Here is a 57,671-nt window from a genome sequence, read left to right as displayed (position 1 = left end):
GTCCCCGTCGAGATGCTGTTTCACTTTGCTATGATAGGAGGCGCCCAATGCAAGCCAATCCGTAGGCTTGACATGAAGCCCCAAAGTAAATCCGTAGCCGAAAGTGTCTCCTTTGAGTTCACTGTCCACGTCCAAGGCACTGGTCGTCGGATCGTTGATTTTGGTCGAATAGCCCAGGGCCGCCAACGTCGGTCCGAAGCCACCCAGGACAAACGGCGCCGTAGCGTCGATCTTTTGTTCCAAGGTTAGGTCGAACCACATGACCTCAACGCCCGCAGCGACGGACACGGCGTCGTTAAGCTTGACGGACAGGTTGGGATTAAAGGACAGGGTCTGAATGACCGCGTTGTAACTGTTGTACCGACCCCACCAATTCTGATCGAATTCGGTGCCGAGACCAAATCGCGAGTAAAAGCCCGCCCCGAACCACAGCGCGTCAGAAAATTGATACGTGGCGTAAAAATGCGGAGGAATCCACACATTGCTTTCCGCGGACGTCGTATTGCTCTGGCCCGTGTAAGGATTGACCGTGGTCACATCCGTCATGGGGGAAATGAACGTCGCCCCGACCATAAGCTGGGTCCCTGGAAACTGGGTCATCCCTGCCGGGTTGTAAAAAAGCGCCGAAAGGTCATCGGCGCTTCCTGCGAGATTGGCCCCCAATGCATTGGCACGGGCGCCGCCTTCATACAATGCAAAACCCGCCGCATGCCCCTGGGCCGCTGCCGTCAGGACCAGCAACACCGCTACCAAGCCACCCCCAAACCAACGCTTTCCTCTCATGTCCTCCTCCTCGAATGTTACGGACACTGCGCCAAAACATCGCCCCCGTGTCTTGGGAAAATTGTCCGTGGTCCCATAGTCCCCGTGTCCTCCGTGTGTCACACCTTTCTGCCCCGGCAGAGGACACCGGTACGCCGTCCGTTTACAGGCCTGCAGACAAGCTTCCTCTTGACAAGACCCGACGACCTTTCACCCCCTTTCTTCAAAAGCTTTCCTAACGGGCTCAACACACGTCATACTCTTGCGGTAACGGCCAAAGACAATTCCGCACGCAGGGATCGTCCCTCTCAGACGACAATTGCCAGGGAACACTCCCGGCCTCTTCAGGTGGCCGAGCTCGATTTCTGAAAACAGGCGCGGTTCATGAAAACAAAAGGAGTTTGGATGCAAATCGCTTTCACCCTAGCGAAGCCCCTAGAGTCGGTCAATGGGAAAGTGATAAATAGCACACCGTAACGGGTCCTGTGCTTCCGAAAGCGAAAGGAAATCCTATGTCCAATTCGGTGCCCATTGTCCGTCGCCCATATCGTTTGCAAAACCCCATTCGCCACTATGAGTGGGGCGAACGGGGTCCATCAGCCTTTATCGCTAAACTTCTACGTCTTTCGGCCCCAGAACCTGTCCCCTATGCCGAACTGTGGGTCGGTGCCCATCTATCGGCACCGTCCATCCTGGAGCGACCCGACGGCCCACCCGTCCCGCTGCTCGAGGCCGTACGTATGTGGCCCGTGGAAATCATGGGGACACGGGTGACACAGAGTTTTGGTGGAGCCTGGCCCTTTCTTTTCAAGATCTTGTCTGCAGCGGAACCCCTGTCCATCCAATCCCACCCCGACCGCATCCAGGCGGTCGCCTTGCACCGACGACACCCTCATGACTATCCTGATCCGAACCCCAAGCCGGAAATCGCTGTGGCGGTCGACCGCTTTCGTGCCCTCGCCGGATTCAAACCCGTGAAAGACTGGCAGACCATTTTCCGCACCTTCCCTGAAATCGGCGCTTTTGTGGATTCCGACTCCCTTCCCGCCCGACAGGAGGAGGACTTCTTGAAGAGCGCCTTCCATCGGTTGCTCTCCAAAGCCCAAAAGAGCCCTGAGGAGCTGGCCCGGGTTGTGGAAAAGACGGCAAACCGCATGGCCGAAGGTCCAAGATCTTTTGCGGCCATGGCAGAACTTTTTCACAAGCTCCTCGGGAAATACGGCCCCACGGATGTGGGATTGATCGTCTTGCTTTTCCTCAACCCATTGGAACTTTCTCCCGGAGAGGCTGTCTTTCTTCCTCCGGGTCTTCCTCACGCGTATCTTGGGGGAAACATCGTGGAGTGCATGGCCAATTCGGACAACGTGGTTCGTCTGGGGCTCACCCCCAAGCCCAAAGATTTTGAAGCCCTTCTGGAAGTCTTGGACTTCAGGCCTCACAGGCCGTCGGTGATCCGCCCGCAGGACGTTCATCATACGGTTTACCGTGTGCCGTGTGACGCTTTTCAACTCCACCGCTGGACCCTGGAGCCGGGCCGGATGGAGCACATCGGACGGCCGGATGGTCCCGAAATCCTTTTCATCCTCGAAGGTTGCGGCCACATCTTCTGGGATGACGCAACCTGTCGCTCATCCATGCCTTATGACGCCGGTCAAGCTTTTTTGATGCCGGCCGTTCTTCTGGATTACGACCTGGGTGCCCAAGCACGGACCGTCGCGTTCAGCGCACGTGTTCCAGTCGTTGAGGAAAACAGGGCCGCAAGAGTCGAGGTGTGATGAAAGAAACCATTGTCCTTCACGGGAATCCCGGCGAACCCCGACACGCACACTGTGCGATTTCGCTTCCGACGGTGATGCCCCCGGAAATACCGTTCCAGGCCGCGGCGCCTCTCCACCTTTCTTAAGCCCGATCCAGGGGACGGTCCCTTTGACGGTGCGCGTCTCCACGCGCAAGCTTCCACGGCAGGCACGTGGGGATTCGGGACCGATCCATCGGGCGAAAGCCTTCTGGCGGCCCAGTGGGGGGAGAACGGAACCCGCCGGGCCGCGAAAAGGTGCGGGAGGTCGCCCACCGCGCAATCCCGCCTCGGGACGACGCCAAGGGTGAGAACATATTTTCATGGGAAAACGCGCGTGTTCACGTGTCGCGGCCGAGGGCCCTCGACAATGAGGCAGGCACGCACGGATCCACGACTAGGTCTTTATCATGCCGTGGAGGAATAGATCAGCGATTTCCTGGGCGACCTCTTCGAGAGACAAGGGTCCGTGCGGCTTGAACCAAAAATAGAGCCAGTGCAGGGAGCTGATCAGGGTAAACGTCATGACCGTGGGATTCACGCGACGGATGAGGCCCTGGTCCATCAAAGAGACGAGAAACGCCCGCAATTGATGGACGTTTTCCTTTTCCTTGTCCAGGATGATCCGCTTTTTGTCGTCCGGCAGGTATTCCATGTCATGGAAAAGGATTTTGTTGAAGTTTTCGTTCTTCATGTAGGTTCGCAGATATTCAATGAGGATATCCGTGAGCTGTTCTTTTAGCGGTTTGCCGGATTGGACGTTTCTTGCGATGGCACGGCGCATGTTTTCCACCAGCTCATCGGCGGCTTCCAGACAGATGCGGAAAAGGATTTCTTCCTTGTTTTTGAAGTGATGATATAAGGCGGCCTTGCTGATGCCCACCCGCGCGGAGATCTCTCGCGTGCTGGCGGCTTCATAACTTTTTTCGTAAAAAAGCTGGCGGGCGGCCTCGAGGATCTCGGCCGCCGTGTCCTTTTTCTCGTCCTTCACGAAACGCCTTCCCGTACCGAAGCTTTATCCTTTCGCGTATTCCTTAAGCACGATCTTGGCGATGGTCATCTTTTCCGCTTCCTTCGTTCCCTCGTAGATCTCCAAGATCTTGGCATCCCGATAGAAACGTTGCACGTCGTATTCGTCGATGTATCCATAGCCGCCGTGAAGCTGCAGGGCCTTGTCCGCCACCCATACGGCCGTTTCTCCGGCATAGTATTTGGCCATCGCACTCAATTTGGGGTCGATCCGGCCCTGATCCACCAGCCATGCCGCTTTGTAGGTGAGTTGGCGAGCCAGCTCGATGCGCGTGGCCATTTCCGCGAGCTGGAATTGGACCCCCTGGAAGTTGGCCAAAGGCTGGCCGAAAGCCGTGCGCTCCTGAACATATTGGGCGGCCTTGTCCAGTGCGCCCTGAGCAAGCCCCACACCCTGCCCGGCGACCATGGCGCGAGTGGTGTTGAAAAAGTCCATGAGCTGGTAAAACCCGTTGCCTTCCTGACCCACCAAATTTTCCACCGGGACCTTCACGTCTTCAAAACTGATCTCCGCCGTATCGCTGGCTCGAATCCCCATCTTGCCGTGAATCTTGTTGCGGGTGATCCCCGGAGATTTCGCGTCCACAATGATCAGGCTGAAGCGCTTGTGCCGGGGCGCATCGGGGTTGGTCACACAAAAAACACAAAAGTAGTCGCACACCGTCCCGTTGGTGATGAACATCTTCTGACCGTTCAAAATGTAATGGTCCCCTTCGCGAACGGCCCGAGTGCGAATGCCCGCCACATCCGTCCCGGCATTGGGTTCCGTGTAAGCCCCCGCAAAAATAATCTCTCCGGAAGCCAACTTGGGAAGATAAGTCTTCTTCTGTTCTTCCGACCCATAGAGATAAATGTTTTCCGAACCGAAACAGGCCGCGGTGATGAGGCCGATCCCCATATCGATGCGGCTGAACTGTTCCGTGATGATTGTGTTGGCCAGAAATCCCGCCCCGGCCCCGCCGTACTGCTCTGGAATCCATGCCCCGATAAAACCGTACTCACACGCCTTTTTCCACACCTCGCGAGGAAACTTTTCGTCTCGATCGCATTCTTTCGACACGGGCGTAAATTCCCGCACGGCGAACTTGTACGCTTCCTCTTTCAAAATTTTGAGTTCTTCGGGCAGATCGAAATTCATGGGCTTTCTCCTTTGGATTTTCAAATGAGCTGCATCCGCTTGGCCACAATCAGTTTCATCACCTCGGTCGTCCCTGCAAAAATGGGAATCGGTCGCACGTCTCGGTAAAAACGGCTGATGGGATATTCCTCCATATAGCCGTATCCCCCGTGGAGCTGCACGCACCGATAAGCCACCCGATTGGCCATTTCGGCGATCCATGCCTTGCCCATGGAGACCTCCGTGACCAGCTCTTTGCCGGCCATGTGGTCGGCGATGAGGCGATCCAGGAAGGTCCTTCCCAGCTTCACCTCCGTCGCCATATCCACGATGGTGAATGCGTTGTGCTGGAAGGACGCGATCGGACGACCGAAGGCGGTCCGGCTTCGGGCGTACTCGATGGTCATGGCGAGCATGGCTTCGGCCATGGCTTGGGCCATGATGCAGGCCATAAGCCGTTCCTGTTGGAGGTGGTCCATCATATGGTAGAAGCCGCGGTTCAGGGTCCCAAGGAGGTTTTCCTCCGGCACCCGACATTCTTCGAAGATCAGCTCCGCCGTATCCTGAGCATGGAGCCCCATCTTCTTCAGATGACGGCCTCGCAGAAAACCCGGGGTTCCCCGCTCCACCCCGATGAGACTGATTCCCTTGGCTCCAGAATCCCCGCTTCCCGTGCGGCACGCCACGATGACCAAATCCGCAAGAATCCCGTTGGAAATAAAAGTCTTCTGGCCGTTGATCACCCAGTGGTGTCCGTCTTTTTCAGCGCGGGTGCGGATGGCCGCCAGATCGGAGCCGGTGTTGGGTTCCGTCATGGCCACCGCCAAAATGATGTCTCCCCGCGCTGCTCCGGGAAGCCACCGTTTTTTCTGCTCTTCGGTGCCCAAGGCGGCGATGTAAGGGGCGACGATGTCGCTGTGCAACGGGGCCATGAAGCTTACAGCCCCCGCCTTTGCCAGCTCTTCGGTGATGATCACCGAATAGAGGAAGTCCGCGCCGCTTCCGCCGTATTCTTCAGGAAGCCAGGGGCACAGAAATCCCGCGTTCCCCATGGCCCGCCACGCTTCCCGGGACACCATCCCTTCCGTTTCCCACTGTTCCAGATGCGGGACAACTTCTCGATCCAGAAACCGTCGGAAGGATTCTCGAAAGATGTGGTGCTCTTCTTGATATAAATCCCCCATGCCTTACCCTTTCCCTCGCCGGGAGGCGCATCCCGGGCGGCCGACCGGCCCCTTTATGCCTTACCGAACGCTCGTTCGTCAACGCGGGAATCCCTCGGCACTCGCTCCCTTGACGGGGCGGGGCAGGGTCCCCTGCCCCGTCCGCTGGCTCATGACCGCCCCCCTCGCTTCACGAAGTCACCACGTCCTGTGAGTCTTCCAGGGCGACACCGCCTGGATCTTTGGGAAGAACGCCCGAAGCATCCGTCCGCGCCGTCAGCGACCGTCCGTCCGGGCGTCACAGGCCCGAGCACTGATGACTTTCTCTCAAGACTCCGGGCTCACCTCAGCCAGAGCATGAGACAGCACGATGGAACGCTCCGTGGCTGCTTCGATGACGTACCGACCGTTTCCCAGATGCCACCCCCGGGTCGTGATGGTCTCTCCGGGATAAACCACATCGGCAAACCGGACCTGAAAGGCTTTGAATCGGCTGATGTCTCCACCGCACGCCCCTGTGAGGACCGCCCGGGTGGCAAAACCGAACGTGCACAGTCCATGGAGGATCGGCCGGGGAAAACCCGCCGCTTCAGCAACTTTGGGGTCGATGTGCAAGGGATTCACATCCCCGGACAACCTGTAGACCGCCGCTTGGTCTTCTGTAGTCTTGTAGGCGATTTCAAAGTCCGGCGTCTTGTCTTTGGGCACGGACAGAGGCTCCGCCTTCGGTCCAGGATCGCCGCCCCACCCGCCGAGCCCGCGGCAGAACAGGCTCATGCGTGTTTCACAGATCATCCTGCCCTTTTCATCCTGGGTTTCTGTTTCAAGGACAACCACAGCCGCCTTTTTCTTGTCGTAAATCCCCGCGACTTTCACCGTGCTCCACAGTTTTCCCGAGGATGGAATCCGCCCATGCACCCGGATGGCCTCTTCGCCATGCAACACGGTCCGAAGATCAATCTTGAGACGGTCCAACACCTGGAAAAACGGCTCAAAGACAGGAATCACCGCATAAGAGGGACAGACCTTCAGGCCCCCTTCGGCGCGTTCGTACACATAATCGAGATCCGATGCCCCAAAGCCGATCCCGAGGTGATAAAGAATGATGTCGCGCCAGTGCATGCGGTGCTCGAAGGGGCCGATGGTCGAGCCCACTTGGCTGATGTCAATCATGGGACACCTCCTTCGCCGAAGCTGGGTTATTTCCCGTTAGGAATCGAGTCACCTCGCAGGCCCCATCACCATCCCCCGGTCACCTTGATCACCTGCCCGGACACATAATCCGAAAGGGGCGACGCCAAAAAGAGCATCACCCGCGCCGCCTCTTCGGGCGTCCCCGGACGGCCGAGGGGGATCATCATCCGAAAGGCCTCCAGTTGGTTTTTGGGTACACCGATGGCAATCTTCTTGCCATCTTTTTCCAAAACCGTGTCTTCAGCCTTGGGTTGGGTCAGGCGGGTCTCGATCCAGCCATAGGCCACGGCGTTCACGTTGACGTTGAGCCGCCCCCATTCCTTGGCCAATGTCTTGGTGAAGCCCAAAATGCCCGACTTGGCGGTGGAATAATTGGCTTGGCCGGCGTTGCCGTCGGTTCCGGCAACCGAACTCACATTGATGATCTTGCGCATCACCACCCGACCTTGTTCCGATTCCTTTTTCGCATTTTCCCGGATGTACGCTGCCGCAGCCCTCACAATTCGGAAGGGCGCCGTGCAATGGACCTTGAGCATGGCTTCCCACTGCTCATCGGTCATCTTGTGCACCACGGCATCCCACGTGTATCCTGCGTTATTGACGATCACATGAATGTCCGGCCCGTAGGCATCGACGGCCGCCTGAACGAACTTTTGCGCAAAATCATCGGCGGTCACATCCCCGACCACGGCCACGGCTTCTCCTCCCCGGTCCTTGATTTCCTGAACGAGCTCCTCCACAGGTGCCCGATCCAAGTCGCTCAACACGAGCTTCGCGCCTTCCGCCGCGAAAAGCAGCGCCGCCGCACGACCGATCCCGCGGCCGGCTCCCGTAATCAAGCACACTCGTCCTTGCAGCATTTTCTCCATGGATTATCCCTCCCTGATGCGTCTCTGATCCCCACAGATCGCCAAAAGCCTCCCCGGCCGCGGCCATGGGGAATCATTCCCTGAGTTTTTCATCCCGTAAGACCCCACGGGCGTGCCCTCATGAAGCAGCGGCGTCCCGCGGAATGTCCGAAATCCACCAAGGCCATCCGCCACCCCGAGCGACAACATCCCTGAAATTGTGGATCACTCGCCAGGCGTGTTCGGCCCACCCGTCCATGACTCCAGTCGCCCTCCTAGAGACCCATTTTCTTCCGGATATCGCGGCGCAGCTCTTTTTTCAGAATCTTACCCACAGGGTTTCGTGGAATGGCCTCCACCACCTCTAGACGCTCGGGCAATTTGTAGGTCGCCACACCCTGTTCTTTCATGTACGCCGTCAGGCTTTCCAAAGTGACCATCTGGCCCGGTTTCGGAACTACGTAAACACAGGTTCTTTCCCCCAAGTTTTCATCAGGCATGCCCACGGCGGCCACATCCTGAACGGCGGGGTGAGCCAGCAGGACGTTTTCCACTTCTTGGGCGCTGATGTTGTAGCCGCCCCGGATGATAATGTCCTTGGCGCGTTCGAAAAATTTCAGGTAGCGGTCACCCGCGATTTGGAAAAGGTCACCGGTGCGGAAATATCCTTCGGAATCGAATGCCTCGGCATTGAGGTCCGGTCTTTTGAAGTAACCGGGGATGACGTTAGGACCGCGGTACAGCAACTCACCGACGGCACCGTCCTCGGTCAGTTCCCTCCCGTCCGGGCTGACCACCTTCGTCTGGATGAACCGGGCCATCGGGGTGGCCCATTCCACGCCGGCAGCTCCGTAACGGGGCAAATGGTCCACACGGATCTTCATGTCCGGAACTTCCTGAACCCCGGAAACCAACGCCGTGCCCTCGTTCTGGCCCCAAATGTTTCCAATCTCCACGTTCCAACGCTTTTTGAATTCCTCCATGGCCCACAAGGACGGCGGGGCGGAACCCACGGTGATCACCCGCACGGAACTCAAATCCACACCTTGGGCCGCGGGATGCTTGAGGATCAGGTTGACCACAGCGGGCACGAGCAGTGTGTATTGGATGCGTTCCTGCACCATCTGTTTGAGAAGAAGCTGAGGGTCAAACGGATGGTGCAAAACGACGGTGCCACCGAAGCGTAACCAAGGCACATAAACGGTCCCGACGGAAGCCATGTTCACGAGCGGCCCGGCGGTGAGCATGACGTCCCCAGGCTGCATGCCGCTGGCCAAGGCGACGGCCGCCTGGCATCGCCAGTTGTTATGGCTCAGGGGACAGCCCTTGGGCTGCGCCTCTGTACCGGAAGTCCAGCAAATGGTAAACACATCATCCGCATCGACCCGAACGATACTGAGGCCGGGATCCGGTTTTTCCCGGATCATGAGGCGCAAGTCTTCGTAAGTGTAGATTCTCTTCAGGCTCGGAACCTTCTGGCGCACCTCTTCGGCCATGGCCCGATGGCCGAACCCGTGGAATTGGTTGACGGTTATCATGGCCTTGGCCTGGGTCAGATCCGCCACGTAGGCAATTTCTTTTGAACGCCACTGCATGGGCATAGGGGAGATCACACCTCCGGCCCGTGCAATGGCAAGGTAGAGCATGGCCAGCTCCCAACAGTTGGGAAGTTGCACCAAGACGATGTCATCCTTGTCGATGCCTTCGGCGCGCAGAGCCGATGCCGTGGCCTCCACCGCCCGGTCGAAATCGGCATAGCACATCCGTTCCGGTATCGTCCCGAGCAGGTCCTCTTTGTTGAGTGGATCCACGATGGCCGTCGCATCGGGCGTGTTGCGGGCGTGCTGTTTGAAATCATCAAGGAGCGTTCGGCTCCCCCAGCAGCCTTTTGTGGTGTACTCCGTGATCCGTTCCGGTGAGGCAAGAATCATGGTGGTCTCCTATAAGTAGTGTGGGTCGCCCGGACGTGTGGACCAGGCGGTTTGTGGTTGGTTAAGTTGTCCGGGCCACGGCGTCGGGGACCAGGTCGTCATGGTCCCCTTGTGATTTCAAGGTCTAAAGACCGAAGATACCGACACTGCACACGCTGAACGAGGGGATCCCGCCGAGATTGTGGGTCAAACCCAGTTTCGGGTCACGGACCTGGCGCGGACCGGCACGATGCAAAAGCTGGTTGTAAACCTCATAAATCATTCGGATGCCGGAAGCTCCGATGGGATGCCCAAAACACTTGAGGCCCCCGTCGGACTGGCAGGGTATTTTCCCCTCCAATTCGAAGAAGCCGTCGTTGATGTCTCGAATGGCGCGACCGCGCTCGGAAATCTGCAGGTCTTCGTAGGTGACGAGTTCCGTGATGGAAAAACAATCGTGGACTTCGAGGACACTGAGTTCCTCGCGGGGCCGGGTGATTCCCGCCTCCGCATAGGCCCGCTTGGCCGCTTCGGTGGTCGTCTTCATGTACGTTCCATCCCACCGTGTCGTGACCATCTCTTCGCCCGATGTGGCCGCGATTTGCAAGGCTTTGACGAATACCGGGGTTTTTCCTAAACCTCTGGCCACGTCCGGGGTTGTCACGATGGCAGCGGCCGCCCCGTCACTCACCCCGCAACAATCGAAAAGTCCCAAAGGCCACGCGATAATGGGCGCCTTGATCACCTGTTCCGGAGTGACCTCCTTTCTCAGATGCGCCTTCGGGTTCAAGGCTCCGCATCGATGGCTCTTGGAGGAAATCTTGGCCAAGGCCATCTTCCCCTCTTCGGGGGAAATGCCATACTTGGCAAAATAGCGGGTGGCCATGAGGGCAAAGCCGCCTGGAGCCGTGAAGTTGGGGAGGATGAATCGGTTAAGAGTGCCCATGGCCGTGTCGAACCCGGGAAGCCCCCCGTAACCGGTGTCTTTGAGTTTCTCGACCCCCAAGGCCAGAGCGATCCGACAGGCGCCGGAGGCCACAGCGTAACACGCGCCCCGGAAGGCTTCCGTGCCCGTCGCGCAAAAGTTTTCAACGCGCGTCACCGGAATGCTGGGAAGCTTCAACGCTTGTGCCAAAGGGATGGCGCTCTTGCCGACGTTCACTTCATCAAAACAAGTGCCCAGCCACGCCGCATCAATCTCCTTTTTCTCAATCCCCGCATCCTGCAGCGCTTCCAGAAAGGCCTCCACCATGAGGTCTTCTGCCCCGTCATTCCAGCGCTCGCCAAATCGGGTGCACCCCATGCCGATGATTGCCACCTTGTCCTTGATCCCTGTCGCCATGGTCGTCGCCTCCTTACCGTCCCGCCGATTCGACGGGAACAGCCTTCCAGAAGTAGGTGTGCACACCCCGTTGGGCATCATGGTATTTTCGTCTCAGGTGCAGCTCCACCGGCTGATCCACACGGATGGCATCAAGGGAACAGTCCGTGAAATCCAACATCATGCGTCCCCCGCCGTCGAAGTCCACGATGCCGTAGATTTGGGGCGGATCCAGGGAGAAAGCCAAATGATCGCCCGTGTAGCTGAAAATCCGGGCCGGCTTGTCGGAAAAAAGGTAGGGCTCGGTTTCATCCACAGCCTGACATTCGCTGACGGCACAAATGCGCTGGGGCGGGAACTGAGGAGTACCGCACCGACGACATCGGGTGCCCTCCAGCCCGAGCACGGCCCGCCGATAACGCCACTGGACAGAAAGCGGGGTCTCCGCTTGGAATTCTCCCCGAAGTCCGGTTTCTATGGGAACGAGCTCGCGAAACGCCACAGCTTTTTCGTACGGGGTCAGAGGAGCTTTGCGCGCCAGGAGGGCTTCAAAAGACCATGCCGGCGTGAACGCGGGCGCCGCCTCGGTGACGCGGAAATGGAGCACATCCACACCGCTTCCGTACCCTACCACCAGGAGGTGATCCCCAACGGAAGCGGCTTCCAAAGCCCGGCAGAGCATGAGCAACGGATGGGCCGCCCCTGTATCCCCCACGAAACCGGCGAGAGAGTCTGCGATCTTCTCCTGAGGCAGTCCCAGCTTCGCCCCGATCACCCCGTGTTCCCTCGGATAGGGGCAGGGATAAATCACGGTGGAGAAGAGATCCATGCTGATATGCTCCCGAGCGAGATACGCCTGGACCGCTCTGGGAATGAGAGCCACATAGCCCTCATCCCTCATCCAGCGTTCTTCCCAAGAACGCGCCAGCTTCTTTTCATTTTCCCGGATGGGGCCTGGAAAGTCGGCGCTTAGAGAAAAGGATCCCACCAGTTCGGCAACAACCCCTTCGGTGCCCAAGACAACGGCGGCGCCGGCATCGCCGAAAAGGAGTTCTTCCGCACTGCCCATCTTGGAGCGTCGCGCTTCCCCGGCCACGGCGACGGCTCGCCGTGACATCCCGGCCGCCACATGGTTTGCCGCGGCGAGTACAGCCGCCGTCCCTGCCCGTGTTGACCCTGTCAGATCCACGGCCAGGGAAGACTCGGGCAGGCTCAGGGCTTCCCGAAGAATGGCGGCGTTTTGGCGTTCTCCATAGGGAAACGTGGACGATGCGGCAAAAAGGGCCTCACAGGTGGGGTCGGGCTGAAAATGGAGGGCGTTTCGGGCTGCGGCAGCAGCCAGGGTGATGGCATCTTCGTCTGCACCGGCCACGGCCTTTTCACCGCCGGCGAGTCCCCAGGCGGCGGGGTTGATCCAGGCCATGGCTTTTGTCACCGATTTTCTTTCCAATCGATATCGGGGCAGATAGGCGCCGTAGGCAGTAATGCCGATCATGGGATCCTCCTTGCATTGGGGGTCATGGAGAGAGACGCGACAGGACATCTAACCGAGCGCTCGTTCAGTTCCTGACAGACCCAAGCCATCCTGTCAAGAAAAAGATGCGCTTTGGCCTAAACCCGGTTTGGCATTACAATGCCATCGGTGCCGCTTCGCCGATCGGTCCCGGAAAATGGCCGCATGTCCTTGTCCAACGCCCGCATGGGCAGCCGGCTCGAGGCGGCCGGACAAGTCCCACGGCCGGCTCCATCGCAATGGAGCTCTTATGCGGTCAGGCCACGACAATGCCCAAGAGGCTTCAAACCTTGAATCTAGAGGATATTCTTCATGAGGATGCCACAAGCCGCCACGGTTCGGGAACATGCCCAGCATGTCCTCCAAGCCTGTCGCCTCTATGACGAACTGGGAGAGGAAATCCTTGCCGACGAGGAGATCTCGCAGGCTCTCCACCAATACCGATCGGCCATTGAAAAAACCCGCGCAGCTTTTGCGGACGCGGGCATTTTCGACGCTTGCACAGCCTGTGCGACTCACGTCTTCGGCGGGTGTTGTTTTCCCAACATGGAGTGGAACTACACCGTGGTCCATCTCCTCATCAACCGCCTCCTCGGCTGCCAACTTCCCGTTCGTCATGCCTATGAGGACCAATGCCTGTTCCTCGGCGATCACGGCTGCCTCCTCACGGCCAAGAACCACTTTTGCCTCAACTATTTCTGTCAGGACATCCAGCGGAAGTTGGGCCCCACGGCGATGAAGGCGCTCTTGCAGATTGTCGGCCAGGAAATCATGGCCGGGTGGCAGGTGGAGCTCCTGTTGATCCATCGGTATCGATCCGAGATGTTCGTCTAGATCTGTCATTGTCTTGTGCGAGCCGCCGCCGATCTTTGTCTTCTCTCTTGGAGGCTGCGCCAGGGACGCCGTGACGCCCACGGAATGTCCTTCCCAGATCACGGGAGGTCTCATGTTTTCCACATCCCTTTCCATTCGGCATCTCCAGTCGGGAGGCATCATCACGAACTACTTTTGCACCGCCCAATGCCGGCACTGTCTTTATTGCTGTAGCCCCCAATGGCCCAAGGAATATATCGATGCAGCAACGGCCTACGAAAATTTTCGAGCCGTGCGAAAGCTGGGGTGCACGTCAGTGCATCTGGGGGGAGGCGAACCTTTTCTTCGTCCTTCGGAACTCCTTGCCGTCCTCGAAGCCTCAAAAGAGGCCGGAGTGACTGTGGATTACGTGGAAACCAACGCCTCGTGGTTCGTCGACGAGACCGAGGGACTCGAACTCCTCAGGCAGTGCCGATCCGCCGGACTGACAACCGTCCTTGTCTCCATCAGCCCGTTTCACAACGAAACCATTCCATTCTCCAAGACTCGAAAACTCCTCGAGGCCCTCTCCGTGGCCCGACTGCGCGCCTTTCCTTGGGTTGAGGATTTCTGCCGGGACTTGGAAACCTTGGGGGCCGATCGGCCTCACCGACTAGAAGAAACGGCCCGCGTGTTCGGCCATGACTATCTGCGCCGCATCCCGAGGCGTTACTGGATTCATTTCGGCGGCCGAGCCGTCGTTTTCTTCGGGAACGTTTTCGGCAAAAAACCCGCCTCTTCTATACTCGAGGCCAACCCTTGGCCCTGCACGGAGCTGGGCGATGTCACCCACTTCCATCTTGATCTCTACGGACGTTACATCCCGGGGCTGTGCACCGGGCTGGGCATCTTTCGCGAAGACCTCGGCGGTTCCTTGCCCAAAGGTCGGTATCGGTTAATCGAGCGACTTTATTCCAAGGGGATTCGAGGGCTTTACGACCTGGCCGTCACCGACCATGGATATGTCCCATCCAGATCCTTCTTGAACAAGTGCGACTTGTGTCTGGATATTCGGCGCCATCTTATCGAGACGTCCCCAGGGCGCTACGTGGAGTTACATCCGGCGACCTTTTACCAAGAGTGGGCCGGAACCGTTGCCAACGATGGCCCTTTGTCCACGGAAGGAATCTAACGGAAGCTCCGCGGTCGAGGCGTTGTCCCGAAAATCCCATGGCATCACCTGGACTCGAAAACCAAACCCTCACGCCCGCCCCCCGCTCCGTCCCGTCCGGGTTCTGGGAAATAAATCGGTCCCTTTGAAACCTTGGGCTTCATTCGGAGGGGCGCCGGCACACCACATTTTTTCCTCAAGTTTCCTCATGAGCGTGCCGTTGACTTACCCGAATGGATCCCTCTTGCATGGAAGGATGTCCCGTGGGAACGAACAATGTGGTCTTTCTGGAGGTCATCGAGTGGTTTGATCCGACCGGAACGGAGATGGTGCATCGCATCCCCGAAGACGGATCCGGCGAAATCAAGTTCGGGGCGCAACTCACCGTCCGTGAAAGCCAGGCGGCGGTTCTTTTTTACCAAGGAAAGGCTGTGGCCGCTTTCGGTCCGGGTCGTCATACCCTGAAGACGGCCAATATCCCCATTCTGACCAAACTCTTGAGTTTTCCCTGGGCGTTGACCAGCCCCCTTCGGGCGGAAGTCTATTTTGTCAACACCAAGGTCTTTACCAACCTCAAGTGGGGCACGCGTGACCCCGTGGCCTTTAGAGATGCAGCGTTGGGTCTCATCCGGGTTCGGGCTCACGGCGTCGTCAACGTGAGGATCGTCCAGCCGCTGCTTTTCATCAATCGTTTGGTGGGCACCTTAGGCCGCTTCACGACGGAAAATGTCGAAGAGTATCTAAGCCGGGTGATCGTCTCGCGGCTCAACGACCTCATGGGAGAAGAGCTCACCAGCCTCTTGGACCTCCCCGGCCGGTACGACACCTGGGCAGATCGGCTCAGAGCCCGCCTTGCCGAAGACGCCTCCCACTTCGGTATGGCCCTGACGCATCTTTATATCAACGCCATCACGCCGCCCGAAGAGGTGCAGCGGGCCATCGACGACCGAAGCAAGCTTGGCGCATTTGACGATTTGAACAAACTGCTGCAGCTCAAAGCCGCCATGGCCATGGAGAAAGCCGCTGAAAACTCCGGCACAGGCGGTGAAGCCGCCGGTATCGGACTGGCTTTTATGATCCCGGGCCTCATGGCCGAAGCCCTTCGGGAGAAGAAACCCGATTCAAACTCCAGCCCCACAGGACCCCAGTGTCCGGACTGCCGTTCTCCTGTCCCCAAGGACGCCCAGTTTTGCCCTGCGTGCGGGCATCAATTGGTCGTCTTCAATCAATGTCCCTACTGCGGCAAGAATCTGACGCCCACCGCCCGGTTCTGCCCGCGCTGTGGCAATGCGGTTTCCAAACAACTCCTTGAAAAGAAGTGCCGACATTGCGGTGCATCGAATCTGCCGCAGGCCGTCTTTTGCGATCAGTGCGGTGAACGGCTCTAAATCCCTCATCCAGCATCCCTGCCCGCAGTGTGGCGGACAAGTGACCCTGGAAGATACCGACCGAATCTTTCAGTGCCCTTACTGCCGCGTCCGCCTTGTCGTCCAAGCGTCTCCGCGGTTCATTTACGTGCTTCCCGCCGCCGAAACATCTCGGGATCGCCCGCTCATCCATGTCCCCTATTGGCGATTTCGAGGCTTGGTTTTCGCTTTGAGCGCCCTTGCCGTCAATCACAGAATCCTGGACGTGAGCTCTATCGCCGTTGCTGGAACCGGTCTTCCCCCCTCGCTGGGACTTCGCCCTCAGGTGGTGACCATGTCTTTCTATACCCCGGAGTTGCCCGGAAAGTTCATTCCCCCGACGCTTTCCCATACGGGTTTTCTCCAGAAGTTGGGATCCGGACTGAAAGGGCGACTGGAAGATCCACTGGCTCCAATGACCTATCATGCCTTCATCGGGGAAAACGTCAGCCTCATCTATGCCCCTTTTTTTGAAAAAAACGGCATGCTGCACGACGCCCTCACGGGCCGTCCCATCATACCCCGGCCTCACGACACGCCCTTCGAGGCTTCGGGATCGAGTCCAGCCGACGTGCTGCAGTTTCACCCCACGCTTTGTCCCCAATGCGGGGGAGACATGGAAGGAGAGCGCGATGCCTTGGTCCTTCGGTGTCGCACCTGCTCAACTTTCTGGGAAACCAGCCCTTCGGGCTTTCATCGGGTTGAGGCGGCGTTCACAGCTGGTGGAACGACAGACTCGGTCTGGGCGCCGTTCTGGGTGCTGGAGGTGACGGCCCATCCATTTTCTTTGGAAACCTTTGGCGATTTCGTCGCCTTGACGCAAGTCCCCACTCCTGGGATTTCCACCAAAGCGGACCGGCAATTCTATTTCTGGATTCCGGCCTTCAAACTTGCGCCTCAATTTTTCCTGAGAGCCGCTCGGGTGGCCACCATGGCGCAACCTGAGCTCGTGCCCCTCGAGGATGCCCACCTTGGCTATCCATATCCGGTGAGCCTTCCTTCCGTGGAAGCGTTCCAGGCATGTCCGGTCCTCTTAGGTGCCTTGAGCCCCGCCAAGGAAGAACTCTTTCCCAAGATCCGAAAAGGCCGATTGGCCTTTCGCGGAAAACGCCTGGCCTATCTCCCGCTGCGTCGCTTGAGCTCCGAGTGGGTTCTCGACACCTTCGGGATCGCCTTTCCGTTGCATGCCCTGCGCTGGGGCCGCGCTCTGTAAGAGCGGGCAGGGCAACGTCGATCCCAAGGAATGCCGGCGTTCATCCCCCTCCGACGGCCCCGCCATCAAACACGCTCGCCCTGTCCCCCCGCGGCTGCTGTATGGAAGCACTTCCGCGCCTCTCGGGATCGGCGCAATCCCCCTCTTGGGGGGTCTCTCCGGCCTCCAGGGTGATGCATTACCGGAAGGGTCATGGCCACTGATTTCCCCCTCACGGCGCATCGCTTTTCCGAATAGCGTCCCTTGAGCTGACCGAGAATCCACAGACGGCGTCGGATGATCAGAACACAGGGCGTGCTTCGGCGCCCGGCGCGACACCGGGTTGTTCACTATCCAGGAGCTCAATGCCTTTCTGGGGGCATGGGACCCCCGCCATCCTCGTGCGAGGGGCTCCCGAGGCATGGTTTCGTGCCGCCGCCCGAGTTTACTCAGATCAGGAAAACAGGCTGCTGTAGTGGCGCCGGAGATCCCTCTTGAGGATTTTTCCGGTCGGCGTCTTGGGTAGAGCCTCGACCACCACCACCGCCTTTGGAACTTTGAAAGGAGCCAATTCCTTCCGGCACAAACCGACGATTTCTTCCTCGGTGATCGTCTCCCCCGCTTTGGGCACCACAATGGCGGTGACCGCTTCGACCCATTTGGGATGCGGCACACCAATGACGGCCACTTCCGAAACCCGAGAATCCCTGTAAATGACCTCTTCCACCTCACGCGTGGAGACGTTTTCCCCGCCTGTCTTCACCATGTCCTTTTTGCGGTCCACCACTGTGATGTATCGGTCCTGATCGAGCACCCCCACATCGCCCGAGTGAAACCACCCGCCCGCCATGGCTTCTTCCGTCTTTTCCGGATCCTTGAAATACATCAGCATGACATGGGGACCCCGACCGCAGATCTCGCCGGGAATTCCCGGAGCCGTCACGGGTCGGCACAGGTCGTCCAGGAGGGTTGTTTCCATATTGAGGCCGCCCATGCCGGCCGATCCCGGTTTGGTGAGTTGATCGGCGGGCTTGAGAATGGTGTGATACGGGGAAAGCTCGGTCTGTCCGTAGTAATTGTAAAGCCGCTGACACGAGGGAAGTCTTCGCTGAATCTCCTTGAGGATCTCCACAGGCATAATGGATGCCCCGTAATAGCCTTTCTGCACAGATGACAGATCCCGTTTGTCAAAGTCTGGGTGGCGGAGCAGCCCGATCCATACCGTTGGCGGGGCGAAGAAAACCGTCGCCCGATGCTCCTCGATCTTTTGGAGGATGGTGGGCACATCGGCCGTCGGGAGCAGCACGTTGGTAGCCCCGAGCCAGAAAAACGGGGTCAAGAACACATCCCGCTGGGCGCAATGGAAGATGGGCAGGGCGTTGAGGTTGACGTCCTGCGGGCTGTATTCCCCGTCCACAATGCATCCCATGTATTGCGCCATGAGGGACTGGTTGGTAAGCACCACACCCTTGGGCAACGCTTCGGTGCCGCTGGTGTAGGTCATCTGTACCGGATCTTCGATGTAAAGCTCCACATCCGGTTCTTCCGCCGACTGGCCGCCCACCCAGACGTCGAAGTCCAGCCACCCTTCCGGCGCCGGTCGCCCTGCCCCTTGGGTGGACCAGATTCGGTGGGCCACCGATGGCATGTCGTGGAGAACGCCGTCCACGAGTTCCGCCAGAGCGTCCTCCACAATGAAAAAGCGAGCTTCGGAATGGTTGATGCAGTAGGCAATATCCTTACCCCGTAGGAGGTAGTTGATGGCCAAATAGATACCGCCGGCTTTGGCCGTCCCGAGCCACGTGAGCACGTGGTGGATCGTGTTGTGTGCCAAAATGGCCACTCGGTCAAAGCGTTTCAAGCCTAAGGCGAGAAGTCCTTGCGCCACCCGGTTTGTGGCCTCCTCCAGCTCGGCGTAAGTGAGCACGCGGTCGCCGAAAATCAAGGCGGGCTTTTCAGGATACCGGTAGGCACTGCGCCGTACGATGTCCGCAATGACCCATCGGGTGATCCGGTTGTAACGCGAACGGAGAAAAGCGATGCTTTCTCGGTCGAAGCGATGATAGTGCAATACGGCATCCTCGGTCAGCGGTCTCGCGATGGTCATGGGTGTTCTCCTTCTCCACGAGCTCCAGGTTGCTGGGGCCGGCGACACATGCCCGGCCTGGGTTAGAAGAAATGCGGTTTTCTTTTTTCCACAAAGGCCCGAAGACCTTCCTGGCCGTCTTGATGTCGGGCGCACCCCACCAAATATCGGCGCTCCCATTCCGTCTGCTCTTCAAAGGATCTGTGGAACGATCCGTTAAACAATGCCTTACAGCAGTGAAACGAATGCAGGGATCGCCGAACAAGCACGTTCAGCATCTCGAGGGCCGCCTCTTTGGCCGTGCCGTCGGGCACCAGACGCGTGATGAGCCCCCAATCCAGGGCTTTCGCCGCCGGAATGCGTTCATCAAAAGCGGCGATTTCCAAAGCTCTGGCCAACCCCACCAGACGCGGCAGGGTAAAGGTTCCGCCGCCGTCGATGCATAGCCCGTTGGATGTGTAAGCCTGTTGGAAAAAGGCGGATTCTTCCATGACTCGAAAGTCGCAGGCCAAAGCCAACATAAAGCCGGCGCTGGCCGCCGCTCCCTGCACAGCGGCCACCACGGGCTTGGGCATGGAGCGAAGCTCCACGGCGAGGCGATTCAAATGGGCGGCCAGCACATGGAGCGATGTTCCCGGGTCAGAGGAATAGTCGACGACCCACTTTAAATCCCCGCCGGCGCAAAAGGCCCGCCCGCGCCCCGTGAGTAACACGCCACGCACCTCAGGCGCAGAGGCGGCTTCAAGCATGGCGTCGGCCAATTCGGCCATCAACCCCAGGTTCAAGGCGTTCAAGGCCTTGGGACGGTTCATGGCGACTTCCCGTATGGGGCCGTGATTCACAATTTCCAAAAACTCCGGCATATTTTCACCTTTCCCAATGTGTTCCACGCCCATTTGGGCTGGACACGTTTCTGATCGTCTCATGCCCCGTAGTGCCCGGAGTACTGTTCTCGGGCGATGCGTTTGGCAAACTTGCCGACGCTCGTCTTCGGAATGGCATCCACAAAGAGCACGTCGTCGGGAAGCTGCCATTTGGCAAAGTGCGGCCGGATGAAATCCAAGATGGCTTCTTTGGTCACGGATCCTTTTGCGGCTTCCTTCACGACCACCAGGGCCAACGGCCGCTCCTCCCATTTCGGGTGGGGAATGCCGATGACCGCCGCTTCCAAAACGTCGGGATGCGCCATGATGGCGTTTTCCAGACTAATGGACGAAATCCATTCTCCGCCACTCTTGATGAGATCTTTGAAGCGATCAGTGATCTTGAGATAGCCTTGGGGATCAATGGTTCCCGCATCCCCGCTTCGCCAATAACCGTCCTCGGTAAAGGATTCGCCGCTCCGTGGGTCATTGTAGTAGGTGCGCGTGATCCAGGGACCTCGGATGAGCACTTCCCCGACACTCTTCCCGTCTCGGGGAAGCTCCTTGCCATCGGGACCCATGACCGTCACATCGAGCCCGACAACGGGAAGTCCCTGTTTTTTGAGCAGTTCCCATTTGTCGGCATCGGGAAGGCTTCGGAGGGTCGGTTTGAGATGATTGATGGTGACCAGAGGGGCCGTTTCCGTGGCCCCGTAGGCGTGGATGACCTGAGCTCCGCCCAGCTCGTAGTAGCCTTTCATCAGGGCCAAGGGAGGTTCGGTGGCCCCACTGATCATGCGCAAGCCCGTGAGGTCCGGTTTGGTGGAGCGGTTTTTGATGTGATGGAGCATCGGGAGGAAAATGGCCGGCGCACCGCAGGTGACGGTGACCTTTTCTTCCACGATGAGGTCCACGAGGGGTGACGGGTCTTCCATGGTGTACCGGCCGGGGAAGACCAGCTTGGCTCCCAGCATGGGCCCGCAGAAAAACATGCCCCAGCCTTGAGCGTGGAACATGGGCACGATCTGCATGATGACGTCATTTTGGGTCATGTGAAGGGCTTGGGCGATGGCCAAAGTGTGGAGATACATGGCGCGGTGAGAGTTGTACACCCCTTTGGGTTTTCCTGTGGTCCCCGATGTATAGCAGGCGGTGCAGGCGGAGGTTTCGTCAACCCACGGGAAATCGAAAACCTCGTCGCTTTCGGCGATCAGCGCTTCGTAGTCGTAGGCGGCCGGAAAGGCGCTTTCACCGACCCCTTGTCCCGTATCGTCCAGGACGATAATTCCCTTGACCGTGGGGCAATCTGCGGCCAGAGGTTCCATGAGAGGGCGCAGCGAGGCGGCCACGGCCACAAATTTCGCTCCGCTGTGATTGACGACGTAGGCGCGTTCCATGGCGGAAATGCGCGGGTTGAGCTCCAAAAGCACCGCCCCGATCCCGGAGACGGCGAAATAAAGTTCCATAAACCGGGAAGTGTTCCAATCCAAGGCGCCCACGCGGTCTCCGGGAGCGATCCCAAGTTTTGTCAAACCCTTAGCCAAACGTCGCACACGCCGGTCAATCTCCCCGTACGTTGTCCGATGGAGGCTTCCGTCCAGGTTGCGGGAGACGACTTCCGTTTCCGGGTAATTTCGTGCGGCGTGTTTGAGAAACGTGATCATGTTCAAAGGATAGGCATCGTTGGATGTGGCGGGAAAACCTTTAATGACGTGGTGAGACATGAGGGGCACCTCCTGTGTGGGTTGGACCGCATCCGCTTCCCCGAAGGGCGCACCGAGGCCTGAGGCGTCATGGCATCGCATTGGCCGACGGAGATCGTCGCCGTTTTGTGCGGCGGGCGCCAGAAGCTTCGGCCGGGGCGGTGAAGGAGGTGGAGCCTGAGGAGGGGAGGTCCGCGCCTGAGATTTCGGGAGGTGAAGGCATGCCCAGCACAGGTCCCGGCCAATTCAACTGGGCGCTCGTTTAGTTCCATGCCCCAAATCGCCGATGACGTCAAGGAGAAAGACCCACCGGAAAGAGTGCTTGACAGGAGTTCAGACATATCGTTAACGTCAACTGTAAAGGAGGAATCCTCATGACCCCGGATACAAAAAAATCGCAAGCCACCTTCACCATTTCCGAATTGGCCGCCCAGCTCGACATCAGTCCACGAACCATCCGGTTCTATGAAGAAAAAGGCCTCATCAGCCCACGGCGGACCCCGGGAAACCAGCGGGTTTATACCCCCAAGGACCGCGCCCGCCTGAAGCTCATCCTCCGAGGAAAACGCTTCGGCTTCTCCCTGGACGAAATCGCGGAGATGATCGGGCTGGCCGATACGGACATGGATGAAGTGGCCCAAATCCGGAAAAGCCTTGATTACGGCCTGAAGAAGCTCGAAGAAATCCGCAACCGCATGAAGGACCTCATCATTCTGGAACAGGACCTCTTAGCCGTGCAGAAAAAGCTCCAAAAACGCCTGGAAGAACTCACTAAGGAGGGAAAAACATGAATGTGGTGGAGATGTTGGACCGCAACGCCCGAAAGTTCTCCGGCAAAGAGGCGGTTCGGGCCGCGGACCGAAGTGTCACCTACGCTGAGCTCAAGGACAAGTCCGAACGAGCCGCCGCCGTGTTCCGCGCCCAGGGTCTCCGCCCCGGCGATGTGGCGGCCATCATGAGCCAAAACACCGTGGATTTCGTCTATGCGTTTTTTGGGGCCCAAAAAGCCGGGGCGGCCGTGGTCCCCGTCAACCACAAGTTAACCCCTCCGGAGGTGCGGTACATTCTCGAGCACAGCCAAGCCCGGATTTTTCTTTTCGATGGATCATTGGCTCCCATCGCCGACGCTCTATCGCTCTCCATCCCTGTGATGGCCCTGGACAGCCCACCAGAGGGTTGGCCGTTCTTCGGAGATGCCCTGGCTGAAGCCCCGCCTTTTGAGCCCGTACCGATTCAAGACGACGCCCCGGCGGAAATCCTCTATACCAGCGGCACCACAGGGAAACCCAAAGGGTGTGTTTTGACCCATCGCAGTGTGCTTATGGCCGCAATCACAGGCGCTTTGGCCATCAAGATGGATGAGAACGACCGGCTGCTCATGGCCATGCCCATCTGGCACTCTTCGCCGCTCAACAACTGGTTTCTCGGAGCGTCCTACGTCGGGGCGACCACGGTGCTCCTCCGCGAATATCATCCCCTCCATTTCCTCCAAGCCGTCCAGAACGAACGATGCACGGTCTATTTCGGAGCCCCCGTCTCTTATCTGCTTCCTTTGCAGATGGTTCCCAACTTCGACGACTTCGACCTGTCTTCCATGCGCGCGTGGATTTACGGAGGAGGTCCCATTGCACCCGAAACGGTCCGGATCTTGCGGACGCGTTATAAAAGTGACCGTTTTTACCAAGTCTACGGCATGACGGAAACGGGTCCCACAGGGACGATGCTTCCGCCGGAAGCCCATGCCACCAAAGCTGGATCCATCGGCAACAAAGGCCTCCCGGGAACAGATCTGGTCGTCATGAAGTCGGTGTCGGAACCGGCCCGACCTGGGGAGACCGGGGAGATCTGGCTGAAAGCCGATTCCATGATGCAAGGTTATCTGAACGATCCCGACGCCACACAGCAGGCTTTCTGCAACGGGTGGTACCGCACCGGGGATATGGCCCGCATCGATGAAGACGGGTATCTCTACATCGTGGACCGCCTCAAGGACATGATCATCACGGGCGGGGAAAATGTTTACTCCAAGGAGGTGGAAGACGCTCTGGCCGAACATCCCCATGTGGCCCAGGTGGCGGTAATCGGCACACCCCACTCCGATTGGGGAGAAACGGTCACGGCGATCGTCGTCCCCTCCCCGGGATCCCAGGTCACCCCGGAAGAACTCACCGCATTTCTTCAGACGCGCCTCGCCAAATACAAGATCCCCCGCATGTTCCACTTTGCGGACGCTCTGCCTCACACTCCCACGGGAAAAGTTATGAAATACAAACTTCGCGAGATGTTTTCAGCATCGGAGGGGGCCTGATGTTCGATTACCTGCTGGATGAAAAAACTCGACAATGGCGGGATGAAGTCCGTGATTTCGTGAAATCCATCCCCCGGCAAATGATCCTGGATATGGATGCGGACAAGATCCGATTCCCTAAAGAGTTTCTTCAGGAAGCGGGCCGCAGGAACCTCCTGGGATGCCGCTATCCGAAACAATGGGGCGGCCGAGAAATGGACTGGGTGAGCACCTGTGTGGCCATGGAAGAAGTGGGCACGCTCGGCTACATCTTCGCCTGCACCTTCGGGGTGGGCGCGGAGCTGGTCTGCGATGCCATCGTGATCCACGGGACGGACACCCAAAAAGAACGTTACGTGGCGCCTCTGCTCAAGGGAGAAATCTTCGCCGCCGAGTGCCTCACCGAACCGCGGGGAGGATCAGATTTTTTCGGCACCACGACAACCGCCGTGGACAAAGGCGACTATTTTGTTCTTAACGGTCAAAAGCGTTTCATTGTGGGCGGCGAAGGCGCTGATTACTTCCTCGTCTATGCCCGCACGGATCCCACAGCCAAACCCCATGAGGGCATCACCTGTTTCATCGTGGATCGGAGCCCCGGCGTCGAAACCGCCTATCTCTACGGACTCATGGGCTGTCGCGGAGGCGGCACCAGCCGGTTGGTGTTCAAGGATGTGAAGGTCCCTAAGGAGAACGTCCTCGGTCGGGTCAATGGAGGCTTTGAGGTTTTCAAGACCATGATGATTCCCGAACGGTTGGGAACCGCCGCCATGACCATCGGGGCCGCCCGGCCGGCTCTGGAAGTGGCCACCGGATATTCGACACGCCGCAAAGCCTTCGGCCGGCCCATTCAGGAGTTTCAAGGAGTGAGTTTCCAAGTCGCCGAAGCGGTGATGCTCTTGGACGCCTCCCGAGCCATGGTCCACGCCACGGCCCAGGCCGTGGACCGGCACGCTCCGGCGGCTACCGTGCGGCGCATGATCTCGGAGACGAAGAAATTTGTCACCGAATCCTGCCAGAAGGTGGTGCACAATGCCATGCAGGTCATGGGCGGCATCGGCTACACCACGGTCTTTCCCGTGGAACGCATTTATCGGGACCTGCGCTTGGCTTCCATCTGGACGGGGACCAACGAGATCATGGCCACCATCATCGCCCATGAATGGTACAAGGAATACTGGGCCATGAAAGAGGCACGCCTCACTCGCGATGCCGAACGAGACGCCGCCGCGGCCGACGCAGAGGAGGAGAAGGTCTACGAATAAAATCCCCACGACCGTGGGTTGCCTTGGAGGCCGAGCTGGACCCGGCTAGGACGGCTCCGAACGCACCACGAGGACCTCTCGGGAAACCATGCGCGCCCAATAGCGGCCGTTGTGGGCATGGACCTCCATGGGTACCCCGAAAGCCGAAGTGAGAACAGGGGCCGTGAGCACGTCGTCTTTGGGTCCGCTGGCGGCGCACCTCCCCTGTTTCAAGACGAACACGTGGGAAAATACGGGCGTAATTTCTTCCAAATGATGGGTGACCAAAATCAGGGTGGGGCCTTTCGGGGTCCTGCCCATCCGGTCCAAAGTTTCCAAGAGCTGTTCCCGAGCGACCAAATCCAGCCCTGAGCAGGGTTCATCCAAGATGAGCAGCTGGGGTTCGGCCATCAGCGCACGCGCAATGAGAATCCTCTGCTTTTCCCCTTGGGACAGCACCCCGTAGGGTTTCTTGAGCACGGAAGCGCATCCCAGGGTTTCCGCCAACATTTCCGCATGTTGGTAATCTTGAGGCGTGGGTTTTTCGAAAACCCCGATGGAAGCGAATTTCCCGCCCACAATGAGGTCCAAGGGTTTCTGGTGCGGCGGCACCTGTTCTTGGAGGAAAGATCCCACCCAGCCGATGTGTCTTCGCAATTCCCTCAGGTCCACGGTCCCGAACCGATGTCCGATCACCGTGAGGGAACCCTGCGTCGGCCAGAGATAGCCGGCCAGGAGGAGCAGAAGCGTCGTTTTCCCCGATCCGTTGGCTCCCAGCACGACCCAGTGGTCACCGGGGTTGAGCCTCCATGTGATATCGGTCAAGATGGGTTGGCGGGACCTCACGAAATAAACGCCTTCAAGGGCAATCCAGGTCCCTGAGGTCTCGGAAGCACCAGGGGCCGACGACGTGGGACCTCCCGCCGCCACGGAATCGCTCAGGTCTACTCTTTCCATCGGATGACCACCTTGCCGAAATGTTTTCCTTCCCGGACATGAAGGTGCGCGGCTTCCACTTGTTCGGCGCTGAAGATTCTGTCCACCACGGGCCGAACGAGGCCCTTTTCCAAGAGGGGGAGGAGCTCCGTGCGGCATCGCTTGATGATGGCCGCTTTTTCCGCGTCGGAACGGCTGCGCAACACGGAGCCGATGATCCGGATTCTTTTCGTCAGGACGGGAGCTATGGAACACGAAGCGATGTGGCCGCCCATGAGTCCGATGAGGATCAAGCGCCCCCGGGTGGTCAGAATTTTCAGGTGCTTTTCCAGGTAAGGCGCCCCGATGAAGTCCAGGATCCCATCCACGCCTCGACCGCCGGTCCAGGACAGGACCGCTTGCGCGAAATCCTCCTGTTTGTAATGGATGACGAGATCAGCACCGAGTTCTCGGCACTTGGATGCCTTCCAGTCGCTCCCACATGTGGTGGCCACACGAACGCCCCGCGCCTTGGCCAACTGAATGGCCGCCGTGCCCACACCGCTTCCGCCCCCGTGGACCAAAAGACTATCGCCGGAGCGCATCTCGGCTTCCTCGAAGAGATTGAGGTGAGCCACCACGAACACTTCGGCTGCGGCTGCCGCTTCCACAAAGGACAAATTTTCCGGAATCGGCAGGAGATGATCCGCGGCGGCCACGGCATACCGGGCGTACCCTCCCCCGGCCACGATGCCGAACACGCGGTCCCCTTCGGACCATGGAACGTCTTGTGAGCCCTGCTGGACCACGTAGCCCGCCAGATCCAGTCCGAGAATGGGAGACGCTCCGGGCGGCGGTGGGTAGAGCCCACGCCGTTGCAATAAGTCTGCCCGATTCACGGAAAACGCTTCCACCTGCACCAGGACCTCCCCAGGCTTGGGTTCCGGAATCGGCACAGCTTCCACCGCCACAGCGTTCCACCCCCCCGGCTCCCCCGTCTCCCGAATCACAACGGCCGGCATGAGCCTTTCCATCAATCCATCTCCCCTCTTTCCGCAAAGGAATAGTACTGGGTTCCCGCCAGGATGATGTGGTCGTGGACCGCAATATCCAATTCCTGCAAGAGACGTCTGAGCTTTCTTGTCATTTGCCGGTCGGCCGCAGACGGCAGCGGATCGCCGCTCGGATGATTGTGGGCGAAAATGACCGCCGTCGCTCGATGCTTCAAGGCGGCTTCCACCACCAATCGTGGGAAAACGGCGGTGCGATTCACGGTGCCTTCCTGCAACCGTTCCATGGCGATGAGGCCGTTTTGGCTGTTGAGGGCCAGAAGGCAAAAGACTTCGATACGCTCCGCTTCGAAATGTCCCATGAGATACCGCACCGCCTCCTGGGTGGAGCTCAGCGTTTTGACCGCCCGCCAACGATCCTTATGATACCGCTCCAACAAGCGAGGGATTAAGGCGAGCAGCACGGCGGCGTGGACGCCGATACCCGAAACCTGCCTGAGCGCTTCAGGCGCGGCGTCCAAAACGGCCGAAAGAGAGTGGAAATGGTCCAAAAGAGCCTTGGCTGCGGGTTTGACGTCCCGCCGAGGGATGGCAAAGGTCAGCAAAAGTTCGAGGACTTCATGATCGTGGAAAGCATCCAAGCCTCCAGCCAGGAAACGTTCCCGGAGCCGCCGACGATGTCCTTCAGCTCCCAAGGCGGTCATTTTTTTCCAACTCCACCACCTTTTGCCGCAAAGATTCCAGAAAGTCGGTCACAGAACGGTTGACGAGGGCGCCATCGAATTGCGCCCGATAGTTGTTCACATAGCTGATCCCTTCGATGACCACATCATAGACCATCCATCGATCCCCGCTCTGCAGCATTCGGTATTCCACGGCCACATCCTCATTTTGATAGCGCACCCGCGTCTTCACCAGCGCGTAGCGGCCCTCCACGCGCTCTTCAATGTAGCGGATGACCTCCTCCTGGCCGCACGTGTAGGTGTCCACTTTTCCGATGTAGGTGAAATACAAAAGGTCCTTGAACAGGCGGATGAATTCAGCGCGCTGCTCCGGGGTAAAAGTCTTCCAGTGTCGGCCGAGTGTCCGTTTGCCCGCTTCTTCAAAATCCACGTAATCCAAGGCGATGGTTCGAACAGCTTCGCGGCGTGCCTTGATATTTTCCGGGGTGTCCCCTCCGCATGTGCTCAGGACATGGAGGACCCGCTTGGTGGCGTCTTGGACCACCTGAGTGGGGCTCATTTGGGCCGATACCGCAGCGCCTCTTCCCGCCAGAACGACCACCATCGCCAGCACACTTAAAGCACGGCAGCCACCGCAATAAGAGCTTCTCATGGATAATCCTCCTTATCCTTTCTCCTTGGACAGGCATTGTTAATGCACAGGCATTGCCGTTGTAAAGGCTCCGGATGCATTCAGCGGACTTCGAGAAAAGCACATTTCAGGTACCGGGTTTCCGGCATGGCCAGAAGCGCGGGATGATCGACGGCCTGACCTCTGGCTTCCAAAAGCCTCAGGGAGCGCCCTGCCGCCTGAGCCGCCCGAAGAAGCATCTCGTAAAAAGCCTCCTCTTGAAGATGGTAAGAGCATGAACATGTGACCAGCAATCCTCCCCGGCGCACCGCCAGCATGGCCCGGCGGTTCAGGTCCGTGTAGCCTTTGACGGCGTTCGGCAGTGCACTCTTGCTTTTGGCGAAAGCCGGTGGGTCCATGATGATCACATCAAAACTTTCCCGCTTAGTTCGTTTGAGAAAATCCAGCACATCTTCGACGCGAAATTGACAACGATCCGCCAGCCCGTTGACTGTTGCATCCTGTTGGGCCCGCTGCACCGCGTCCCGCGCCCGATCCACCCCCAGCACCCGAGATGCCCCGGCCTGAGCCGCCACAAGGCTCCAAAGCCCTTGATAACAAAAAAGGTCCAACACTTCGGCGCCGGACACGTAGCGGCGAATGGCTTCCCGGTTATCTCGCTGGTCCAGAAAGAGTCCCGTCTTCTGCCCTTCCAGGAGGTCCACGTGGACCGTAAGGTTGTGCACGGGAGCAGGCACAAGGCCGGAAACCTCACCGCAGAGCACTTCTTTGTGGATGGGCAGCCCCTCCAAGGCGCGGGCCGAAGCGTCGTTTCGCGCCACAAGAATCTGCGGACGGAACACCCGAAGCAACGCTTCGACAATCATCTCCTGAATGGCGGCCATGCCCGCTGTCGTGATTTGCATGACCCATGCCGAATCATAGCGGTCAACCACAAGGCCGGGGAGTCCGTCCGATTCCCCATAGACGGCCCGAAAGGTCTTCTCTCCAGGGTAGAGCTTCTCACGAAACCCGGCGGATTCGCGAAACCTCCCTTCGAGGAACTCCGGGGTGATGTCCACGCCGGGCGGTCCCACAATTCGGCAGGCGATAAGGCAATGCGGATTGACATAGCCCGTCCCCCAACGAAGACCGGAAGCGGACACCACCTGGACCCACTCCCCAGGGGCATAGGTCTTGAGCGATCCGTCCACTTCGTTGCTAAACACCCATCGATGTCCTTGCATAAGCCGCCTCTCGCCGCTGCGTGTCACCTTCAGTTCTTGCATCCTCTGTCCTCCAAACCCCGTAGCCGCAAGGCATTCGCGGAAAATAAAAAAGCGCTCCCGAGGAGCGCCTGCAAGATCTCAGGCAACGCCGCCCGCTAGCCCGCATCCGATCGGATCGACTCCAGCACAATCCGATAATCTTCATAAATCCGTGCGTCGCTTTCGATCACTTCGTAAAGATCATCCAGATCCATGGCGATGACGGCATCCTTGTCCGGTGCCTCTTCCTTGAGTTCGATCCAGATCCAATCCAAAAGCATCTCTTCAGGATCCGTGTAGCCTTCCTCATTTTTATCCAAAACGCCGTCCGCTAGCTTGCGGTTGACCTTTTTCAAAGCCGCCTTCACGAACTCTTTCATCTCCATATGGCATTGCCTCCATGTCTTGGAAAAAGCTGACTTCGCCTGATATAGTATTTCGGCTTGGGCACAGAGCCCAGCACCGCCCCGGGCCGCGGCGAGCGGACAGCCGTTCTCGAAAGGGAAATTCCCGACAATGTGTCCGATGTCGTCCTGTCGACCCCTTTCATCGGCAGCCGCCTTTAACAGTCAGGGGACAATCCCGAGCGTCCGCCGGGCCGGCATCATCCCATTCAACCCATGCGCAAAAGGCCCCTGTTCGGGGTATTGGGCTCCATGCGGCCTTCTCACTGGGAGAAGGCCCGCAATCCCTACCAGCTCACGCCCTTTAGGGCCCCGCCCCGAGGCGCACACGGCTTGATAGCTGATTTGGCGAACCTTTTCAACATGCAAACGCTCGCTCATCCAGGAAAGGGTGTGAGTTTCTCTTTCCGAGCCCGCGGAGGCTGTGATAAGTTTTCGCCGTTCTCAACCCATAAATATCCCGTCATGCAGGGAGTTCAAAGCGATCATGAAAGAGCGTCAATACGTGATTGATGCCATGACCATTCAGGACTCGTGGCGCCTTTTCAAGATCTTGGCGGAATTCGTCGAAGGTTTCGAGATCCTCGGAGATATCTATCCGGCCGTCTCCATCTTTGGCTCAGCACGAGTGCGTCCCGGAGATCCCACGTATGAACTGACCGTAGAGATCGCCAGGAAATTGGCACAGAACGGGTATCACGTGATTACCGGCGGCGGCCCCGGGGTGATGGAAGCGGGCAACAAAGGGGCTCGGGAGGGTGGTGCCCGGTCCATAGGCCTCAATATTGAATTGCCTATGGAACAAGAGCCCAACACCTATGCCGATGTGCGGATTAGTTTCAAATACTTTTTCGTTCGAAAGGTTATGTTCGTCAAGTACGCCCAAGCCTATGTGGCCATGCCCGGCGGCTACGGGACGCTGGACGAAGTGTTTGAGGCGCTGACGCTGATCCAAACCCGGCGCATCAAGCCTTTTCCCATCATTCTCGTGGGCAGCGAGTACTGGGGGCCACTGCTCCACTGGATGCGACACACGTTGCTGCCTCGAGGCCTTATTTCTCCGGAAGACCCTGAGCTGATCATGCTGGCCGATGACGCCGATCAGGTCGTGAAGATCATCAAGAAGTACGTCATTGTGTAGGAGAAATCGGGACTTCTGCCGTCACAAATTCCAGATGCCCTTCATGGGGAGCGAGATCCGCAGAAGCCTCGATGAAAATTTCTTTTTTGAAGTGGTCTTCCAGGTGAAGGAGGTCTTTTCTTTTACGATTCAGCAGATAATGGGCAACGTCGGGTGACAGCCGGGCTCGAACCGCCGTCACGTCGTCTTTGAGGAATCCGTTCCAGATCTTTCTCAAGTACCACACCGCTGAGGCCTCCGTAGAACGCACCATTCCCGTCCCTTCGCAAAAAGGACACGCTCGGTATGATCCCAGCTGAATACTTAACCCCAAATGCTCACGGGAAATTTCCAATAGGCCGAAGGAAGAGATCTTCCCCACCTTGACCTTGGCCTTGTCCTTCTTGACTTCCTCGCGGATCCGGCGCTCCACGTTGCGGATGTGTTGGGTCTGCCGCATATCGATGAAATCCACCACGACCAGGCCCCCCAGGTCTCTCAGCCGCAATTGCCGAGGGATCTCTTCCGCGGCTTCCATGTTCACGCGGTAGATGTTTTCCTCCTGGACCGTTTCGCGAGTCGCCTTGCCGGAATTGACGTCGATGGCCACCAGGGCTTCCGTGCTGTCTATGACGAGATAGCCGCCGGATTTGAGCGGCACTTTTTTTTGAAACAGCTGATCGATTTGGTCTTCCAAATGAAATTTGTTGAAAAGGGGAGCCTCCCCTTTGTGAAGCTTAACCAACCGCTGGTGTCTGGGGCTGATAATCCGGATGAATTCCTTGACCTGTTTATGGACTTCGGGGTTGTCCACCATGATGGACTTGATGGCCGGGTGGAAGTAGTCCCGCACCACCCGAATGGCCAGGTCGCGTTCCCGATAAATGAGGGCCGGTGCCGGTGTTTCCTGAACCTTCTCGAGAATGCCCTCCCAGAGGCGGATGAGGTAGCGCAAATCTCTTTGAATTTCCCGCTTTGTTCGGTTCTCTGCGGCCGTGCGCACAATGACGCCCATCTCCTGGGGGAGTTCCAGTTCCTGGGCGATCTGTTTCAACCGTTCCCTCTGGGCTTCATCCTCGATTTTTCTCGACACCCCCCTTTGGTTTTGCCCCGGGGCCAGGACAACGTAGCGTCCCGCAAGGGACACGTACGTCGTGAGGGCCGCGCCTTTGTTCCCGACTTCCTCTTTCGTCACCTGGACCAAAACCTCCTGCCCCAAGCGAATGACATCTTGGATCTTGGGCGGCCCCTCAATTTCAACGGCGTAGTAGTCGGGATGAATCTCGCTCAGAGGCAGAAACCCGTTGCGTTCCCCACCATAGTCCACAAAGGCGGCCTGCAAGGATGGCTGCACGTTGACCACTAAGCCTTTGTAGATATTTCCCACCATCTTGCCACGGCTGGCCGTTTCGATGAAAAAGGCTTCGAGGGACTGGCCTTCCACCAAAGCCACGCGGAGTTCTTCCGGGTATTGAGCGTTGATCAGCAGATGCTGTGCGGTCATAGGCTCTCGGTATGTGAGGCGCGCGCGGTGCGGCGCTGTTGGGCTTGATAGATGAAGGTCTTGAGGATGACATCCCGGTTCGGCTGAAACGTTCCATCATACGGAGCGTCCACATACGGGACACGCTTTTTGACAAGCAGCGGTTTGAGTACAGCGGCACACACGGTGCTTGGCATGCACGTAAAGGGAAAGACGTTGACGATGCCGTCGAACCCTTCGTGGACGTATGCCAAAGCCCCACCGATACTCAAAGCGGCCTCCGTCCCAATATCAAAGCTGAAATGCCGGTCATGGTCGAGAAAACGTTCAATGTGCCGCACGGAATGGTCCGGTTGAATATCCAAATGGCGGAGCACTCGAGCATAGACTTGGTGGAGGCGCCATGCCTGATAGCCGTTTTCGATGCGCTGGTGGATCACGGCCTTGGCCGATCGCAGCGCCGCCGCGCGCCGACCCGCACGCCAGTTGGCCACGCACGCCTTTTTTTCCTTTCGCAGCCGTTCATAACTCACGAAGTTGATCCACTCCGCAATGGAGGCGTCCACGACCTCCCCTCCATAAGCCTCAATCTGCCGAATGATGTTCTGGTTCGACTCGGGGTGGCTTCTTAAGTAAATCTCCCCAATGATCCCGATTCTGGGTCTTCTCGGTTTCCTCGGGTCCACGAAGGCGGCCGCCGTTTGGGCCACATTCTCCAGGAGATCGTAAAGCCGGGTGAAATCCCGCTTCGGACCGAACGCCACCACCGCTTTTTCCATGGCTTGGAGGGCTTCTTCCATGAAAGCATCCGTCAGACCCTCGCGGATTTCGTAGGGACGCACCCGCCACACGATCCGTTCCATCACGTCTGCGATCACCGCGGCCACATAAGCCACTCGACGAAAATACCGGGCTTTTTTCTTGGGAAGCAATCCGGCCACGGAGTAGGCGTCTTGCGTAGAAAGATACGTGATGGGAATTCCTCGATATTCCGGAAATCCATCCAAAACGAGACGTTGGAACTTGTTGTACATCCCGAACCGGCATGGCCCGTCGGATTCTGGCAGAAAGTAGACGTAGCGCTCAGGGTCGAAATGCTTTCCCAGCCGACGTTTTTCTTCCTGGAGGAAGTAAAGGATGTCCCCGAGGGTCACCTGGCATGGAAAGCATTCCTTGCCCGACGTGAACTCCTTACCTAGCGCCAATCCCTTGTAGGTTTCCAACACGAGAGCTGGAACATCGAAGGCACGAAAGCTCGCCGCCAGGAGTCGCGTGCCGAAGGGGGTCATCTGAGGCAAAAGTAAGATGCGCCCGGTGACATCCAGACGATGGACTCCCTGGTGGAGGCGATCCAAAACCTTGTGCTGTGCCATCGTGGAACCTCCAGAAACGGATCCTTCAGTTGCTCAACTTGGCGGCCAAGACACTCCAGTCGGCCGACCGTAATGCCGCCTCATGCACGTTTTTCACCACGTTTCGAAAGGCTTCCACGCGGGTCAAAAGGCCCGCCACGGCGCTATGTTCGTCCAGTTCCACGATTAAGGCCGGTTTGTGTGTCAGGATGTGTCGATAGAAATGTTCCACAAAGGAATCGGGGCCACAACTGAAATTGCTCAAGTGTACCCCGAACCACTGCGGGGTAAGGGCGATACGTTTGGCGCTCTTCAAGACGCGGGCGCCTAGGCCCCAGTACATTTTCGGAAAGTCACTCAGGTCTTCCTGATCCACGTCCAATAAGTCCGCCGGAATGGCCCAGATGCCAAGTTTCGCCAAATGCCGTCCCAATCTCAGATTCAACCGCTCGTCGTAGAGGTTGTAAGGCCGACCCGTAACCACCCACACCGGCTCTAAAGGCGGTACGCGGGAAAGGAAGGTCCGTCCCAAGTCCATGATGCGCTGACGGAACCGCTGCTGGTACGCCCACGCAGCCCGAACGGCCGCGCCCACACGACGCTTGCCCACCCCCCACGACCGAGGCAAGGCTCGGAACACAGCGGTCGCAACGGCCTCAGGACCCTCCTTTATATACAATGTCGGACGGATCAATCGCTCATCCGGAAGGTTCAGGGCCGCCCGAACCATGTATTGGGAGCTTTCCACCAAAGGGCAGAACATCCCCGCTTCATGCCGGGCCGCCACAGGCATGTTGATGACGTTGGGCAGGAAGAGATAGTCCACCTGGTCTCGAAGGATGTGGACGTGCCCATGAAACACCTTGACGGGAAAACACGTTTCCGCCGTCATGGACTCCACGCCCTTTAAGACAATCCGGTTGTCCGTCTTGGGGCTTACCACCACCCGGCATCCTAAGGCCGCAAGGAGACGCACCCAAAACGGTGCCCATTCCAAGGAGTGCAGCCCCATGGGCACGCCCACCACAGGTGACCCGGTGTCGCGTGGCGAAGCTTCCACAAGCTCCCCCGCCACATCCGCATATTCTCGAAGCATTTCCCAAAACAGGTTCTGACGGGCCTCAAACGCATTTTCCGCCGCCGGACCCCGATAATGGCTCACCTCGAAACGTCCGCAGTCTCCTCCCCAGATACTTTTCCGCCCCACGAAATCGTAAATCTTCAGCTTGCACTCGTTGTGACAATTCTTGTCAGCCCGGCACAGCGATTCCGTGAAGTGCACCGTGGCTTCGGCCAAGGCCTGAAGATCCCGACGTTTCTCGGAAACCTCACCCCTTTCGAAGACCTCCTTGACTGCCAAAGCCGCCCCATAAGCCCCCATGACCTCTCGATGCCGAGGCACCACCAGCGGGCGATTGAGCACCCTTTCAAAAGCCGCCACCACGGCCTTGTTGAGCGATGGTCCTCCGAGGAACATGACTTTTTTCCCGATGGGCCTCTTGCCCACCACGCGGTTGAGGTAGTTATGGACGACCGCGTAACACAAGCCGGCAATGAGGTCCTCGCGCCGAGCCCCTTTCTGGAAGTAGCTGAAGAGGTCCGATTCCATAAACACCGTGCAGCGTTCCGCGAGACTGATGGGGCTCAGAGAAGCCAACGCCAGCTCTTGAAACTCCCCCACAATATTGATTTTTAGTTTGTTGGCGAGTTCATGAAGAAAACTTCCCGTCCCAGCGGCACACACCTTGTTCATGTCGAAGTCGAGCGGATGCGTTTTCTCAAGCCGAATATACTTGGAATCCTGACCGCCGATTTCGAAAATCGTGTCCACTTCGGGGTCCACCGCCACGGCTCCTTTCGCGTGAGCCGTAATTTCGTCCAAGATCACATCGGCATTGAGAAAATCACCGACCACATTTCGGCCTGAACCGGTGGTCGCCACGGCTTTGATGCGGACTTTCGACCCCACGTGGGTCAGCAGGGTCCGGAGAAGATTTTGGGTCACTTCGATGGGCTTTCCCTGCGTCTGCACATAACACTTGTGGCAAATCACGCCCGATTCGTCGATCAAAGCATATTTCGTCGTGGTCGACCCAATATCCACTCCCAGGTAAACGGGAACAGGATTCTTTTCCCTCACGCCCCACGGCTCCAGATTGTTGCACGAATCAAAAGCCGTCCACCGCAATTCCAACCTCGGGGCCCGAGGAAAATCCTCTTCCGCGATATCCGTCTCCCCGGCCAGCATCGCCGGATCCACCCCATGGGTGCGCCCGGCGCGGTGGCTGATCAATGCCGCTCCCAAGGCTCCTAGAGACGTGTGGTGCGGCGGAACTGTAAGAGACGGATAATATTGACGAAAGGCCTCCACCTGAAGCGGATTGGAGGCCATGCCGCCGATGAAGATGACCGGGGATTCCAAATCCCGATCCGCCACAATGGTGCTCACATAATTGGCCGCGTTGCCGTAATGCAGCCCCGCAATGATGTTGGGCAGGGGTTCGCCTTTGTTCTGGAGGTGGATCATGTCGGATTTCGTGAAAACCGTACAGCGGCAGGCTACAGGAGCCGGGGTCCCATGCTGCAGCCCGAGTGCGATGAAATCGTCGAGGGTTTTTTGGATCTTTTCCTGGCTCATCTCAAATTCGGCGCCGTAAATGGACGACGCGAGCCGAGCGCTCTGTTGGTCCATAAAAGACCCCGTGCCCGACGCGCACGGCCCGTTCATATTGAAAGTTTCAAGATGCCAGGACCCGTCCGCGTAACTCACTTGGAAAAGAGATGCGTCTTGCCCGCCGATGCTGATAATGCTTCGAACGCCCGGGGACACATGAACGGCTCCTGTCACCTGAGCGATGGTTTCCACTTCAAACGGCGCACCGAGAAGCCTCGCAACCCTTTCCCCATGAACCCCGGTAAACGTCACGGAACGCACGGATGCCCGGCCAAACCTCGCGACAACCTCCTCCAACAGGCGCCGGACCTCAGGGATCACCATGCCGAAGTGCCTGACGTAAGGGGCTTCCCAGACGATCTTTTCGTTGTCATCGATGACGATCACATTGACGCTCACCGATCCCACATCCACACCGACATCGAACGCCATGACGGCTCCTCCATCCCGGGCTGAGATTATGGGACTCCAGATCGCCCCAGTAAAATACCCCAAGACGTTTTCGCGGGAAAGGCTCTCCTCGGCTCAAAGACGCTGAAGCTTCATCCTGAATGGCATCCCCAATGGGATCGTTTGTCTTTAAACCAAGAAAAATCTCCGGCGTTCCATCCAATCTCGACCAGACCTCCGATGTTCATCGACCTTCCTGGTATGAGGGATCACAGGACCCAGCCGGGAGGAATGGGATCCAAGGCACTTTTTGGAAAACAACCTACGGAGGACTTCCCAGTCTTTCCGCCACCACGAAGACGCGGCCATTATAGACTTCCCTGCGAACACGCCCGCGCTTTTCGAGCTTTTCAACGGTCTGTGTCACCCTTTGGGGCGAAACCCCTAAGGCATCGGCCATTTCGTCTACGGCACAGGGCCTGCGGCGGACCAACTCCACAAGGCGTTCATCCAGAGTTTCTTCGCGATCAAAGGTCCCTGTGAGTGCGTAGGCTCCCAAAACATCGACGGGGCAAGCGGAAAAAAACATGGCCGCCTCCGCCATGGCCTCGGCAGACAACCCCTGAATCCCGGCCACCGCCGGTGGGCGAACCACCGTATTCAGCTCCACACGATCCGGGCCGATGGAACGAACCAACGCCCCGAGATCCCTCAAATGCCCTGGGCTGTCGTTGATGCCCTTGGCCAGAAGAACTTCGAGATGATACGCCCCCCGATACTCGCGGCGAAACGCCATCAACCCTTCCAGCACATGATCCAAGGACAGGCTAGGATGAGGCCGATTGAGCCGGGCGAAGATCTCCGGGTGTGCCGCATCCAAAGACGGCACCACTCGATCGGCGGCAACGAGGCTGCGGCGCACTTCAGGATCCCATAAAAGAGTTCCGTTGGTCAAAACCACCAAGGGAATTTTCGGATACTTTCTTTTGATCGCAGGAATCAGTTCTCCCAGCATGAGATAAAGAGTGGGCTCCCCCGCCGAGGAAAACGTCAGGGCGTCCACGGATTCCGGATGGGCGGCGAGAAAGGCGTCCAGTTGGGCCACAACGTCATCCGCAGGAATAAAGGTTCTTCGCCGAACGCTGAGATGCGTCGTGGGGCCGGATTCACAATAAAGACAATCCAGGGTGCAGGTCTTTGGGGGAATGACGTCGATACCGAGAGAACGTCCAAGCCGGCGCGAAGGGACCGGTCCAAAGAGCGCATTCGTCACATGGGGAGCCTTCATGCCTTTGGTTCCTGAGGCGACCCTTCATGGCAGCGCTGCATCATCACATGGTTCTTCTTTTTGATGTAAACTTCGCATTCAGTGCACACCTGCCCTTTCTCTCTGCACGTTCGAGGAACCAAGTCCCAGCACGGCACGGGGAAATTGAGAATCGCCGGACAGTTCTTGCGCACCGCTTCATCACAGCCGCGAATTTCCCAGCATGGGGCGACGGTGAGCAGCTTCTTGACGCCGGCAATGTTCAAGCCGTCTTCACTGAGGAGCCGGCGCAAGCACTTGAGCCATTGGAGATCGTTGTTGGAGTAAAACCGTTTGCCACCTCGCCGGGCTGGCTTGATGAGCCCCTCCTGCTCGTAAATGCGCAATGTGCGCGGGTGGATGTTGAGCAGTTCGGCCACGATTCCAATCGGGTAAAGGGCTTTTCCATTTTCCACCTCCACGACGACTACCTCCTTCGTGGGTCAGATAGACAAAGTGACTTGGCAATGCATCTGATACATAATTATCAAGAAAGTTGTCAAGCCATGAGAGGCAGCCCCTCATGGACAACCTCAGGAAGCCGTTCGCCCGAGAAAGTTTCGATACACTTCTTTCAGCCAGGCTCGGCGCCAGCTTCCCACGGTCCCTGCATTGGGGATCAGCCATTCCCATATGGGGACCGAAAAACCGGTTTTCGCCCGACGCACAATGGCGTCAGGGGGATTTCCGTTCCATGCGCATTGCGCGACAAGCTGCTTGTAATTCCACGGGCTGCGACCCAAGACGGCCGCCACACTTTTCAGAAAGACCACGTCCACGAGGGGCACCCGAATCTCCAGGGAGTGGGCCATCCCCGCCCAGTCGCTGTCCCGAAGAAGCATGTTGCGCATATACTGAGTGACTTCCAACGCCGAAACTGCACGAAACGGATCCGTTTCCTGACGAGCGCTCCGGTGCAGGGCGTCCATGGTCGCAAGTCTGTCCCATCCCTCCCGCGCCATGTCGGGATCCATGAGTCGTGGAAGTTCCCAAGGCATGTACACTGCACGGCGCAGGAGGTATGCGCCCCCGTAGTTTCCTCCGTACTCCAGAATTCCCGCATATTTCGGAGAAGCGTATCGGCGCAGCACCGGCTCCACCATGGCCCGCACCAGACCTCCGATGGCCTGAAAAGGTTTGGCCACTTTCACGATCATGGGAACGTGCCGAAAGGAAGGATAACCGCCGAAGAGTTCGTCCCCGCCCAGGCCAGAAAGCGCGACTTTGAGCCCCCTTTCCGCCGCTCCTTTGCTGACCAGGTAGGTGTTCACCCCGTCGATGGACGGCTGGTCCATGGCGTCGAAAACGCGCTCCAAGTCGTCCATGAGGTCTTCTTTCTTCACCCAACCCGTCTCATGGTGCGTCCCCAGTCTTTGGGCGACCAATTCAGCCACAGGGGTTTCGTCGTCCATTTTCCCCCGAAACTCATCAAAGCCCAAGGTGAAGGTCCGCAGAGGAATCGGAGAACATCGGGACGCAAGAGCCGCCAAGGATGTGGAATCGACGCCGGCGGACAGAAAGACCCCAACGGGCACGTCGGAAACCATATGGTAGCGCATGGTTTCCTCCAGAGCCCGACCGAGCGTTTCTTCCACTTCCGCGCGGCTCAGCGGCCGTGAAGGAGGTTCCACGCCCGCAATTTCATGGGCCACATCGCAGAACACTTCCGGGACCGGAACATCACCATCCTTTTGGACCCACAGCGTCGATCCCGCCGGAAGGGATCGAATGCCTCGATACAAGGTAAAGGGTTCCGGTACCCATCCCCAAAGGAAGAAACCCGCATGACCGGCGGGCTCCTGGGACGTGTCCGACACGCCCGCCGCCAGCAGCGCTTTGACTTGGCTGGCGACTTTGAGGGTACCGGCATCGTCGGCATAGTAAAGAGGTTTGATGCCGAAAGGATCCCGGGCAAGAAAAAGGCCCCTTGCCGCTTCATCCCACAGGGCAAAGGCATACATCCCGCGCAGGTGCTCCACCATACGCCGGCCGTAGCGCCGATAGAGATGGATCAACACCTCGGTGTCACTATGGGATCGGAAACGGTACCCCTGAGCCTCGAGACCCGCCCGCAAATCTTTGTAATTGTAAATCTCGCCGTTAAAGGTCACCCGGACAAGACCGTCATCGGACGCCATGGGCTGGGCCCCTGCGGGTGAAAGGTCGATGATGGCCAACCGCCTATGCCCGAGTCCCACCGTGTGGTCTTCGGAAACCCACACGCCTTCGCCGTCTGGACCTCGCGGCTTTTGGCGGGCGTTGACCGTTTCCAGCCAGGCTCGGGGATCGGTGTCCGCAGAATTGTTCTTGTATCGAAAAATCGCACCAATGCCGCACATAGAGATTCTCCGTTCCTTTCCCTCACAGGTCGCTCATCACGGCAACACTCGTTCTCACCATCGCACAAGAAAAAGCCTCCAGTGGGCCCATCGGAACGGCATTTTCTCACGATTTCCGAAAAAGTCGAGAAGCCAGAACATTAAAGAACCCAGCCAAAACGGCGCTCCCGCCTTTTCCCTTGCCAAGACTCTGAAGCCTAAAGTAACTTTTTAAATCTCCCACCTCCTGCGGGAATGGCCTTATGGGGGACCGAAAAGACCCGATGCCGAAAACCCACACGCTGAGATAATGACCGAACAGCCAACAGGCGATAAGGAGAAAAAGCCATGCGCAGCGATCTGATGAAAAAAGGACCAGAAAAAGCCCCTCATCGATCTCTTTTCAAAGCCATGGGCTATACGCGGGAAGAAATCGATCGCCCGTTGATCGGCATTGTCAACTCCTTCAATGAGATCATTCCGGGGCACATTCATCTGGACAAAATCGCTCAGGCCGTCAAGGCGGGCGTGCGCATGGCGGGAGGCACCCCCATAGAGTTCTCAACCATCGGCATCTGCGATGGGATCGCCATGAACCACGACGGCATGCGTTACAGCCTGGCCAGCCGGGAACTCATCGCCGATTCGGTGGAGGTTATGGCAATGGCCCATCCTTTCGATGGACTGGTGCTCATTCCCAACTGCGACAAGATCATCCCGGGGATGATCATGGCCGCATTCCGCTTGAACATCCCATGCATTGTGGTGAGCGGCGGCCCCATGCTGGCTGGCCGAGTGGGGCAGCATCCCGTGGATTTAATCTCCGTGTTTGAAGGTGTGGGGGCCTTGAAGGGAGGACGAATCACGGAGCGGGATCTGGAGGATCTGGAGGACAATGCGTGTCCCGGCTGTGGCTCTTGTGCGGGCATGTTCACCGCCAATTCCATGAATTGCTTGAGCGAAGCGCTCGGCCTGGCCCTTCCAGGAAACGGGACAATCCCCGCCGTCACCGCTGCCCGCTACCGACTGGCGAAAACAGCCGGGGTGAAAATCATGGAATTGGTCCGGGAAAACAAAAAACCCAGGGACATCATCACCATGGAATCGTTTGAAAATGCCATTGCGGTGGATATGGCACTGGGATGCTCCACCAACACAGTCCTTCACGTCCCGGCCATCGCCCATGAAGCAGGCTACACGCTCGATCTCGGCCTGTTCAACTCCATCAGCGCCAAAACCCCGCACCTGTGCTCCTTGCGTCCCGGCGGCCCCCACTTTTTGGAAGATCTCAATGCGGCGGGAGGCGTTCAGGCGGTGATGAAAGAATTGGCCAAGATCGGCGCCATCCACCTGGACGCCCAAACGGTCACCGGTTACTCCGTGGGAAAGAATTTGGAATCGGTGAAGAACGCGGACCCCACCGTCATTCGGCCGATCGATAATCCGTATCACCAACAGGGCGGCATCGCCATTCTCTACGGCAACCTGGCCCCTCAGGGCGCTGTGGTGAAGCAAAGCGCCGTCGCTCCGGAGATGCTCCAGAGGACCGGGCGGGCCCGTGTGTTCGAAAGCGAAAACGATGCCGCCGCCGCCATCCTCGATGGAAAAATCCAGCCGGGAGACGTGGTGGTCATCCGCTACGAAGGTCCCAAAGGCGGCCCTGGAATGCAGGAAATGCTCACCCCGACGGCGGCGATTATCGGCATGGGTTTGGGGAAAGAGGTGGCTTTGATCACCGACGGCCGGTTCAGCGGCGGCACCCAAGGCGCTGCCATCGGGCACATCAGCCCCGAAGCGGCTGCGGGCGGCCCCATTGCTCTGGTGGAAGAGGGCGACCTCATCGCCATTGACATCCCGGCCAAGAAGCTGGAGCTGCTTGTGGATGAGAGCACGCTGCGGGCACGGCGTGAGGCTTGGAGCCCGAAACCGCCGAGAGTCCGCCATGGATATCTGGCGCGTTATGCCAAGATGGTCACCAGCGGCGCCACCGGGGCCGTTTTCGAAGAGTGAGAGTGACTCGTGGGATACGTGTTTCGTTTGGAAGATGCCCTGAGCATGGAGCAATGGGCCGCAGAGGAGCCTGGTCGGACGGCGCTGCGCCTGGAAAGGAACTTGCTCCGGCGACTGTGGGCTCCGTTGGCCCCCCAAAGGGTCCTGGACGTGGGGTGCGGCACCGGCTTGACGCTCCAGTGGTTGGCCCAAAACGGGCATCAGGTCACCGGCGTGGAGCCCTCCCGGGAACTGGTGCGTTATGCCCAGAAGAAACTCCCCGACCGCATCTCTGTTCACCAGGGATTTGCTGAAGATCTCCCATTCAGTGACAACGAATTCGACACGGTGACCCTGATCACCACTCTGGAATTCGTGGAGAACCCCCGAGCCGCCCTTGCGGAGGCTTGTCGGGTGGCCCGCTACCACGTACTCATCGGCACCCTCAATAAATGGTCTCTCACCGGCTGCTACCGCCGCATGGAATGCCTCTGGAAGCCCTCGCTTTACCGCCATGCGGCCTTTCAATCTGTGCTTTCTCTGAAGCGCCTTCTGGAAGACGTCCTCTCTGGACCACCGGTCTGCCGGTGGAGAACGTGCTTGTTTTTTCCGCTCTGGCTCATCGCGCGGGTGGACTCCCTGGAAGACCATCCCTTGTTCCAATATCAACCCTTTGGGCATTTTCTTGCCATGCGCGTGGATCTTCGTGCCCGATACAGACCGGTTCAGGAGCCGCTGATGGAGCGGGTGGTCGGGGCGGGCGCAGCGGGTCCCCCACGGTCGTGCTGGCGCCTCCCTGGGCAATGCGGCCTTCCGAAACCCTGGAGCGCGCCTCGCCGGAGTCGCCGCACTCCATCCCCGGAAGCCCAAAAGAACGCGAGACAGCTCGGTGAGGGGAGTGGCTATGCATGAGGCTCGTTTCTATGTCACGGAAGAAAAAAATACCGTCCGTTGTCACCTGTGCGCCCACCGCTGTCACATCAAACCGGGAAAGACCGGCATATGCGGTGTTCGCCGAAATGAAAACGGCCGATTGCACTCCTTGGTTTATGGCCGGCTTATTGCGGCCAATATCGATCCCATCGAAAAGAAACCTCTTTTTCATTACCTTCCGGGGAGCTTGAGTTATTCGATCGCCACGGTAGGCTGCAATTTTCAGTGCCTGTTCTGCCAAAATGCCGATATTTCACAGGCGCCGCGAGACCACGGCGCCATTTTCGGCAGGGAAACAGATCCGGACGCGGTCGTCCAGGAGGCTCTCAAAACCCGATGCGCCAGTATCAGCTATACGTACACGGAACCCACCATCTTCATGGAGTTCGCCATGGATGTGGGCCTCCGTGCACGTCAAGCCGGCCTGAAAAACGTTTTTGTCTCTAACGGGTACATGACCCCAGAAGCTTTGCACGAGGCCGCGGCGACATTCCTCGACGCTGCGAACGTGGACCTGAAAGCTTTCCGAGATCGATTTTATAAAGACATGTGCGGCGCCCGGTTGGAACCTGTCCTGGAAACCCTGAAGGTGATGAAACGCCTCGGTGTCTGGGTCGAAGTCACCACCCTGCTCATCCCCGGCCTCAACGACGATCCTAGGGAACTGGAAGAGCTCGCCCAGTTTCTTGTGTCGCTCGGACCCGAAACCCCGTGGCATGTCAGCCGTTTCCATCCCACATACCGGTTGACGGATCGACCGCCGACACCTGTGGCAACCCTGCGTCAAGCCCGGGATATCGGTCGTCAAGCGGGGCTTTTGTATGTGTACACGGGGAATGTGCCTGGAGACGAGGGGGAAAACACCTATTGTGCCCAATGCGGTGCCGTGGTCCTGCAGCGCCATGGATTTTCCACGAAGGTCAAGGGCATCCGCAACGGCGCCTGCACCGCATGTGGCGCCCGCATTCACGGAGTCGGTCTGCCGTAAATGCACCCCCCTCAAGCCGGACTCCTGTTGAATCTCTTTGAAACTCTTCTGGAGGCTTTCGGGCCCCAAGGATGGTGGCCGGCCGAGACTCCTTTTGAAGTCCTTGTCGGCGCCATTTTGACGCAAAACACTTCGTGGAAGAATGTCACTCTGGCCATTGATCGCCTCAAAAGCAAAGACCTTCTCGATCCAGGCAAGATCCTCGTCGTCGATGAGGACATCCTCCGTGAGTGCGTCAAGCCATCCGGCTTCTACAATCAAAAAACCCGGTATCTTCTCGCCTTCTGCCGACATCTTCACATCCATCACCGGGGCGATCTGTCGGCTTTCTTGGCCCAAGAGCTCCCTCCCTTAAGGGAAGAACTTTTGTCTATCCCGGGCATCGGGCACGAAACCGCCGACAGCATCATCCTCTACGCGGCACATAAGCCAAGTTTTGTCGTGGATGCCTACACCCGACGGATCCTTGCCAACCACGGTTGGATCCCACCGACCATCGGCTACGAGGCGCTGAGGCAAATTTTTATGGACGCTCTCCCACCGGATGTGTATCTTTTTCAAGAATTTCACGCCCTGCTGGTCCGACTGGGGCATCTTTTCTGCCGGAAGACGCCTCGTTGCGGCGGGTGCCCGGTGGACGGCTATGCAAGGGAAGAATCACCGGAAACGAGGAGATCGCTATGATTCAACTGAAGAAAGTTCTGGTGCCCGTGGACTTTTCTGATTTTTCCCAAAAAGCGCTTCGTTACGGCGTGGAAGTCGCCCGGGACAGACAAGCCTCTTTGACCTTAATCCACGTGATCAACCAGAGGATCATAGACGCCGTCCATGAACTCAGCGTGAAGGGCTACAAAGGGGATTTTGTTGAGGCCATGCGGAGGATGGTCCAGGATCGGGAAGAGGAACTCCGTCAGGTGCTGCCTGCGGAATGGCGGGAAGGCATTCCCGAGATCCGGTTCGAGATTCGCAAGGGACGTCCTGCGGAGGAGATCATTAACTACGCGAAAGAGAACGCCATCGACTTGATCGTTGTGGGCACCCACGGCCGATCTGCCCTTTTGAGCACTCTTATCGGAAGTGTCGCCAACACCGTGGTCCTTCGGGCTCCGTGCCCTGTGCTGGTCGTTCGAGCCCTGCAACACGACTTTGTCCGATAGGCCCGAATGACGTCTGCTCCTGTGGCCCCGCCCCATCGTTTGATCATGACGGACGCACGGTGGCGGGAGCACTTTCAGACCCTACAGCGGAATCTCCCCACCACGACACTCGGGGAGCTTCGGCCCCTCGGGATCCAGACGCGCCACGCCATCGAAGAGCTGGATCCCGTCATGTCACGATATTGTGCCGAAACGTGCCCCCAGTGTGTGGACGTGTGCTGCACAGCTCTTTACGTTGTGTACAACCCCACGGACATGATCTACCTGCATGCTTTGGGATATGCCGTGCCCGTGGGGCAAACCCGCGAGCACTACGGGGAACCTTGTCGGTATCTCCAGTCCACGGGCTGCGCTTTGCCTCGCATTCTGCGACCCTACGTATGCACGTGGTTTTTGTGCGACGCCCACATGGGCCTGTTCTCCCTTGAACGGCCATCTTTCCAGAGACGTATTATCGCGGTTCTCATGAATATCCGAAATTTGAGGACGTCCATGCTGGAGGCGGCTCGCCCCTTTCTCCCGGCCGACTGGTTCGATGCGTAAATTCCTATGGTCTCCCGGCCATTGCCATGGGGCACGGTCGGTGGCATCGGCCAGGCGACAGGGAGACGGACCCTGCCCCGAGGATCTTCCGAAAAGTCAAGGGCCGATCATGGGGTCAGGGGCCTTCGCTGTTTGAAGGAGTTATGGTGAAATCATCGCCCTCGAGACGGCCATTTCTCTCCCGCAATCTGGTGCTCATCGGAATGCCCGGTGTCGGGAAAAGCACGCTTGGGGTCCTATTGGCCAAAGAGCTGGCGGCGCCGTTTGTGGACACGGACCTGCTCATCCAAGCCGCCTATGGCAAGCGGCTTCAAGAAATTATCCTGGAAAAAGGTTTGGCAGGCTTCCGGGCGATCGAAGAAGCCATGGTGTGTTCCCTCAGCGTGTCGGGTACCGTCATCGCCACAGGAGGAAGCGTCGTGTACAGCACGAAAGCCATGGAGCACCTCAAAGCCCACGGGGTTGTCATATGGCTTGATTTATCTTGTTCCCTGTTGGAAAAACGCCTGGGAGATCTGGATGCCCGAGGGGTCGTCCGCGTCCCTGGCCAAAGCCTCGAAGAACTTTATGAAGAGCGAAAACCACTGTATGCGCAACATGCTCATGCCCACATAGTTCTGGACGGTTTGCCTCACGACCAAGCCGTTCAGACCATCCTCGAAATGCTGGCCACACCCCGTCCCTCGGAATGACCTTGGGATGCGAGGACTCGCCTTCGCCTGTGATATTCAAAAGCGCGGCTTCCATCTCAGTGCCCCTCTTCCCGGAGGAGTACCGCAGGGCTTTGGAGAAACGCCAGCCGCAACGCTGGAATGGTCGCGGCCAAGGAAGCCGCGGCGATCAGGGGCAAGGCCACGCCCAGCTGTCCCCAGGGAACGTGGTACACAAAAGTCCACCCAAAAGACTGGGCATTGATGACTTCAATCAGGATCACCGAAAGAACGAACCCACAAGCCACGCCCAAAACCAACCCGATGGCGGTCATAAAGGCCGCTTCCCACAGGAGCATGCGGCGCACTTGGCCTGTGGAAGCCCCCAAAGCTTTCAGTGTGTTCAAAGAGACCACGCGCTCGAGGGTCATCACCGTAAGGGTGGTCATCATCCCCAATCCGGCGACCATTAAGGCCAAGACCAACAAAACGGTCGTCACGGCAAAAGTCTGGTCAAAAACCCTGAGGATATCCCGACGGAGATCGCCGCCCACCAAAACGTCAAGGTCGTAGCGGTCACCGAAACGCATCAGGATTTCTTCACGAAGTCGAGCCGCCCGGGCCGCCGATGCTTCTTTGGACTCCCCAAAGAAAATCCGGGCACCGCTCCATGACCGATCCCCCGTTCGGTCCTGAAAGATTTTTAAATCCATGTAGATGACGGCACCTTGCGTTCGATAATCCCTGTAGACGCCGGCGACGGTCAATGTCATGGGGACTCCGTGAACCACAAGAGGCATCCGGTCGCCCAGGCGAAGCCCCGTCCGACGGGAAAACACTTCGCTGATGATCACCCCGTCGCCGGATCGCATGGCCTGATACGCCTCTTCAGCTCGTCCTTTGAGGAAAAGGAATCCCCCGTGCTTTGTCAGCCGATCCAAATCAATGCCTTCCAAGGCACAATCCACGCCTTGGTAGGTCATGGCAATGCGCCGATAGGCCACCACATCGGCATCGGCACGTCCGCTGATCTCGACGACAACTTCGGCCGGGAGGGGATCCCGATATCCGTTCAGGTCTGCCAGCATCGGACGAAGAAAAAGATCACCGCTCACTGTCTGGAAAACCCAAGCTTCCACCGTTTTTCGAAAACTGGAGATCATGATCACCAGCGCCGCAAAGAGGGCAACGGCCGTGATCAGTGCTCCGATGGACACAGCGATGCGTGATCCGGCCTTGCCGAGATTTTTCAAGGCAAGGACGCAGGGTTCCCCTCCCACGAAACGGACGTGGCGCGAAGGAAGCGTCGCGATGCGCATGAGGACGCCGGGGGTTAACAGGGAAAATCCGCAAAAGAGAAAGAAAACGGAGGCATAGCCCGCCACAGGGACGCCTCCGAAAGATGGGGCCATAGACAGAAGCCCGACGAGACCGAGAAGGACACCTCCCACAATGGTCAATCTTCCAGGTCCCCGAGTCGGCACCATTTCTGAGCTTCGAGGCCGGATGGCCTCCGTGGGCGGCACGGCCATCAGACTCCGAGCCGGCTGTAAAGCCGCCAGCGCCGAAACCCCTGCTGTCAACACAATGGAGACGATCACATCGGAAAGGCTCACAGATACGGCACGCACCTCCACCCGGGCAAAAAGTGCGCTCACCGTAGCACTCACCGCTTCCAGTAAATCCCTGGCGAAGATAAGGCTCGTCGGAATCCCTACCGCCCAGCCCACAACACCCAAAAGCAGGCCGTCCAAAAGCAGCAACAAGAACACGAACCCTGAAGACGCGCCCAATGAACGGAGCACGGCCGCTTCGCGACGCCGAGAAACGCTGTTGAACGCTGTCAGACTGTAAACCAGAAACATTCCCACGAACAAGGAAACGAAACTGAGGACCGAGAGGTTTTGTTCATAGGCGGAGACCATGGACAGAGTGGATTTTTGGCGCTCTTCCGGGCGATGCAGCGCATAGGCGTCCCCCAAAAGTTTTCGCAGCTCCTGAAATCCCTCTTCTTCCCAACCCTCCGTGAAGGCCCCTTCCACTCGGTCGACGCCGCCGAAATCCCCAAGAAACTCTTGGACCGTCGACACGTCGGCAAGAAGGATCATGCCTCCTTCGGCCAACCCCAACCCTTCATCCTCCAGGATGCCCAAGACCTTGAGGTTCTTCCACCGATCTTGATAATGGATTGTGATCTCCGAGCCGGGCTCCAAACGCAAATGACGCGCCGCCGCAGATCCGATGAAAACCGTCCCGGGTTCGCTCATCAGACGTGACCATTGCTGGACCTTTTCCGGCGAATCCGCCCCTCGAGCGGCCCACGGTCGCAACGGTCGATCCAAGATGGGGTCAAAACCCATGAGGCGAACGACAGCCGTTTTCTGGGCCCCACTCTTTTCGACGTGGGCGCGCACGGTCACACTTGTCACCGGCGACGCCGTCTTGACGAAAGGGCGACCCAAAATCTCTCGAAGAACCTCATGAGGCACACGGCTTCCCGGACGTGTGACCACGAAGTCGGCATTTTTCGTGACGGCTTCCATGCTCTGCTGAAAGGAGCGCACCGAGGTGGCCACGGCAAGCCGCACCGCCACAAACACCCCTGCCCCCAGACTCAGTCCCAGAACCACCGCGGCCACCCGCCACGGATGCCGCCGGCTGTACCGCAGGGAAAACCACCCGTAAATGCGCAGCATCATGAAGAGTGACATTGATCGTCCACAATGACGCCGTCACGAAGGCACAAAAGCCGTGTCCCCAACTCGTCCGCAATGGTGCTATGGGTGGCCATGACGACGGTTCGGGCGAAGTCCCGATGGAGGGTCCCCAGAATCTCCACGACGCGTTCGCCGTTGCGCGTATCCAGGTTTCCTGTCGGTTCGTCGGCGAGGATTAAGGGAGGATCGTTGATGAGAGCTCTGGCGATGGCGGTGCGTTGGGCTTCGCCGCCCGAGAGTTCGCCAGGTAAATGGTGGAGGCGATGGCCCATGCCAAGCCACTCCAGCCAGCGGAGCGCTTTCGCCTGAGCGAGATCAAAGGCGTCCCCGGCAAGGAGTGCCGGGAGACACACATTTTCCAGTACAGTCAGCGTCGGCAGGAGATGGAAACTCTGAAACACAATGCCCACTTTTCGGCGACGATACTGGGTGAGCTCCCTTTCGCTGAACGCCAGGAGATCTTGTCCCGCAACCCACAGACGGCCGGCCGTCGGTCGATCCAGGCCCCCCAGGAGCGCCAAAAGGGTACTCTTGCCGGATCCGCTGTTGCCTTTGAGAACGACAAATGCCCCAGAGGCCACTTCAAAGCTGACACCATTGACCCCGGCGACACCGACGGTGCCCAGCTGATAAATTCGTGTCAGGTTTTCAGCCCGGATGATCGGAATGTCTTCCATGAAGGTTGAACGAGCAGCACACGTTTTTGGATTCGTCTCGTCGCCTAGACGGGTCGGAACACGTAAGGACACACTCTAAACGATCCCCGCAGGCGTGGCTGACAAACTTTCCGTCCGCTCTCAGGTGACCGACGACGGAGTCAATAATCAGGACAGTGGCCGTGCAGCTCGGGAAAACCCGGCGCCGGCGGATGGTCCGATCGGTCTCTTCAAGCGTTTCGCCACACACACCCTTCTCAAGGATTCGTCCGAGCCCGACGGATTTTTTCCACGATGCCCGTGGTCGAGTAGCCTTCGACAATGGGGACGCGAACCACAACACCACCGCGCTGCCTCACCCAATCGGCGCCAACGATGGACTCCAACGGCCAATCAGACCCTTTCACCAGGACGTGGGGGTCCACAATCTGGATCAACGCCAAAGGATCCGGGGTGTCGAACAAAACCACACAATCCACGCAATGCAGTCCCGCAACCAATTCGGCACGAGCGTTTTCGTCGACAAACGGTCGCGGCGGGCCTTTAATCTGACCTACGGACGCATCGGTATTGACGCCCACAATCAGCAGGTCGCCGTAAGACCGCGCACTCTCCAAATAGCGCAAATGCCCCACGTGAAGGAGGTCAAAGCATCCATTCGTAAAAACAACTCGCCGCCCTTGGACCCTCGCATCCCGACTTAGGGCGGCGGCTTCATCAAGCGGTTTCACTTTTTCCCTAGCCCGCATCCTCGGCACCGCCGTCCAACACCGCACGTCCTTCGGTCATTTCCCGGTACAGCCGCTCCGCCTCTTCCCGAGGTGTTTCATGGGTGAGCCGGACATTCTCACTTTCCAAGGCGTCGATGATCCCTTCCAAATACATCTTGATCCAGAAAGGCAAACTCGCCATGTCTGCGTTGGTGACACGGATGACGCGCCCGGGATCTTCAACGAATACCTCGCCCCGAAAAATCGTTTTGAGGCACAGAAGCGCCTGCCTGCCCTTGCCGTGCCGCTTCGGGCCTTCCACCTCCAAATGATAAATGGTGATCTCTTTCGTTCCGCTGGGTGTCAAGGAGACACTCAAATCGCCCCAAAAAGCCCCGGGCTTGCGAAACCGGAGCACCTCCATGGGCCCGTGCCCCTTGAGGATAGTCAGGAGATCTTTAATGGGCAGATCACCATAAGCAGCTTTCCAAATGATGCCTTTCCATTCGATTTCCGCCACTTTTTTTCACTCCAGAGGTCTGAGACAACCGCTTGGACTGGACCATCGTCGCTGAGCGCTTGGATTCGGAGAGCTTCTTCTCCGCTTCTCGAACGGCGCGCCTCAGGTCGAGCTCCCACTGGGTGCCGTTAGGCGATGGGGATCTTTTGATCACGAAGGAACTTAAGGGGGGATCTTTTTTCGAGCAGTCCCTGCTCTCGAAAAAAACCACTCAGTAATGGCTTCCTCGACCGATCACCACGGAATAGAGGCCCATTTCTTCGATTTCGGGGCACAGCTCGATCATCCTGATTATAAGGCTTTCTTTGGACAGCGTCTCCATGGAACCCCTTTGCCTTTCGGCCGTCAGAGCATGTTCCGAGCCCGCGCCCCTTGCGCTAAAGGGACTGCGCCGCCTGCGGTCGGCTCCAGGCCGACCGTTCCCTCAACTGCCTCCTCGCTTCAAACAGAGCGATCCCCACCGCTGTGGACAGGTTGAGGCTGCGGACATGTTCATTTTCCATAGGAATCCGCACAACTCTGTCGGGGTGCGCTTCCAGAAGCCACATGGGAAGGCCCTTTGTTTCGGCGCCGAAAACGAGGCAATCCCCCGGTTCAAAGGAAAACCTATCGTAGTCGATGAAGCCTTTCTTGGAAAAAAGTACAAGCCTCCGCGACTGCATGTCGTGGAGAAAGTCGTGGAGGGAGCGGTGTACGGTCACCTGGACATGTGGCCAATAATCCAAACCGGCGCGCTTGAGATACCGGTCTGTCAGACGAAATCCCAGCGGCTCAACCAAATGGAGTGGCGTGCTGACCGCTGCACAGGTGCGAGCCACGTTGCCCGTATTCGGGGGGATTTCCGGCTCGACCAAGGCAACTTCGAGGAGGCCACCGATGTGGTGCGCCCGTGGTGTGCCGATATCTCGAATTCCGGAGGCACTCTTTGGCAGCACGCCCGCTCTCCGTCGTTGATGTCCATGACGGATAGACTCTTAACTAAATCCGATCACCTCGAACGGCACGGACAAAATGGTTGGCGTATTTTTGTTCCACCAGGTAGAGGTCCCCGTAGTAGAAATCGGCATAGACAGCCTTATGATGTCCCGCTTTCGTGCTGCTCCATACACAGCGCTGCTCACCGAAAACAGGATCGATGTAAAGCCCTGTGTTTGGGTTCTCCTCCGCGGTGAGCAACGTGGCGAGTTCCTCCTGCGTCGGGTAACGCCAGTCGTCGAACCCGGCCCAGGCCGAGCGATTGAGTTCTTGGATGTAGGCAAATCCTTCCGGCCACATGAGCCGGTCGGCAGAAGCCTCCCGTTGCCACATCAACCCTGTGTGACGATCCATGACGATCACATCCTTGAAGACGCTGAAACGCGCCGCCATAGGCTCCTCCTCGAACGCGAAAGCGGATGAACGGCTTGCCTGAAAGCGCGAAACATGGGAAAAGGATTCGGTCTGTTGCATTTCGTCCATGGCGCTCCCCATTTTTCTCGTTGCACGGGATCGTCTCAAAATACATGCAGTGTACACCAACTCGTGAACCGTTCGCAAACGTCAACTGAATCCGCGAAAAATGCTCAATGGTTAGAGCCAAAGAAAGGGAAAAAAGACCATGCCCGTCCTCACAACGTCCTCGCTGAAACTCTATTACGAAGTTCATGGAGCCGGCCCGAATCTTCTTTTCGTGAGCGGCCTCGGCGGGGGCACGTGGTCGTGGTACGGCCAGGTGCCCTTTTTCCGTCGGCATTATCGCACCATTGTGTTCGACAACCGCGGCGCCGGGCGGTCGACCATGCCGCCTGGTCCCTATTCCATGAGAGATTTCGCCCAGGACACGATGGAACTCTTGGACCATCTGAACATCCGTCGATGTTTCATGGTCGGTCTTTCCATGGGGGGCATGATCGCCCAAGAGGCAGCGCTTTTGGCGCCAGATCGGTTTGACGCGTTGGTTCTTGGATGCACCCATTGTGGGGGGTCAATAAAAATCCCACCATCCCCTCAGGTCATCACCCGCTTTACGGACAACGCAGGGCTCAGCCTGGAAGAAATCGTGGAGAAGAACCTCTCCTTTTTTTTCAGTCCGAAAGCCTTCATGGACCGCAAGGACGCCGTCGAAGAGTACAAACGGGTCCAGACCAGCGTACCGCTCCAGCCGGAATACGCCTTCTCGGCCCAGTTGGCGGCCATTCAGAGCTTTGATGCCTCAGATCGTCTCAAGAATCTGGCCGTTCCCACTCTGGTGGTCACAGGAACCGAAGATGTTCTCGTACCTCCGACAAACGCCCGGATTCTCTGCGACTTCTTGCCTCAGGCCTCCCTGGTGGAACTGGAAGGGGCGGGTCATGCCATCCATGCGGAGTGTCGGGACACCTTTAACGCCCTGGTTCATGAATTCTTGTCCGACCCCCAAAAGGCGGTGAGAAACGCCCCAAGGAGTCGTCGGATTTCATGTTCCCGCCCCCAATAGAAATGGTCTCCCCCGGGGCAGACATCCAGCTGGACACGGCACCCTTGCGCTCGCTGGGCTTCAACCCAGGAGCGCACCCGAGCGACCTCGGCAAAGGTATCGTTGTCACCGACAACCACCCACGTGGGGCATGAAGGGATGGAGAGGCCGGAAAAATCCAAAAAATTCACAGGAGGGGAGACCAGAGCGAGGCTCTCCGGTACGAATCCCGAGCGGCAGGCTTTGAGGGCCACCCAAGCCCCGAACGAATAACCGGCTAGGTGAATTCGTTCCACACCGATTTCTTTCAGGAAACGCCGGACGCACAAAGTGTCTTCCGCTTCGCCGTCGCCCTCCTCGTATACCCCTGTGCTTTGCCCGACTCCTCGGAAATTGAACCTCAGGGTCGTCCATCCCCTTTGCCGATAAGTGTCTTCCAAGGCCAGGACCACATTGTTGTCCATGGATCCCCCATACAACGGATGGGGATGGCAGACAACGGCCCCGTCGGTGACAAGCCCTCGGTGCAGTCGACCTTCCAGATGATGCGCGGTGCAGTGGACATCGATCCTTTCCATGGCCTTCATCCTTGTGGAATCTCCCTGGAATCCCTAAGCGCAACGCGCTATAAAGCAAGGGCGGACCTGGGAACCCCAGCGCCTGCCGACCCGCACGCCCTTAATGGGGTGCATGGGCGGCCCCCACTCCCAGGCGCCCGTCCGATCAGCCGGATTTTTTGACATCGGACCTAGAGAAGAGCTATCTGGAGCCGTTCGCGAGGGGTGTGGATGCGAAAAACCGCCTTGGTCTTAAGCGGAGGAGCTGCCAGGGGTATCGCCCACTTGGGAGTCCTTCAGAACCTGAACGATAAAACTTTTCCCGTTCACATGATCCTGGGCACCAGCATGGGAGCCATCGTCGGCGCGCTTTACGCTTACCACGGATCGGCCGCCGCCGCGGAAGACAAGATCCGCACCTTTGTCGCCAGCACGCCTTTCCGGGAAACCCTTTCCCTCGCCGTGGATGACGCGCCACCTCTTTCGCCTCTCCAGTCCCTCTTCGACCGATTTGGACAGCAGATCCGAAAAAGCTACTTGTACACCCGCTTGGTCACTCGTCCCAGCCTCATTCCCGAAGAGGCTTATTGGAAACTCCTGGCGGAGATCATCCCCGACATCCGCATCGAAGATCTGCCATTGCCTTTCGGTGCCATCGCCCTAGATATCCTGACGGGCGAGGAAGTGGTCCTCACCACGGGATCTCTTCGGAAGGCTTTAGGAGCCAGCGCCTCCATTCCCGGAATGGGGCCGCCTGTGCGTTACAGAGGGAGACTCCTTGTGGACGGAGGGTGGATCGACAACGTTCCCTGCATGCCGGCTCGACTCCTCGGGGCACAATTCGTCGTGGCCGTAGACACCTCAACCGAGGTGGCTGACATTCAGCCCCTCCCGAGCTGCGCCCTGGAATACGCTCTCAGAAGCAGCGAAGCATCGCGCATTGCTTTGAACAAAATTCGTCTTCAACATGCGGATGTCGTTGTGCGGCCGGCCGTGTCTCACCTCCGCTGGTGCGATTTTCATCTATTCGAGCAAACCGTCCGCGCGGGCCATGAAGCGTGGGTTTCGGCCGTGCCGTCAATCAAGAAGTTTTACCGTCGGCAACAATGGAATCTTTTGTCCCGCTTTCGGCTCGGTCAGCCGAGCCAGAGCTCCCCGAAGTATCATTCCATGGTGATCCTCTAAGCCGAAGGAGTACAAACGATAAAAAAAGGGGCGCCCATGGAGCGTCCCTCTTTTTTGCAGCCGCATCTTCAAGCTCAGCACCCCGCCGTTATCCCTCTGCGGGGCCGACTCCTTCACCCTGAGCGGGCATTGTCTCCAATTGCTCCAGGTAACTGGCCAAAAGGCGTTGCTGATCTTTCTTTGTGATTTTCTTACGGATCCTTTCTTCAGCCAATGAGACGGCTTTATCCACCACTTCGGCACGAAACCTTTTCTTGGCTTCCTCGAATTCCCGGGCGGCGTAAAGTTCCGCATCCTCGAGAATCTGTCGCCGAATCCGCTCCGCTTGGGCCAGGATCTTCGCTTTCTCCTCCTGGCCGATCTCATGGTAGTAAGCCTTAATACTCTCGATCTTCTCATCCAGCTGCGCCAGAAGCGCTTCCTGTTCTCGACGGCGACTCTCCAAGGCCTGTTCTTTTTCGCGGAGCTGGTCAAAGAGCCCCGAGATGGCCTCCCGGCGTCCCTTGATAAAACTAACCAACGGCCCCTTGAGGTACTTCATGATGAAGTAGACGAGGATCCCAAAATTGATCCATCGCCAACACAAATCCCACAAGGACCGGTCGATCCCGAAAACTGTGGACGATGCACCGTAGGCTTCTTCGACCCCCACGAGAGCGGCCGCCGCCAGGCCCCACATGATCCCACAGGTATGCAGCATTCTCAGACTCCAGGCCATGCGCTAAAGTTTCCGCCCTACGACCTTGGTGGAAATCTCATAGGACAGCGCTTCCGCCAATTTCTTCAGACCTTTTCTTGCCCTGACCAGCTCTTCTTCCACCTCCGTGCGCACCCGTTGGCGCAGCGCCGCAATCTCTTCCTGGACATCGAGCATCGCGCGATGCGCATCCTCCTCCGCTCGTGCCCTCATGCCCGCCCGGGCGCTCTGGGCCTCCGACTCCGCCGCACGCACTCGACTCCTATAGGCCTCCGCCATCTTTTCCAGCTCGGCCCCCGCGGCTTCCAGTGCCTTTTCTTTTTCCCGAATAGACTGTTCCCTCTCCAGAATGATTCTTTGGAGAGGCTGAATCATCAGCCGGTTCAAAATGAAAAGCAGCACCAGAAATAGCGTCACTTGAACGAAGATCGTTGCATTTAAGCTGATCATGGCTCACTCGTCACTCCGCCTTTCGGCGCGTTCATTTCACCACGAACATGAGCAGCAGGGCGACGACCAATGAGTAAATACCGGTCGACTCCGACACGGCTTGGCCCACAAGCATGGTGCGTGTGAGCAGACCGGCTTCTTCCGGACGACGACCCACGGCCTCGCAGGCTTTTCCTGCAGCGTAGCCTTCCCCGACTCCCGGCCCAATCGCTCCTAGACCCATCGCGATCCCTGCCCCAAGCAGCGCCATCCCTCGAACGAAATCAGCTCCCGAAATTTCCATTTTTTCGACCTCCTGTAATCACAGACCTAGAATCAGCAACAAAGCCACAACCAAAGAATATATGGACGTCGATTCCGTCACCGCTTGGCCGATCAGCATCGTGCGCGTCATCAACTCCACATTTTCGGGGTTTCGCGCCACCCCGTCGACGGCGTTTTCGGCGGCTATGCCCAATCCGATACCTGGTCCCACCGCCCCGAAACCCATGGCCAGGCCTGAGCCGAGCAGCGCGCATAGGGCAGGGAAAGTCGTGACCTCCGGCATCTGCTTAAA

At 58.1% G+C, this 57,671-nt stretch carries 53 protein-coding genes (2 of these 53 only partly in view); 18 read left to right on the top strand and 35 right to left on the bottom strand.

Annotation, left to right across the window (positions count from 1 at the left end):
• On the bottom strand, positions 1–783 hold the 5' portion of the coding sequence (locus ACZ5K9_RS13935) for an OmpP1/FadL family transporter (protein ID WP_464271932.1). 576 nt of this gene lie to the left of the window's left edge; only the first 783 of its 1,359 coding nucleotides appear in the window; it begins with the start codon at positions 781–783; its stop codon lies off the left edge, out of view.
• Between the two features lie 491 nt (positions 784–1,274).
• On the opposite strand from ACZ5K9_RS13935, the gene manA reads away from it, so the two are divergent.
• Positions 1,275–2,537, top strand: a complete 1,263-nt coding sequence (manA, locus tag ACZ5K9_RS13930; RefSeq protein WP_464271931.1) for a mannose-6-phosphate isomerase, class I — start codon at positions 1,275–1,277, stop codon at positions 2,535–2,537.
• Between the two features lie 417 nt (positions 2,538–2,954).
• Here the strand turns inward: manA and ACZ5K9_RS13925 are convergent, their stop codons facing one another.
• From ACZ5K9_RS13925 to ACZ5K9_RS13890, 8 genes are all read right to left on the bottom strand, one after another.
• The gene (locus ACZ5K9_RS13925; protein WP_464271930.1) at positions 2,955–3,548 is read right to left on the bottom strand and encodes a TetR/AcrR family transcriptional regulator; all 594 of its coding nucleotides are present in this window, start codon (positions 3,546–3,548) and stop codon (positions 2,955–2,957) included.
• Between the two features lie 24 nt (positions 3,549–3,572).
• Positions 3,573–4,724: an acyl-CoA dehydrogenase family protein gene (locus tag ACZ5K9_RS13920; RefSeq protein ID WP_464271929.1), complete on the bottom strand. Its 1,152-nt coding sequence runs from the start codon at positions 4,722–4,724 to the stop codon at positions 3,573–3,575.
• Positions 4,725–4,744: 20 nt separating this feature from the next.
• Entirely contained in the window at positions 4,745–5,887 is a 1,143-nt protein-coding gene (locus ACZ5K9_RS13915; protein ID WP_464271928.1) for an acyl-CoA dehydrogenase family protein, read from the bottom strand.
• A 306-nt stretch (positions 5,888–6,193) separates the two neighbouring features.
• The gene (locus tag ACZ5K9_RS13910; protein WP_464271927.1) at positions 6,194–7,039 is read right to left on the bottom strand and encodes a MaoC/PaaZ C-terminal domain-containing protein; all 846 of its coding nucleotides are present in this window, start codon (positions 7,037–7,039) and stop codon (positions 6,194–6,196) included.
• A 65-nt stretch (positions 7,040–7,104) separates the two neighbouring features.
• Positions 7,105–7,929: an SDR family NAD(P)-dependent oxidoreductase gene (locus tag ACZ5K9_RS13905; RefSeq protein ID WP_464271926.1), complete on the bottom strand. Its 825-nt coding sequence runs from the start codon at positions 7,927–7,929 to the stop codon at positions 7,105–7,107.
• A 254-nt stretch (positions 7,930–8,183) separates the two neighbouring features.
• Positions 8,184–9,839: an AMP-binding protein gene (locus ACZ5K9_RS13900; protein ID WP_464271925.1), complete on the bottom strand. Its 1,656-nt coding sequence runs from the start codon at positions 9,837–9,839 to the stop codon at positions 8,184–8,186.
• 124 nt (positions 9,840–9,963) lie between these two features.
• A complete protein-coding gene (locus tag ACZ5K9_RS13895) occupies positions 9,964–11,160 on the bottom strand; it encodes an acetyl-CoA acetyltransferase (protein WP_464271924.1) in 1,197 nt (398 codons plus the stop codon).
• Between the two features lie 13 nt (positions 11,161–11,173).
• On the bottom strand, positions 11,174–12,634 hold the full coding sequence (locus ACZ5K9_RS13890; protein ID WP_464271923.1) for an OB-fold domain-containing protein: 1,461 nt from the start codon (positions 12,632–12,634) through the stop codon (positions 11,174–11,176).
• A 330-nt stretch (positions 12,635–12,964) separates the two neighbouring features.
• Between ACZ5K9_RS13890 and ACZ5K9_RS13885 the strand changes: the two genes are divergently transcribed.
• From ACZ5K9_RS13885 to ACZ5K9_RS13870, 4 genes are all read left to right on the top strand, one after another.
• Positions 12,965–13,486 (top strand): hypothetical protein, encoded by a 522-nt coding sequence (locus ACZ5K9_RS13885; protein WP_464271922.1) that lies wholly within the window; start codon positions 12,965–12,967, stop codon positions 13,484–13,486.
• Positions 13,487–13,598: 112 nt separating this feature from the next.
• A complete protein-coding gene (locus ACZ5K9_RS13880) occupies positions 13,599–14,636 on the top strand; it encodes a radical SAM protein (RefSeq protein ID WP_464271921.1) in 1,038 nt (345 codons plus the stop codon).
• 242 nt (positions 14,637–14,878) lie between these two features.
• On the top strand, positions 14,879–16,003 hold the full coding sequence (locus tag ACZ5K9_RS13875; protein WP_464271920.1) for an SPFH domain-containing protein: 1,125 nt from the start codon (positions 14,879–14,881) through the stop codon (positions 16,001–16,003).
• 40 nt (positions 16,004–16,043) lie between these two features.
• Entirely contained in the window at positions 16,044–17,234 is a 1,191-nt protein-coding gene (locus ACZ5K9_RS13870; protein ID WP_464271919.1) for a hypothetical protein, read from the top strand.
• Positions 17,235–17,667: 433 nt separating this feature from the next.
• Here ACZ5K9_RS13870 and ACZ5K9_RS13865 read toward each other — a convergent pair whose 3' ends face one another.
• The 3 genes from ACZ5K9_RS13865 to ACZ5K9_RS13855 form a co-directional block, all read right to left on the bottom strand.
• Entirely contained in the window at positions 17,668–19,320 is a 1,653-nt protein-coding gene (locus tag ACZ5K9_RS13865; RefSeq protein WP_464271918.1) for an acyl-CoA synthetase, read from the bottom strand.
• 62 nt (positions 19,321–19,382) lie between these two features.
• Positions 19,383–20,162, bottom strand: a complete 780-nt coding sequence (locus ACZ5K9_RS13860) for an enoyl-CoA hydratase/isomerase family protein (RefSeq protein WP_464271917.1) — start codon at positions 20,160–20,162, stop codon at positions 19,383–19,385.
• Between the two features lie 59 nt (positions 20,163–20,221).
• Complete coding sequence (locus ACZ5K9_RS13855; protein ID WP_464271916.1) at positions 20,222–21,886, bottom strand: long-chain fatty acid--CoA ligase; 1,665 nt, start codon at positions 21,884–21,886, stop codon at positions 20,222–20,224.
• 353 nt (positions 21,887–22,239) lie between these two features.
• On the opposite strand from ACZ5K9_RS13855, the gene ACZ5K9_RS13850 reads away from it, so the two are divergent.
• From ACZ5K9_RS13850 to ACZ5K9_RS13840, 3 genes are read left to right on the top strand one after another with little or no spacing between them, the layout of a single operon-like run.
• Positions 22,240–22,656: a MerR family transcriptional regulator gene (locus tag ACZ5K9_RS13850; protein WP_464271915.1), complete on the top strand. Its 417-nt coding sequence runs from the start codon at positions 22,240–22,242 to the stop codon at positions 22,654–22,656.
• Complete coding sequence (locus tag ACZ5K9_RS13845) at positions 22,653–24,173, top strand: class I adenylate-forming enzyme family protein (RefSeq protein WP_464271914.1); 1,521 nt, start codon at positions 22,653–22,655, stop codon at positions 24,171–24,173. The genes ACZ5K9_RS13850 and ACZ5K9_RS13845 overlap by 4 nt, the downstream gene beginning before the upstream one ends.
• The gene (locus ACZ5K9_RS13840; RefSeq protein ID WP_464271913.1) at positions 24,173–25,417 is read left to right on the top strand and encodes an acyl-CoA dehydrogenase family protein; all 1,245 of its coding nucleotides are present in this window, start codon (positions 24,173–24,175) and stop codon (positions 25,415–25,417) included. Before ACZ5K9_RS13845 ends, ACZ5K9_RS13840 begins: the two co-directional genes overlap by 1 nt.
• Positions 25,418–25,462: 45 nt before the next feature.
• Here the strand turns inward: ACZ5K9_RS13840 and ACZ5K9_RS13835 are convergent, their stop codons facing one another.
• The 6 genes from ACZ5K9_RS13835 to ACZ5K9_RS13810 form a co-directional block, all read right to left on the bottom strand.
• Positions 25,463–26,353: an ABC transporter ATP-binding protein gene (locus tag ACZ5K9_RS13835; protein ID WP_464271912.1), complete on the bottom strand. Its 891-nt coding sequence runs from the start codon at positions 26,351–26,353 to the stop codon at positions 25,463–25,465.
• Entirely contained in the window at positions 26,341–27,345 is a 1,005-nt protein-coding gene (locus ACZ5K9_RS13830) for an NAD(P)H-quinone oxidoreductase (RefSeq protein WP_464271911.1), read from the bottom strand. The genes ACZ5K9_RS13835 and ACZ5K9_RS13830 overlap by 13 nt, the downstream gene beginning before the upstream one ends.
• Positions 27,345–28,025 carry a RadC family protein gene (gene radC / locus ACZ5K9_RS13825; protein ID WP_464271910.1) on the bottom strand — a complete coding sequence of 227 codons (681 nt, stop codon included), beginning with the start codon at positions 28,023–28,025 and terminating at the stop codon, positions 27,345–27,347. Before radC ends, ACZ5K9_RS13830 begins: the two co-directional genes overlap by 1 nt.
• A complete protein-coding gene (locus tag ACZ5K9_RS13820) occupies positions 28,006–28,656 on the bottom strand; it encodes an MlaC/ttg2D family ABC transporter substrate-binding protein (protein WP_464271909.1) in 651 nt (216 codons plus the stop codon). The genes radC and ACZ5K9_RS13820 overlap by 20 nt, the downstream gene beginning before the upstream one ends.
• 80 nt (positions 28,657–28,736) lie before the next feature.
• Positions 28,737–29,903 (bottom strand): class I SAM-dependent rRNA methyltransferase, encoded by a 1,167-nt coding sequence (locus tag ACZ5K9_RS13815; protein ID WP_464271908.1) that lies wholly within the window; start codon positions 29,901–29,903, stop codon positions 28,737–28,739.
• Positions 29,904–29,998: 95 nt separating this feature from the next.
• The gene (locus ACZ5K9_RS13810) at positions 29,999–30,268 is read right to left on the bottom strand and encodes a hypothetical protein (protein WP_464271907.1); all 270 of its coding nucleotides are present in this window, start codon (positions 30,266–30,268) and stop codon (positions 29,999–30,001) included.
• Between the two features lie 502 nt (positions 30,269–30,770).
• On the opposite strand from ACZ5K9_RS13810, the gene ACZ5K9_RS13805 reads away from it, so the two are divergent.
• Positions 30,771–31,427 (top strand): LOG family protein, encoded by a 657-nt coding sequence (locus ACZ5K9_RS13805; RefSeq protein ID WP_464273979.1) that lies wholly within the window; start codon positions 30,771–30,773, stop codon positions 31,425–31,427.
• Here ACZ5K9_RS13805 and ACZ5K9_RS13800 read toward each other — a convergent pair.
• The 6 genes from ACZ5K9_RS13800 to asnB form a co-directional block, all read right to left on the bottom strand.
• Positions 31,417–32,910, bottom strand: a complete 1,494-nt coding sequence (locus ACZ5K9_RS13800) for an Rne/Rng family ribonuclease (RefSeq protein WP_464271906.1) — start codon at positions 32,908–32,910, stop codon at positions 31,417–31,419. The two genes, ACZ5K9_RS13805 and ACZ5K9_RS13800, sit on opposite strands and share 11 nt — an antisense overlap.
• Entirely contained in the window at positions 32,907–34,262 is a 1,356-nt protein-coding gene (locus ACZ5K9_RS13795) for a CoA activase (RefSeq protein ID WP_464271905.1), read from the bottom strand. The genes ACZ5K9_RS13800 and ACZ5K9_RS13795 overlap by 4 nt, the downstream gene beginning before the upstream one ends.
• 25 nt (positions 34,263–34,287) lie before the next feature.
• On the bottom strand, positions 34,288–37,347 hold the full coding sequence (locus tag ACZ5K9_RS13790; RefSeq protein WP_464271904.1) for an acyl-CoA dehydratase activase: 3,060 nt from the start codon (positions 37,345–37,347) through the stop codon (positions 34,288–34,290).
• 280 nt (positions 37,348–37,627) lie between these two features.
• The gene (locus ACZ5K9_RS13785) at positions 37,628–38,593 is read right to left on the bottom strand and encodes a radical SAM protein (protein ID WP_464271903.1); all 966 of its coding nucleotides are present in this window, start codon (positions 38,591–38,593) and stop codon (positions 37,628–37,630) included.
• Entirely contained in the window at positions 38,590–39,033 is a 444-nt protein-coding gene (locus ACZ5K9_RS13780) for a MerR family transcriptional regulator (protein WP_464271902.1), read from the bottom strand. The genes ACZ5K9_RS13785 and ACZ5K9_RS13780 overlap by 4 nt, the downstream gene beginning before the upstream one ends.
• Positions 39,034–39,144: 111 nt before the next feature.
• Complete coding sequence (gene asnB, locus ACZ5K9_RS13775; protein WP_464271901.1) at positions 39,145–40,950, bottom strand: asparagine synthase (glutamine-hydrolyzing); 1,806 nt, start codon at positions 40,948–40,950, stop codon at positions 39,145–39,147.
• Between the two features lie 327 nt (positions 40,951–41,277).
• Here asnB and ilvD point away from each other — a divergent pair, with 327 nt between their 5' ends.
• From ilvD to ACZ5K9_RS13740, 7 genes are all read left to right on the top strand, one after another.
• Positions 41,278–42,939 (top strand): dihydroxy-acid dehydratase, encoded by a 1,662-nt coding sequence (gene ilvD, locus ACZ5K9_RS13770; RefSeq protein ID WP_464271900.1) that lies wholly within the window; start codon positions 41,278–41,280, stop codon positions 42,937–42,939.
• A 9-nt stretch (positions 42,940–42,948) separates the two neighbouring features.
• A complete protein-coding gene (locus tag ACZ5K9_RS13765) occupies positions 42,949–43,830 on the top strand; it encodes a class I SAM-dependent methyltransferase (protein WP_464271899.1) in 882 nt (293 codons plus the stop codon).
• Positions 43,823–44,839 carry an AmmeMemoRadiSam system radical SAM enzyme gene (amrS, locus tag ACZ5K9_RS13760; protein ID WP_464271898.1) on the top strand — a complete coding sequence of 339 codons (1,017 nt, stop codon included), beginning with the start codon at positions 43,823–43,825 and terminating at the stop codon, positions 44,837–44,839. Before ACZ5K9_RS13765 ends, amrS begins: the two co-directional genes overlap by 8 nt.
• Complete coding sequence (locus ACZ5K9_RS13755; RefSeq protein WP_464271897.1) at positions 44,840–45,523, top strand: endonuclease III domain-containing protein; 684 nt, start codon at positions 44,840–44,842, stop codon at positions 45,521–45,523.
• On the top strand, positions 45,520–45,996 hold the full coding sequence (locus ACZ5K9_RS13750; protein WP_464271896.1) for a universal stress protein: 477 nt from the start codon (positions 45,520–45,522) through the stop codon (positions 45,994–45,996). Before ACZ5K9_RS13755 ends, ACZ5K9_RS13750 begins: the two co-directional genes overlap by 4 nt.
• Before the next feature lie 45 nt (positions 45,997–46,041).
• Positions 46,042–46,539 carry a hypothetical protein gene (locus tag ACZ5K9_RS13745; protein WP_464271895.1) on the top strand — a complete coding sequence of 166 codons (498 nt, stop codon included), beginning with the start codon at positions 46,042–46,044 and terminating at the stop codon, positions 46,537–46,539.
• Positions 46,540–46,682: 143 nt separating this feature from the next.
• Positions 46,683–47,231 (top strand): shikimate kinase, encoded by a 549-nt coding sequence (locus ACZ5K9_RS13740; RefSeq protein WP_464271894.1) that lies wholly within the window; start codon positions 46,683–46,685, stop codon positions 47,229–47,231.
• 56 nt (positions 47,232–47,287) lie between these two features.
• Here the strand turns inward: ACZ5K9_RS13740 and ACZ5K9_RS13735 are convergent, their stop codons facing one another.
• From ACZ5K9_RS13735 to ACZ5K9_RS13710, 6 genes are all read right to left on the bottom strand, one after another.
• Positions 47,288–49,900, bottom strand: coding sequence for an ABC transporter permease (locus ACZ5K9_RS13735; RefSeq protein ID WP_464271893.1), 2,613 nt, complete (start codon positions 49,898–49,900; stop codon positions 47,288–47,290).
• Positions 49,885–50,583: an ABC transporter ATP-binding protein gene (locus ACZ5K9_RS13730; RefSeq protein WP_464271892.1), complete on the bottom strand. Its 699-nt coding sequence runs from the start codon at positions 50,581–50,583 to the stop codon at positions 49,885–49,887. Before ACZ5K9_RS13730 ends, ACZ5K9_RS13735 begins: the two co-directional genes overlap by 16 nt.
• Before the next feature lie 236 nt (positions 50,584–50,819).
• On the bottom strand, positions 50,820–51,293 hold the full coding sequence (locus tag ACZ5K9_RS13725; protein ID WP_464271891.1) for an adenylyltransferase/cytidyltransferase family protein: 474 nt from the start codon (positions 51,291–51,293) through the stop codon (positions 50,820–50,822).
• 7 nt (positions 51,294–51,300) lie between these two features.
• On the bottom strand, positions 51,301–51,792 hold the full coding sequence (locus tag ACZ5K9_RS13720) for a hypothetical protein (protein ID WP_464271890.1): 492 nt from the start codon (positions 51,790–51,792) through the stop codon (positions 51,301–51,303).
• A 377-nt stretch (positions 51,793–52,169) separates the two neighbouring features.
• Complete coding sequence (locus ACZ5K9_RS13715) at positions 52,170–52,727, bottom strand: tRNA (cytidine(34)-2'-O)-methyltransferase (protein WP_464271889.1); 558 nt, start codon at positions 52,725–52,727, stop codon at positions 52,170–52,172.
• A 43-nt stretch (positions 52,728–52,770) separates the two neighbouring features.
• Positions 52,771–53,160, bottom strand: a complete 390-nt coding sequence (locus ACZ5K9_RS13710) for an Lcl C-terminal domain-containing protein (protein WP_464271888.1) — start codon at positions 53,158–53,160, stop codon at positions 52,771–52,773.
• Positions 53,161–53,389: 229 nt separating this feature from the next.
• Between ACZ5K9_RS13710 and ACZ5K9_RS13705 the strand changes: the two genes are divergently transcribed.
• Complete coding sequence (locus ACZ5K9_RS13705; protein ID WP_464271887.1) at positions 53,390–54,247, top strand: alpha/beta fold hydrolase; 858 nt, start codon at positions 53,390–53,392, stop codon at positions 54,245–54,247.
• On the opposite strand, the gene ACZ5K9_RS13700 is transcribed toward ACZ5K9_RS13705, so the two are convergent.
• Positions 54,166–54,804, bottom strand: a complete 639-nt coding sequence (locus tag ACZ5K9_RS13700) for an alpha/beta hydrolase (protein WP_464271886.1) — start codon at positions 54,802–54,804, stop codon at positions 54,166–54,168. The genes ACZ5K9_RS13705 and ACZ5K9_RS13700 overlap by 82 nt on opposite strands.
• Positions 54,805–55,014: 210 nt before the next feature.
• Between ACZ5K9_RS13700 and ACZ5K9_RS13695 the strand changes: the two genes are divergently transcribed.
• Positions 55,015–55,968, top strand: a complete 954-nt coding sequence (locus ACZ5K9_RS13695) for a patatin-like phospholipase family protein (RefSeq protein WP_464271885.1) — start codon at positions 55,015–55,017, stop codon at positions 55,966–55,968.
• Between the two features lie 88 nt (positions 55,969–56,056).
• Here the strand turns inward: ACZ5K9_RS13695 and ACZ5K9_RS13690 are convergent, their stop codons facing one another.
• The 4 genes in view from ACZ5K9_RS13690 to atpE (ACZ5K9_RS13675) are tightly spaced (at most 31 nt apart) and all read right to left on the bottom strand, a layout consistent with a single transcriptional unit that may run on beyond the window.
• Positions 56,057–56,686: a F0F1 ATP synthase subunit B family protein gene (locus ACZ5K9_RS13690; protein WP_464271884.1), complete on the bottom strand. Its 630-nt coding sequence runs from the start codon at positions 56,684–56,686 to the stop codon at positions 56,057–56,059.
• A 3-nt stretch (positions 56,687–56,689) separates the two neighbouring features.
• Entirely contained in the window at positions 56,690–57,115 is a 426-nt protein-coding gene (locus ACZ5K9_RS13685) for a F0F1 ATP synthase subunit B family protein (RefSeq protein WP_464271883.1), read from the bottom strand.
• 31 nt (positions 57,116–57,146) lie between these two features.
• Positions 57,147–57,398, bottom strand: coding sequence for an ATP synthase F0 subunit C (gene atpE, locus ACZ5K9_RS13680; RefSeq protein WP_464271882.1), 252 nt, complete (start codon positions 57,396–57,398; stop codon positions 57,147–57,149).
• Positions 57,399–57,416: 18 nt separating this feature from the next.
• On the bottom strand, positions 57,417–57,671 hold the 3' end of the coding sequence (gene atpE / locus ACZ5K9_RS13675) for an ATP synthase F0 subunit C (RefSeq protein ID WP_464271881.1). The gene runs 477 nt beyond the window's last position; 255 of the gene's 732 nt are visible here — the last part of the coding sequence; the start codon falls outside the window, past its right edge — the gene reads right to left on this strand; it ends in the stop codon at positions 57,417–57,419.

It is taken from the genome of Desulfosoma profundi, from assembly GCF_055387865.1.
Note: the sequence above shows the minus strand (reverse complement) of the source record. Positions and strands in the feature narration are given on the sequence as shown.

Bases quoted from the DNA above. Each gene is read 5' to 3' on its own strand.
- ACZ5K9_RS13795 (WP_464271905.1), bottom strand. From the start codon at position 34,262: ATGGCACAGCACAAGGTTTTGGATCGCCTCCACCAGGGAGTCCATCGT.
- ACZ5K9_RS13690 (WP_464271884.1), bottom strand. From the start codon at position 56,686: ATGGCCTGGAGTCTGAGAATGCTGCATACCTGTGGGATCATGTGGGGC.
- ACZ5K9_RS13830 (WP_464271911.1), bottom strand. From the start codon at position 27,345: ATGGAAAGGCTCATGCCGGCCGTTGTGATTCGGGAGACGGGGGAGCCG.
- ACZ5K9_RS13750 (WP_464271896.1), top strand. From the start codon at position 45,520: ATGATTCAACTGAAGAAAGTTCTGGTGCCCGTGGACTTTTCTGATTTT.
- ACZ5K9_RS13845 (WP_464271914.1), top strand. From the start codon at position 22,653: ATGAATGTGGTGGAGATGTTGGACCGCAACGCCCGAAAGTTCTCCGGC.
- ACZ5K9_RS13920 (WP_464271929.1), bottom strand. From the start codon at position 4,724: ATGAATTTCGATCTGCCCGAAGAACTCAAAATTTTGAAAGAGGAAGCG.
- ACZ5K9_RS13860 (WP_464271917.1), bottom strand. From the start codon at position 20,162: ATGCCGGAGTTTTTGGAAATTGTGAATCACGGCCCCATACGGGAAGTC.
- ACZ5K9_RS13885 (WP_464271922.1), top strand. From the start codon at position 12,965: ATGAGGATGCCACAAGCCGCCACGGTTCGGGAACATGCCCAGCATGTC.
- atpE (WP_464271882.1), bottom strand. From the start codon at position 57,398: ATGGAAATTTCGGGAGCTGATTTCGTTCGAGGGATGGCGCTGCTTGGG.
- ACZ5K9_RS13890 (WP_464271923.1), bottom strand. From the start codon at position 12,634: ATGATCGGCATTACTGCCTACGGCGCCTATCTGCCCCGATATCGATTG.
- ACZ5K9_RS13755 (WP_464271897.1), top strand. From the start codon at position 44,840: ATGCACCCCCCTCAAGCCGGACTCCTGTTGAATCTCTTTGAAACTCTT.
- ACZ5K9_RS13840 (WP_464271913.1), top strand. From the start codon at position 24,173: ATGTTCGATTACCTGCTGGATGAAAAAACTCGACAATGGCGGGATGAA.
- ACZ5K9_RS13700 (WP_464271886.1), bottom strand. From the start codon at position 54,804: ATGGAAAGGATCGATGTCCACTGCACCGCGCATCATCTGGAAGGTCGA.
- ACZ5K9_RS13710 (WP_464271888.1), bottom strand. From the start codon at position 53,160: ATGGCGGCGCGTTTCAGCGTCTTCAAGGATGTGATCGTCATGGATCGT.
- ACZ5K9_RS13835 (WP_464271912.1), bottom strand. From the start codon at position 26,353: ATGGAAAGAGTAGACCTGAGCGATTCCGTGGCGGCGGGAGGTCCCACG.
- ACZ5K9_RS13865 (WP_464271918.1), bottom strand. From the start codon at position 19,320: ATGACCATCGCGAGACCGCTGACCGAGGATGCCGTATTGCACTATCAT.
- ilvD (WP_464271900.1), top strand. From the start codon at position 41,278: ATGCGCAGCGATCTGATGAAAAAAGGACCAGAAAAAGCCCCTCATCGA.
- ACZ5K9_RS13880 (WP_464271921.1), top strand. From the start codon at position 13,599: ATGTTTTCCACATCCCTTTCCATTCGGCATCTCCAGTCGGGAGGCATC.
- ACZ5K9_RS13850 (WP_464271915.1), top strand. From the start codon at position 22,240: ATGACCCCGGATACAAAAAAATCGCAAGCCACCTTCACCATTTCCGAA.
- ACZ5K9_RS13820 (WP_464271909.1), bottom strand. From the start codon at position 28,656: ATGAGAAGCTCTTATTGCGGTGGCTGCCGTGCTTTAAGTGTGCTGGCG.
- ACZ5K9_RS13810 (WP_464271907.1), bottom strand. From the start codon at position 30,268: ATGGAGATGAAAGAGTTCGTGAAGGCGGCTTTGAAAAAGGTCAACCGC.
- ACZ5K9_RS13910 (WP_464271927.1), bottom strand. From the start codon at position 7,039: ATGATTGACATCAGCCAAGTGGGCTCGACCATCGGCCCCTTCGAGCAC.
- radC (WP_464271910.1), bottom strand. From the start codon at position 28,025: ATGACCGCCTTGGGAGCTGAAGGACATCGTCGGCGGCTCCGGGAACGT.
- ACZ5K9_RS13735 (WP_464271893.1), bottom strand. From the start codon at position 49,900: ATGTCACTCTTCATGATGCTGCGCATTTACGGGTGGTTTTCCCTGCGG.
- ACZ5K9_RS13685 (WP_464271883.1), bottom strand. From the start codon at position 57,115: ATGATCAGCTTAAATGCAACGATCTTCGTTCAAGTGACGCTATTTCTG.
- ACZ5K9_RS13695 (WP_464271885.1), top strand. From the start codon at position 55,015: ATGCGAAAAACCGCCTTGGTCTTAAGCGGAGGAGCTGCCAGGGGTATC.
- ACZ5K9_RS13900 (WP_464271925.1), bottom strand. From the start codon at position 9,839: ATGATTCTTGCCTCACCGGAACGGATCACGGAGTACACCACAAAAGGC.
- ACZ5K9_RS13800 (WP_464271906.1), bottom strand. From the start codon at position 32,910: ATGACCGCACAGCATCTGCTGATCAACGCTCAATACCCGGAAGAACTC.
- ACZ5K9_RS13905 (WP_464271926.1), bottom strand. From the start codon at position 7,929: ATGGAGAAAATGCTGCAAGGACGAGTGTGCTTGATTACGGGAGCCGGC.
- ACZ5K9_RS13815 (WP_464271908.1), bottom strand. From the start codon at position 29,903: ATGCAAGAACTGAAGGTGACACGCAGCGGCGAGAGGCGGCTTATGCAA.
- asnB (WP_464271901.1), bottom strand. From the start codon at position 40,950: ATGTGCGGCATTGGTGCGATTTTTCGATACAAGAACAATTCTGCGGAC.
- ACZ5K9_RS13745 (WP_464271895.1), top strand. From the start codon at position 46,042: ATGACGGACGCACGGTGGCGGGAGCACTTTCAGACCCTACAGCGGAAT.
- manA (WP_464271931.1), top strand. From the start codon at position 1,275: ATGTCCAATTCGGTGCCCATTGTCCGTCGCCCATATCGTTTGCAAAAC.
- ACZ5K9_RS13915 (WP_464271928.1), bottom strand. From the start codon at position 5,887: ATGGGGGATTTATATCAAGAAGAGCACCACATCTTTCGAGAATCCTTC.
- ACZ5K9_RS13705 (WP_464271887.1), top strand. From the start codon at position 53,390: ATGCCCGTCCTCACAACGTCCTCGCTGAAACTCTATTACGAAGTTCAT.
- ACZ5K9_RS13740 (WP_464271894.1), top strand. From the start codon at position 46,683: ATGGTGAAATCATCGCCCTCGAGACGGCCATTTCTCTCCCGCAATCTG.
- amrS (WP_464271898.1), top strand. From the start codon at position 43,823: ATGCATGAGGCTCGTTTCTATGTCACGGAAGAAAAAAATACCGTCCGT.
- ACZ5K9_RS13790 (WP_464271904.1), bottom strand. From the start codon at position 37,347: ATGGCGTTCGATGTCGGTGTGGATGTGGGATCGGTGAGCGTCAATGTG.
- ACZ5K9_RS13895 (WP_464271924.1), bottom strand. From the start codon at position 11,160: ATGGCGACAGGGATCAAGGACAAGGTGGCAATCATCGGCATGGGGTGC.
- ACZ5K9_RS13730 (WP_464271892.1), bottom strand. From the start codon at position 50,583: ATGGAAGACATTCCGATCATCCGGGCTGAAAACCTGACACGAATTTAT.
- ACZ5K9_RS13855 (WP_464271916.1), bottom strand. From the start codon at position 21,886: ATGTCTCACCACGTCATTAAAGGTTTTCCCGCCACATCCAACGATGCC.
- ACZ5K9_RS13785 (WP_464271903.1), bottom strand. From the start codon at position 38,593: ATGAAGGCTCCCCATGTGACGAATGCGCTCTTTGGACCGGTCCCTTCG.